We start from the raw sequence: 57,671 nt of genomic DNA on the forward strand, positions 1-57,671 counted from the left end.
CACCTTCCCGATGGAGGTGCTGCCCGCCCCGTTCAAGGCGCTGTATCCGTTCCTGCTGTTCCCGCACGGCATCGCGGCCATGCACGCGGCGATCGCCGGATCGTACGGCAACGAATACTGGGTGGAGCTGTTCCTGCTCGCGGTGTTCCTCGTGCCGTCGCTGCTGCTCGGGCTGGTGCTGCGCAAGCCGGTGATCCGCCTCAACAACTGGATCATCCGCAATCTCGAAAGCACCAAGCTGATGTGACGGCTGCCGCTTCGGTCCGGTCGGGCCCGGCTCGGCTTGCGGAACGATCTGGCTTGCGGACCGGTCCAGTTTGCGGAACGGCCCGGCTTGCGGCTCAGGCGGTTGACCCCGGCGTGGCGTAGGCTCGGTCGCATGGAAGTGAAGCTGATCGACGAAGCCATGTACGCCGAAACGATGAAGGCCACGGTGCGGCCGACGCTGGCCAAATGCCGTGCCGAAGGCTGGCTGGCCCCCTCGCGGGCCGACCGTCTGGCGAAACTGCGCCATCCCGGTCTGCTGCACTACGTGTGCTACGACGCCTCTCGGTTCGACTCACTGGACGTGGCCGGTGCGGCCGGCGAATTCCGCGGGGCCGTGGTGATCTCCCACGGATTCACCGAATTCGCCGAACGGTTCGAGGAACTGGCCTGGTATCTGCTGCTCGACGGCTACAGCGTGTGCATTCTGGAGCACCGCGGACACGGATTCTCACCGCGCGACGTGAGCGACGAAAGCCTCGTCTGGATCGACGACTGGCATCGGTACGTCGATGATCTGGCCAAGTTCTGCTCCCTGATCGGCAAACGATACGCCAAGGACGCGCCGCTGTACCTCTACGGGCATTCGATGGGCGGCGGTGTGGCGGCCGCGCTGCTGCAGGAGCATCCCACGCTGATCGACAAGGCCGTGCTTTCCGCGCCGATGATCGCGCCGAAGACCGGCATGCCGCTGTGGTTCGCCCCCATGGTGACCGAAACCGCGTGCGCGATCGGACTGAGCCGGCACATCGCCCCCACGCAGCAGCGGTTCAGTGAGGAATTCGACGCCGATTTCTACGAAGGACTGAGTCTTGAGCGCGCCCGCTGGGTGCATGAGCTGCGCAGGGAGCATGTGGAATACCACACCAACGCGGCCACCTTCGGCTGGGTGAATCAGGGACTGCGCATGAGCCGCGCCCTGCTCAGGCCCGAGGCGTGTGAGCGGATCGAGACGCCGATTCTGGCGTTCCAGGCCGAACAGGACCGGTATGTGCTGCTCAAGCCGCAGGACCGGTTCATCCGTCAGGTGCAGGAGGGCGGTTGCCCGGCGACGCTGGTGAAGCTCGAAGGCTCCCACCATGAGATGACCACCGAACGCAACGAGGTGATGGAGCGGTACATCGGCCGGATGCTCGAATTTCTGCGTACGCCGATCATCGAGGAGTGATTGCCCCCGCCGAGGAGTGAAGCCCCATCGGGCGGCCATCGCGTCGTCGGTCGACCACCGTCCCGCCGCAGTCCCCGCCGGCAAGTGTGACGAACCGAACAGGATCGGCCCACGCCGGCAGGGGAGTCCCTATTTATAGTGGATTTATGGATAACGAACAGTACACGGCGCCTGCCCGGCGCTTCCCGGAGCTGCCGGTCGGCAAGCAGTCCGGCGAAGTGCCCGGCCATTTCGGAGACCCGCTCACCGTGGAGCATGCCCTGTGGTCTCGCGGTGGCGGCCATGCCAATCCCGGCAAGCCGATGTTCCTGCTGCTGCATGGATGGGGATCCAACGAGCAGGACATGGCCGATCTCATGAGCTACATCGCCCCCTACAACGACTATGCGTCACTGCGCGCGCCGCTGGCGCTTCCCGCGCAGTACCGCAATCCCGAGGATGACGGCGTGCGCGCCACCTGGTTCCACGACGCCGTGCCCGCCGGCGAGGACCGCGATCATGACGCCTACGCGGCCGCGGTGGCCATCGACGACTGGGTGGCGGACAACATCCCCGAAACCCGCGACGTCGTGCCCCTCGGATTCTCGCAGGGTGGCCTGCTCGCCGTGCATCTGCTGCGACTCAACCCCCGTCGGTACCGCGCGGTGGTCTGCCTTTCCGGATTCTGGGCGCAGGGTGCGGTTCCCGGCACGGCACCGGCCGACGCCGATCTGGACGAATTGCAGATCCCGGTGTTCTTCGGATTCGGCGACAAGGATCAGGTGCTGCCCCGATTCGAGCATCTGGCGATGAGCGCCTGGCTGGAGGAGCACACGTACCTCAAGTACCGCGAATACCCGAAGCTCGACCATGCGGTGAGCCTGAGCGAGTTCGACGACATCCGTCAGTGGCTCAGCGACAACAACATCACCTCGGGCATCATGTGATCGGCGCCGGCGGGTGATCGTCGATCGATGATGTGATCGTCCGCCCTACTTCACGTACTTCAGCTCCGGCTTGGGCACGAGGTTCGAGATCCCGTTCCACGCCATGTTGACGATGTACGCCGCAAGCTGCTCCTTGCTCAGCTTGCGGTGGGTGGACCAGTACTGTCCGGTGAACACCGTCATCCCCACCAGCATCTGCGCGTAGTAGGGCACGCCCTTCGCCGGGATCCGCCGTTTTTTGAACGCCTCGACCAGCAGCTCTTCCACACGGATCGAAATGTCGCCGAGCAGCGAGCTGAACGATCCGGAGGGGTCCGTGCTCGGCGAATCGCGGACCAGCACCTGGAATCCGTCGGGATTGTTCTCGATGTAGGTGAGCAGCGCCATCGCCGCCTTTTCCACGATCTGACGGGAATGGTCCTCCGGATTGGCCAAGGATGCGGTCAGTGCCTCGGTGAGCGACTGCATCTCCCGGTCCACGATCACCGCGTACAGCCCCTCCTTGCCGCCGAAATGCTCGTAGACGATCGGCTTGCTCACCTTGGCGCTCGCCGCGATCTCCTCCACGCTCACCGCGGCGAATCCCTTGGCCGCGAACAGCGAACGGGCCACGGCGATGAGCTGCTCGCGACGCTGCAGCGCGGTCATTCTCGAAGTTCCACTCATATCTGTTCAGTGTAGATCAGCCACAATCGGCCGACGGTCGTGGAAGATCGCCGCTGGTTGGTCTGATTGGTTGGTCTGATTGGTTGGTCTGGTTGATCGGTCTGATTGAGCGGTCTGATTGAGCGGTCTGGTTGGTCGGTCTGATTGGTCGGTCTGGTTGATCGGTTCGGGGTCGGTCGGCACTGAGTCAGTCGGTACCGAGTCGGATCGTGGCCGGCCGGATCGGGTCGGTCTGCTCGACCGGATCGGGGCCGGGCGGATCGGGGTCGTTCGGTGTGCCGATGGATTGTGCTGCATTTCGGCGGATTTGCGGCGTAATCCATGAGAATCCGGCTGTTTTTGATGGATTGCGTGCGATTTCGGCGAATATGCGGCGTAATCCATCACGATTGTGCCGAGCAGCATTCAAGATCATTGCAATCATGCGGTTCTTCGGGCGCGAGTGGCTCGTCTGCGATGGATTGCGCTGCATAATCGTGGTTTTGCGTCGTAATCCATCGGAAAATGGCGATTTCCGATGGATTACGCTGCATTTTGGCGGATTTGCGTTGCAGTCCATCGAAAGCGCCACCGGACTGGTGCAATGCCGTATGGCGGGGAACTGTCCCTTTCAGTGTGGGGAGGGGCTGTAGGACTGTCTCGAGAAGTGTGTAATTGACGGTTTCCCGTTTTCAGCGCACCATTCTTGTAAATATGGCGCAACAAAAATGAGCACGGGGGTGGCATCGGTAGAGAGACCCTGAGAGAATATAAGTCATGCCGATGCTCATTATCCTGTTTCTTTGGGTGGCCCTCGTGGTGGCCCTGGTCGTGTACGTGCTGATACGTGCACGTCGTGAATCCCACCGTACGGATTTCTTCTACAACATGGATCAGGATCCCGAATCGCAGCGTCGCAAACCGCGTGCCGTGAGCACCAACATCGCGTTCACCCCGTCCCGGCAGGTTCGCCGTGGATCGACCGCGCCCGAGCATGAGCACGCCACCGCCGAAACCCCGGTGTACGTGAATGACCCCTCCGTGGTGGAGGTGCGTGCGCTGGGCCGTGGCATCGACATCCCCGATCTCGACGCCGCCAAGGATCAGCCCAACGGTTCCGCCGAGGGCCGTTCCGGTCAGGCACAGGTCGGTCAGGTGCGGCCCGGTCAGGCGCGGGTAGGTCAGGCATCGGCCGAGCAGACTCCTACCGGCGAAACCAGCGAATACACCGGCGATCATGCCGGCAGACGAGTCGGCGAGCACGTCCGCAGACGGGACGACGACCGCCCCTCTGAGCTGAATCGGTAGATGGTGCTGAATCGGTAACCGGCACCGAATCGGCGATCAGATTGAGCCGGTAATCGGATTGAGTCGGTAATCGGCATTGAATCGGCGGCCGGTGACGAGTCGGCAATCGGTACTGAGTCGGCAATTGGACCGGTACTGCCGCCCACGCCACCATATTCCCATCCGTCCGGGTCCGCAGGTCTCTGATATGCCCTGATGACCCGGTATACCCTGATATGACCCGGTATGACCTGAGGGGTCGTTAGGGTTGGGGTATGGATCAAATGACGTTGATTATCGTCGGCGTGATCGCCGTCGTCGTGATCGCGGCCATCATCGCCGTGGTCGTCTCCAAGAATCGTAAGAGTGCGCAGGTGGCCGAGCCGCAGACTCGGCCCGTCGCTTCGCCGGCAGCGGCCGAGTCGGAATCGCCTGAGTCGGAATCATCCAAGGCGGAATCGGTCAAATCAGAATCGGCAGCGACCGAATCGGCCAAACCCGAATCGGTCGAATCGGAACCTGTTGAATCGGCTGAATCAGAACCGTCTGAATCAAAGCCGGCCGAAGCGGAAAAACCCGCGGCCCCCGCACAGCCTGCCAAGCCTGCTGAGCCTACCAAACCCGCTGAGCCCGCTGAGCCCGCAAAGCCGGCCAAACCCGAGTCGACGGCATCCCGCCTCGTCCGCCTCAAGGCCCGTCTCGCCAACAGCGCCAACCCCTTCGGCAAGGCCCTGTTCAACATCCTCGCGCAGGACAACATCTCCGAATCCGATTGGGAGGACGTCGAGGACACGCTGCTGCTGGCCGACGTCGGCGCCGAAGCCAGCGAACAGCTCGTCGAGGAGCTGCGCAAGGACGCCCGCATCACCGGCGAAAAGAGCCCCGAGGCCGTGCACGCGCTGCTGCGCGAGAAGCTGCTCGATCTGGTCGGCCGCGACATGGACCGCAGTCTGGTCGCCTCCCGTCCGCGTCCGGAAGACGCCGATCCCAGCGTGATCATCATGGTCGGCGTGAATGGCACCGGCAAGACCACCACCGCCGGCAAGCTGGCCCGACTGTTCGTCGCCGAAGACAAGAAGGTGGTGATGGGCGCGGCCGACACGTTCCGCGCCGCCGCCGCCGATCAGCTGGAGACCTGGGGAAGCCGCGTGGGCGTGCCGGTGATCCGCTCCGACAAGGACGGCGCCGACCCCGCATCTGTGGCCTTCGAGGCGGCGAAGGCCGCCAAGGAGCAGAACGCCGACGTGCTGATCATCGACACCGCCGGCCGACTGCAGAACAAGTCCAACCTGATGGACGAGCTGGGCAAGATCCGCCGCGTCACCGAAAAGACCCTGCCGGTCGAGGAGGTGCTGCTCGTCCTTGACGCCACCACCGGCCAGAACGGCATGACTCAGGCCAAGGTGTTCGCCGAGGTGATCGGCATCACCGGCATCGTGCTCACCAAGCTGGACGGTTCGGCCAAGGGCGGCATCGTGATCTCCGTGCAGAAGGAGCTCGGCGTGCCGGTCAAGCTGATCGGACTGGGCGAAGGCCCCGACGATCTGGCCCCGTTCGATCCCGAAAGCTTCGTGGACGGCATCCTCGACTGATCGGTTCCGTATCGGTTCCGTATTGGTTCCGTATTGTGGACGGATCGTCCCGTCCAAAAAGCCATGTTGGCCCGACGTCCATCATGCCGTTTGGCATAAGGGCGTCGGGCCGCCGTTGTTTTAGATCCGTGTAACTTTTCCTCCCCACGTTTACCTTGATGTAACACGACGAAATCGTTTGGGAAATCAGAGCGTCGTTTCATACAGTCGTTGGCTTCCCCAAGATGGAAGCCTGGAAACGAAGAAACAATTACGGACAAGAACCCCGGTCCTCGCCGGCGCCCACCCACTAAGGCGGCGGCTTCGAGGATCTGGGAACTTGAAGAGAGGGAGGTAGACATGGATACGGGCAATGCAGCATGGATGTTGACGTCGGCATCTCTGGTTTTCCTCATGACGCCTGGCGTCGCGTTTTTCTATGGTGGCATGGTTCGAGCAAAGGCAGTGCTCAACATGCTCATGCTTTCGGCCGCCGCACTGTCGGTGACCGCGGTCGTCTGGACCCTGTGGGGCTGGTCGATCGCCTACGCAGGCAACGATATCGGCGGCATCTTCGGTGACCCCGCCACCGGCTTCCTGCTGAAGGATACGATGGTCTCCACTGACGGCGTGTTCGGTTCGGCCGAGGTCGACGGCGCCGCCTACCCGCACAGCATCGACGTGGCCTTCCAGGTCACCTTCGCCATGATCACCGTGGCCCTGATCACCGGTGCCATCGCCGAGCGCGTGAAGTACAGCACCTGGATGATCTTCGTGGCCCTGTGGATCACGTTCGTCTACGCTCCTATGGCCCACATGGTGTGGAACGGCGGTCTGCTGTCTCCTGACGGCCCGATCTCCAACGCCATCGGCGCTTCCGCCCACGACTTCGCAGGTGGTACGGTCGTTCACATCAACGCCGCAGTCGCCGCCCTCGTCACCGTGCTGATCATCGGCAAGCGCAAGGGCTTCGGCACCCAGCCGTTCCGTCCTCACAACGTTCCGTTCGTCATGCTCGGCGCCTGGCTGCTGTGGTTCGGCTGGTTCGGCTTCAACGCCGGTTCCGCCTTCGCCGCCAACGGCACCGCCGGCTACGCCTGGATGAGCACCACCGCCGCCACCGGCGCCGCCATGCTCGCCTGGGGCTTCACCGAGAAGATCCGCTCCGGCCACTTCACCGCCATGGGTGCCGCTTCCGGTATCGTCGCCGGTCTGGTCGCCATCACCCCGGCCGCCGATGTGGTCTCCCCGCTGTGGGCCATGGTCCTCGGCGCCATCGCCGGCATCCTCACCTGCCTCGCCTGCAGCCTGAAGTTCAAGCTCGGCTACGACGACTCCCTTGACGTGGTCGGCGTCCACGGCGTCGGCGGCTTCACAGGCACCGTCCTCATCGGCTTCTTCGGTCAGGGCACCGGCCTGCTGGCCGGCGGCGACTGGCACCAGCTCGCCGTGCAGATCGTCATCGCGCTCGTCGCCATCCTGTACTCCGGCGTGATCACCGCGATCATCTCCTTCGCTCTGGAGAAGACCATCGGCTGGCGCGTCACCGAGGCTCAGGAAGTCGGCGGCATCGACTTGGCCGATCAGGGCGAGCGTGCTTACGATTTCGCTGGTACCGCCAGCTCCATTCTGAAGGAGGTCAAGTGAGATGAAGCTCATTACCGCAATCATCCAGCCCCATAAGCTCGACGACGTCAAGGAAGCGCTCGCCGCAGCCGGCGTGCACGGCCTGACGGTTTCCGAGGCCAACGGCTACGGCCGTCAGCGCGGCCACACCGAGGTCTACCGCGGCGCCGAATACACCGTGGACCTGATCCCGAAGATCCGCGTCGAGGTGCTGTCCGACGACGCCGACGCCGAAACCCTGGTGAACGTGATCACCCGGGCCGCCGGCACCGGCACCATCGGCGACGGCAAGATCTGGGTCGCCCCGCTGGATTCGGTCACCCGAGTCCGCACCGGCGAGACCGGCTCCGCCGCCATCTGATCCGCCCGGTTCCGATTCCATGAATCCGAACATCCGACCGGATCGATGAACTCCCGAATCCCCGCAACGACGGCAGCCCGTCGGCGGGGATTCGTCGTATGTGGGACTTGAATACTTCAACGAGAAGCGTAAGGAAACGAAGAGATGGCTTCTGCTGTGGATGGCCTCAAGGACCGCCTGCTGGCGGTGTCCCAGCCCGATGACGATGGCGTGTATCGCAACGGGGAGGCCAAGCGCGCCAAGCGCATGGAAATCGTACTGACGGCATTGCGCCAACTGTGGGACGACGCCGTCGCCGCCACGGGCAAGGAAGGCGGATCGGTACCCCCGCAGGGCGTGGGGCTTGCCGCGGTCGGCTCGCTGGCCCGGCGGCAGATCGGCCCGTGCTCGGATCTGGATCTGGTGATCATCTACGAAGGTCACGCGATGAAGGACGCCGAAGTAGCCAAACTGGCCGACAAACTGTGGTATCCGCTGTGGGATTCCGGCCTCGACCTCGACCATTCCGTCCGCACCCGTCAGCAGTGCGAATCGGTGACCGACCATGATCTGCCGGCCGCGATGGGCTGGCTGAACGTGCTGCCGGTGGCCGGCGACGTCGATCTGATCCGCCGGACCGGCGACTCGATTCTGGAACGGTGGCGCAAGGCCGCGCGCAAGCGACTGCCCGAACTCACCGACTCCGCCCGCCAGCGGTTCGATCGTTTCGGCCAGCTCGCCTACCTCAACCAGCCGGACGTCAAGGAGGCCCGCGGCGGTCTGCGCGATACGGTGCTCGTCTCCGCGCTGGCGACGTCATGGCTGGCCGATCGTCCGCACGGGCAGTACGACGACGCCGTGGAACACCTACTTGACGTGCGTGACTGCATCCATCTCGCCGCCCACAAGGACACGAACATGCTGCTGCCGGCGTATCAGGTGCCGGTCGCCAAGATGATGGGTCTGAGCGATCCGACCATTCCCGACCCCGATCAGCGCGACGGCGAATCGATCGAGAACCTGCAGACCTACCTGGCTCGGTACGGTCGTCGCATCGCCTTCGCCCTCGACTCCACCGCGTCGCGCGCCACGCATTCGCTGACCCATGAGAAGCCGAGGTTCTCGTTCTTCCAGATCATGCAGCCGCGCGGCCGTGGCCGTCGTGCCGCCCCGCGCTTCGACATCATCGCCGACGGCGTGGCCCGCCACGAGGGCGAGGCCGTGCTGGCCCCCGGCGCCGATCCGTCCAAGGACAGCAAGCTCGTGCTGAAGATCGCCGTGGCCGCCGCCGAAAACGATCTGCCGATCGCCCCCGGTACGCTGGAGAACCTCAAGCACTGCCCGATCCACGATTCGCGGTGGTATCCCGAGTCGCGCGACCGATTCGTCCGTCTGCTGGCCAGCGGGCCCTCGCTGGAGCGGACGTGGGAGGAGCTCGACTTCGCCGACATGCCGGGACGTCTGATCCCCGAATGGCTGGGCATCCGCAACCGGCCCTCCGCCTCGGCCGCCCACCGCTACACCATCGACCATCACATGGTGGAGGTGGTAACCCGTCTCGGCCGCACCTCGCCCACCGGTGAGCGGTACGACGACGCGCACTACACGGCCCTGCTGATGGCGGGAATCCTGCACGATATCGGCAAGCGGCCGCGCATCACCGACCACGCGGCGGAAAGCGCGCGCCATGTGCCGGTGATCATGAAACGCATGCTGTTCGACGACGAGATCATCCGTATGACCACGATGCTGGTGCGCGAACACCTGACCCTCTCGGACTTCGCCTCGACGCGCAGTCCCGACGACCCGCAGGCCGTGAAGGAACTGGCCGCGCGCATAGGCAACGATCCACTGATGCTCGACATGCTGTTCGACCTCACGCGGGCCGACGGCTCCTCGCTGGGCGCGACGGCCGGCGAGCAGATCACCAAGAAGTACGGCTGGAGCAAGTGGCGGGCCGCCTTGGTGGGGGCGATGTACCGGGCCGCGCGGGCGGCGTGCGTGCGGTAGTGTGCGTGCGGCGCGTCTGACGGTTGGTGTGCGGGCGTGCGTGGTGAGGTCGGTGTACGGCGTGGGTGCTGCGTACGTGCAGCGCTGGACCACCCTCAGTCAGGCTTTGCCTGACAGCTCCCGCCAGCGGGAGCCGAAATGGAGCTGCTCTTGCAGGGTTTTGGCCCCCGCTGGCGGGGGCTGGCTGCCGTAGGCAGACTGGGGGTGGTCGAACCGAGCTGGTCTCATTCCCATCTGTCTGCATCCCTACCGCATCCACACGTCGGTGCGGGCGCGCAGGCCGTTGGCCGCGCCGCGCCCGCCCATCAGCACGACGTTGAAGGCCAGCCATAGCACGGCCGTGCGGACCGGGTCGCTGGGCATCGCGGGGACGATCAACGCCACGATGGCCAGCAGGGAGGCCACGTAGACCGCGGCGGTGGCGGTGCAGGTGATCGCGAGATACCGGAAGTCGCGTGCGCCGATCAGGATGCCGTCAAGCGCCATCATCCAACCCTGTAGCGGGAAGAACAATCCCATCGTCACCATGCCCACGGCGGTGAGCAGCTGGATCGTCGGGCTGGGGGAGAAGAAGTGACCGGCGAACAGGCCGACGATGGCGAAGGCGGTGCCCAGCACTGTGCCGACCACGATGCCGGCTTTGGCTACGTCGCGGGTGAGCTGTCGGGCGCGCTCGTGGTCGCGTGCGCCGAGAGCCGCGCCCACCAGCGTCTGCCCGGCGATGCCGACCGAGTCAAGCACATTCGTGGCGAAATTCCATGACGAGTTCACCGCCTGGAATCCGGCGAGCACATGCGTGCCCATACGGGCCGCGCTTGCCACGGTCATCACCATGGCCACGCGGATCGCCAACGTGCGGATGAACAGCGGCAGTCCGTCGCCGCCGGCCGCTGCGATGCCTGCGGCGCGGGGGCGAAGGCTGGCTCCGTCGGCTCGCGCCCACATCAGCGCGGGGATGACGAGAAACAGGCCCATGAACCATTGGGCGATCATCGTGGCCGAGCCGGAACCGGTGATGCCCCAACGGAAGACCAGCACGAACAGCACTTCGAGCACGGTGTTGAGCACGGCGCCGCTGACCGCCGCGACCAGCGTGATGCGAACCTTCTGCAGGCCGCGGAAGATGCCGTTCGCCGCGTAGACGAGCAGCATGCCGGGGGCGCCCAGCACCACGGCGCGGGTGTAACGCACGGCCTGATCGAGTACCGCGCCCTCGCCGCCGAGCAGACGGCACAGCGGTTCGGCCGCCGTGAACAGGACGATGCTGAGCGTGACGCCGATCAGCAGGGCCAGCCATAGGCCGTCGATGCCGGCCTGCAGGCCTTCGCGGCGTTTGCCGGCGCCCAGCAGATGCGCCACCTGCGCGGTGGTGGAGTAGGCGAGGAAGATGCACAGGCCCACGGCGGTGAGGATGATCGTCGAGCCGATCGAAAGGCCCGCCAGCGCGGTGTCGCCGATATGCCCCACGATTGCGGTGTCGATGAGGATGAACGTGGGTTCGGCGATCAGCTGGCCGAACGTGGGGATCGCCAGCGCGGCGAGGTGTTTGGCGGTGGAGTGGTCGGTGGTTGGGGATTGGTCGGGTGCGGGTTTGTTGGGTGCGGGTTGGTTGGATGAGGGAGATTGCTTGGTGTCGGATTCGTTCGGCTTATTCATGATTGGGTATCTGTTAGGGGTGTGTGGGTGCTATTCGGGCGTTGTGCGGGCCTGAGGGCAGCGAGCATCCGAGTTTTGTGGTTTTCCTGCCGGTGATGAGCAGTATGGACGGCTGTTTTGCTATGGTTCATGCGGATTGTAGGAGGGGAGTGTCGCTGAAAAACCACAAAACTCGATATCTGAATAACGGTTGCGCCGTCAGGCGGACTTTTTCTTGCCGAAATGTTGCCGTGCGGCTTCGCCGGTGATGCCAAGCGCCATGCCGATCTTATGCCAGGAGAGTCCGTGGTCGCGGCATTCCTGCACGGAGGCCTCGATCTCCTTCTCCAGCTCGGCAAGGGCGTACCGCTGCTGGTACAGCTTCACCCGTGGATCGTACTTCGGGCTCGTCCGAGGATCCTCCGGTCCCGGCGGATCGTCCATGGCCTCGAGTCGGGCGGTGATTTCGAGGCCCAGTTTTTCGAGATCCTGATCGCTTATTGAGTTGTCGTCTCCCAGAGGAGTATTCGTTTTCATAGCAGGCCTGCCTTTCTGAGATATTTTGGCCTTGCCTTCATGGCATGGGCGATGATCGGAATGTCGTTTCTGAAGATGACGCCCAGCTCTATCCACGACATGGCATGGGGCTTGGGGCCGAGGAAGATGTAGACGGCGTCTTCCCGGCTGTCGTCGACTGCGATGGGGCCAATCGACGTCCGCCATGCGTGAATGATGTCCGTTGTGGTGAGTTGATGCTTATATGCAGAGCGAAGGATTTTCGCCGGAACGTCATCCTCTCGTATTCGCAAGTATACTTGCCAAGGAAACTTGCTGTCAAACCATATGAAGTGATCGTTCATCTGGTGATCCTTTCTGCGACGGCCATGTCGCCGGTGTCGCCGGGGTGATTGGAGGTGGATGTTCGGAGTTGGATGGTGAGCCGCGTGGCTGCGGGCTGTGGGTTGCGGGTTGCGGGTTGCGGGTTGCGGGCTGGCTGGTGACGGGCTGCGTCGCCGGAGTTGGTGCCGGGCCGATTCGGAGACGGAACGGGCTTGGTATCTAGTTGTTGCATTTTGTTGATTCCCGACGCTACGACTGGTGGCAGGTTGTCGGCAAGCCGTGCGGACAATGTGGTCGAACGAGCGGTTATCCACATTGCTGGGTTCTGGCAGGTTCTGTAGCGCCCTCTGCAGCGCCTTCTACAGCGTTGCCCTCGCCGAATGCCGTCCGCTCTCGTTTGGAGATGGCTGAGTGGGATCTTTGCTGGCGGCTTTGACCTTCCCCTTAGGCAGTGCCGTTTGTAGGCGAAGGCTTGCCGATAGGCGAGCAAGCGGAACGTTGGCTGAAGGCCATCCTCCCTTACTTAAAGGTGGCCGGTGAGGTCTCAGGTTTGCTGGACTTTCTTATCCAACCGAGGGCTCATCTGTGCTGAAACATACGGTTCGATCGGTAAAACCAAACATGAAAAATGTTCGATTTTACGAATCGTGGTGATATACCTAATATCGATGAGTTCGTCAACTTGAGTGCAGGTGATCCACTGATTATCCCCATGTTTTCCACATAGTTATCCCCATGATGTGGAAAAGTCATTGGATTATCCACCGCAACACGCCGAAAATGTGGATAACTCACAATTTTTATCCCCAATCGGTGGATAACCCTGCGCATGGCTGCGGTTTTCCCCATCGCCGAGTTACCGCAAGGTAAACGCAACATCCCACCCGTTCACCTTCCGAAACGCAGTTTTGCAGTGTGGAAACGTATGGCGTGAATCGAAGGCATTCGGCTCGTATATACCAAGAGCATTCCTTCCTTTGCCTAGGAATGATTCTTATATCGCTGATCTCGGGGGCATGCTGATTAATGAACATATGATTTCATATGACAGCTCTGTCGGGAGCATGTGAGGTTCATAGGTTGTGTGTCGTGTCGGGCGCTTTTACAGTTCGAAGCATGACGACAATCGATATGAATTCCCTGTTTGACAATGCCTTTTCCGACGCTGACCAAGGGGTTGATGATCATGCTGATACTCTTGCGGCTATGCTGAAAGTCGCGGCCAAGAGCTTTCAGGGCCGCCCGAAGGACGGGAATGAGGATTCGCCCGTTGATGAGTCTTCCGATGCCACGTCGGATGATTCATGTGCTGACGAGCTCCATGACCTGTTTTCCAAGGCATTTCTGGAAGATGATGACACTGCTCAGGTAGCTGCGGTGATGGCGGATCTGAAAGAGAGCGACGCAAGGCCCGCCCCCGATGCAGCAAAGAATGCGCAGTATGCGGATACGATTGATTGGCTGCGTGGTGACGTCACCTTTGCGGAGGAACGTTCCCTTGCCGCGGAAACCATGTCGATGATGATTCGCATGCAGGCTGAGTCATTGCTGAATGCGAAACTCGATTATTGGTCGTATATATTGGTCAAGTTTGCTAGAAGCCGAGGCTTCCTGTTGGACGAGCACCTTGCCCGTGTATGGCTGTGCAGCAAGATGACGGGTGTGGTGCGGGACATGCTGGAGGAGCAGGCTGGCATTGCCCTTGGCGTTGGGCATACGCTGACGAACATCGCGAGGGCCGGTGGTACCTCTCAGCCGAACGTGCGGACCAAGTGGCCTCACATTCGCGACTATGCGGACGCCTACCGAGCAATGAAAACCAATGGTGACGCTCACACCGCCGTGATCGGCAACCGCTTCGTATCATTTTCACCTGCGGATGACAAGGAATATTTGGATCGTGCCCGTCGAATTGTGGAGGAGCATAGGAAGACCCGCGAGGTACCGGTCGGGCAGACGGCAGAAGGCGTGCCAGATGATCGGATCAATGATGATGATTCGGCCAGTGACATTATGTCAGTCGATGAACTATCGGCCGCGCAGCGAATGAATCTTGGGCTAGGAGTCGCTTTTGATTTGACGGATGTGGTATCAAAAGTAGGTCTCGATGTGAAGGAAGTCCATGACATGCTGTCTCAAGGTGATTGTTTGTGGGCTGGTGTGGGCGAGGCTCGCGGCAAGGATGCGGCAGGAGAGGCCATGCGAGCCGCGTGCAAGGAGGTTTTTGATGAGGCCGGAATGAATGTGCAGAATGTGCTTGCTTCTATTACGGCTGCGCCTGATCCGGATACGGAGGCTGTTTCTCGGTCGATGCGAGCTGTCGTCAAAATCTGGAAGCAAACGAAGTTAGCCTGGGGTCTGGCCGTGGATGGTGACATGCCTGCGGGTGCCGTTCGCGTTGTTCTGCTCGCTTCCGGTAAGTCCGAATAGGACGCCTATCGAACGTAAGTGGACCTATAAGCGGGCCTATCTGCATTCCTAGGGCAGATTCGGCGGTGGTGCAGACACCTAACTTCATTCCGAGGGTCTTTCGGCACTGATATCCCGAGTATGGATGTTGGAATTTCAAGGCTCCTACTCGAGTTTTCGCCGCGAAAAGACCCTGAGAACGCAGTTAGGTGTTTGCAGGAGGGCTAAAAGTGCCCCCAGAACGAAGATAGGTCCAATTTTTGCATGATTCGGCACCACTGAGTGCCTTCGCGGCATCGTCCCGCGTCTTCACGGGCTCGACGCACCGCCCCACTACAATCGTGGGTATGCCTGATCAGTCTTTCGCCGGGGAAACCGGTAGCCCCAACGTGGGCCGCGACCCTATTTTCGACCGCGTGCCGCCACATGACGACGACGCCGAAATGGCCGTGCTCGGCGGCATGCTCATGAGCAAGGACGCCATCGGCGAGGTCTCGCAGATGATCGACGTCTCCGACTTCTACCAGCCGAAGCATCAGACCATCTACGACGCCATCATCACGCTGTTCAGCGCCTCGCAGCCGGTGGACGCGGTGATCGTCGCCAACGAGCTGCTCAAGGACGGCAATCTCGAGAAGGTGGGCGGCGCCGACTATCTGCACAGCCTCGTCGCCTCCGTGCCCACCGCGGCGAACGCCACCTACTACGCCGACATCGTGCATCAGCGCGCGATCCTGCGCAACGTGATCGCCGCCGGAACCAAGATCGCGCAGATGGGTTACTCCGCCGAAGGCTCGCAGGCCGAGGACATCGTGAATCTCGCGCAGGCCGAGGTCTACGAGATGAGCGTGGGCAGGGTGCGTCAGGACTACGAGGCGATCGGGCCCGTGGTCGAGGAGACCCTGAACCAGCTCGACCAGCTGCAGAACGGTCTGATCCAGAAGGGCGTGCCCACCGGATTCCGCGACATCGACGACGTGACCCAGGGCCTTCAGCCCGGCCAGATGATCGTGGTCGCCGGCCGACCGGCCATGGGCAAGTCCACGCTGGGCATCGACTTCGCCCGGCATGCGGCCCTGCACGCGAACATGACCACCGTGGTGTTCTCGCTGGAGATGAGCAAGAACGAGCTCGCACAGCGCATCATCGCCGCCGAAACCAACATTCCGCTGGGTGCCCTGCGCCGCGCCGACGAGATCACGCCGGAACGCTGGGCCACGCTCAACAACTTCTGGGGCAAGCTGGAGAACGCCCCGCTGTTCATCGACGATTCGCCGAACATGAGCCTGATGGAGATCCGCGCGAAATGCCGCCGACTCAAGCAGACCAACGATCTCAAACTCGTGGTGATCGACTACCTGCAGCTCATGAGCTCCGGCAAGGCCGTCGAATCCCGCCAGCAGGAGGTCTCCGAGTTCTCCCGCGCGCTGAAGCTGCTCGCCAAGGAGCTCGAGGTGCCGGTGGTGGCGCTGTCGCAGCTGAACCGTGGCCCCGAAATGCGCAACGACAAGAAGCCGCAGCTGTCCGATCTGCGTGAATCCGGATCGATCGAGCAGGACGCCGACGTGGTGTTCCTCGTGCACCGACCCGACTTCTACGACAAGGAGGATCGTCCCGGCGAGGCGGACATCATCATGGCCAAGCACCGTAACGGCCCGACCGAAACCTTCAATCTGGCGTTCCTTGGCGCGAACTCGAAGTTCAAGGACATGCCGCAGGACTTCCAGCAGGGGGTATGAGATGACATCCGAATCCGTCCGCAAACCCGAATCCAAATCCGCACCGGGCACGTCCGGCACTTCCGTCCGCAAGCCGTGGAACGCCTTCGCCACCCCGGCGATCGGCAAGGCCGTGCGAGGCGCCTCCCGACTCCTCAAGCACGGCGGCAGCGCGTTCCCCGGCAAGATCGTGGAGCAGATCGACCCCACCTTCCTCGCCCGCACGCTCGCCCAGCTGCCTCTCGGCGTCGTCCTGGTCTCCGGCACCAACGGCAAGACCACCACCACCCGCATGGTCGCCTCCATGCTCAGGCATCTCGGTCTCAAGGTGTTCACCAACCCCACCGGATCGAATTTCACCCGCGGCGTGGTCTCCGCGCTGCTCACCGAGGTCTCGATGTCCGGCCGGCTCGACGCCGACATCGCCGTGCTCGAGCTCGACGAGGCGTATGCCGTCCATTTCGTCCGGCAGGTCAAACCCCGGTACGCGCTGCTGCTCAACGTGATGCGCGATCAGCTCGACCGATTCGGCGAAATCGACAATACCGCCCGACTGCTCAGCCATGTGGCCGAAACGACGACCGGCACCGTGGTCCTCAACCGTGAGGATCCGCGCATCGCCCGCCTCGCCGACGTGGTCCCGGCCGGTACTGCGGTGCGGTACTTCGGCCTGTCCGACGATCTGCGCGGCTTCTTCCCCTCCGACGACGACATGCACGCCAAGGACATGCCCGACACCGCGGCTGACACCGACGCCGAGACTGGCGCCGCGTCCGACTCCGCATCCGACGGTCAGGCTGACTCGGCCGCGCAGACCGGCACCGCGCCCGCCATCGGCGACACGCTGCCCGCCGACGTCGCGCTCACCAAGGTCGGCGATCACCACGCCGATTTCCTGATGGACGGCCGTACCTACTCCACCGATGTGCGTCTCGAAGGCGTCTACAATCTGTTCAACGCGGCGGCCGCGCTCGCCGTCGTGCGCGCGGTGGTGGCCGATCTGTCGTCCGACCACGTCAGGGGCCGGGTCTCCGCCCGTCTGTTCAAGCCCAGCGACGACGATCTCATCGCCGCGGTGGCCGAGGTCACGCCCGCGTTCGGCCGCGGCGAGTCCATCGACGTGAACGGGACGAACGTCGAACTGCTGCTCGTCAAGAATCCGATGGGCTTCCGCCTGTCGCTGACCTCGTTCGACCCGGCCGGCCACGACACCATGATCGTGATCAACGACGAATACGCCGACGGCCGCGACATGAGCTGGCTGTGGGACGTGGACTTCACCGGACTGCGCGGCACCGGCGTCGGCATGGTCTCCGGCGTGCGCGCGTGGGACATGGCCCTGCGCCTCGGATACGACGAGGTGCCGGTCGGCGACGTGAACCCCGACATCGACGCCGCGGTCGACGGCTTCCTCACGGCCGATCCGGGCCGGCCGAAGCGCATCTACTGCACGTACACGTCCATGCTGAAGGTCCGCGCGCACCTCGGCCGCATCGCCAAGGTGTCGGACGCCGGCGTCGGCAGGGAATAGGCGCCGGCAGGGAATAGGCGCCGGCAGGGAATAGCGGGAATCGCGAATAACGGCGGGAACCGTGGGAATGGACAGCAGGGAGATTTAAGGAGCTTTACGATGACGAACGCAACGAATACCGCGGCCGAGACGGTCGGTACGGCAGGTACGGCCGGCGAATCCCGGCCGATCGACGTGATGAGCCTGTATCCGAAGGACATGAACATCTACGGCGACTCCGGCAACGTGCTCACCGTGCGACGCCGGCTCGCCCTGTACGGCTACGAGCCGGTGATGCACTACTACAACCAGGGCGACGAATGGCCCGAGCACGTCGATCTGATCCTCGGCGGCGGCGGTCAGGACACCGGTCAGAAGAAGATCATCGACGACTTCTTCATGCGGGCCGATCTGATCCGTTCGCTGGCCGCCGACGGCGTGCCGATGCTGATGATCTGCGGCATGTACCAGCTGTTCGGCGAATACTTCGAGACCGTGGACGGCACGCGGCTCGACGGCATCGGCGTGATCGGCGCGTACACGGTCGGGCAGGACGTGCGCATGATCGGCAACCTCGTGGAACACTCCGACGAGTTCGGCGACGTGATCGGCTACGAGAACCATTCCGGGCAGACCTTCCTGCGCGAGGGGGTCTCGCCGCTCGGCCGGGTGGATCACGACGGCACCGGCAACAACGGCGAGGACCATACCGAAGGCGCCCGCGTGAACAACGTGATCGGCACGTACATGCATGGTTCGCTGCTGCCGAAGAACCCGAAGATCGCGGATTTCCTGATCCGCACGGCGTGCGAGCGGCGATACGGATCGTTCGAGCCGTGGGTGGACGAGGCGGCGCAGGCGGAGCTCGATCGTCTGGAGCGGTTCGCCGACGAGGCGCGGAAAGTGGCCGCCGCCCGCCCGCGGTGATGGTGCCACCTCACGTGGGCCGGGCGTCCCGCGTGAGGAGACTGCGCGAAACGTTGCAATTTCAAGGGTTCGCGAAATTCCTCACGTGGACCGGGCGGTCCATGTGAGGTTGACATGCGTTGCGGTACCGCACGCGGTTGAACAGCTCGGGGCGTGGTGTTCATTGATGTCCGTGGGGATCGTTCCCTCCTCGGTCCGATGCTCACAGTGCGGTACAGTGGGAATCGATGGCGGAACGGTGTTCCGGAACGGATCCCGGTGCCAATCGAAGTCGCCGGGGAAAGAAGGAGTGTCATCATGGCTGAGTTCAACTTCAACAATCTGGGAGACGGACTGCGCACGATCTTCCTGGCCGGCGTGGGGGCCGTGGCTACCGGTGCCGAGAAGGGGCAGCAGATCGTCGACGAGCTGGTCAAGAAGGGTGAGATCAGCGTGGAGCAGGGCAAGGTGCTCAACTCCGAGCTGAGCCGCAAGGCCCAGGGCGCCGCCAAGGACGCGTTCTCCACGGTGTCCGGCGTGGCCTCCGACGCGGCCGACAAGGCACGCGAGGCGTTCACCGGTGTGCAGGACGCCGCGCTGAAGGCCCGTCTGGCCGGCATGAGCAGCGAGGAGCGTGCCGCCTACGCCGCCAAGGTGCAGGAGTTCGTCAACGAGGCGAACGCCGGCGCGGATGCGGCCAACTCCGACAAGGAGACCGTGGACGCCGAGGTGGCGGAGGACGCCCCTGCCGCAGGTGCCGCCGACGCCCCGACCGGAGCCGAAAGCGCCGAGACCAAGGACGCCGAGTAGCGTTTCCGCTGCCGAACGAAACGGCGGAACAGAATAACGGAACCGAACGAAACGGCGGAACAGGATACATGACCGAATACGAGCGACGTAACCGAGTGCGAGTGAGCGACAGTGTCGAACAGGGCCGATAAACGCAGGGGATCGAAGAGACGGCGGCGTACGGCGGGGAACAGGCCCGCCGCGCCGCAAGAGTCCCAGTCGTTGTCGACGGAGCCGACGTCCGCGGCGAAGATGCGGGAGACTGAGACCCGGCAGGCCGATCCCCGAAAGGCCGATGCCCGGGCGACCGACCCGCGGCAGACTGACCAGCGACAGACCGGTACGCGGGAATCCGGTACCCGTAGGGCCGCTGCCGCCGAGACCGCCCCGTCCGCTCAGGAGAATCCGGACGACCTGGCCGGGGAACAGGCCGACGAACTGACCGAGGAGCAGGCGGCCGGCCTGACCGACGAGCAGATGCTCGACCGGATCGTGGCCGAGGACGCCGGCCGGCGGCACGAGCCCGGCGCCAAGCCCTCCCACCTGCACGGCACCGCCACCTCCGCCTCGGATTTCGCCGCCTCCGCGGCCGTGGCCTCGGGAGCGGTCTCCGGCGACACCGTGGAGCGCACCATCGGTCTGTTCGGCAGTAACGAACCCACGTTCGCGCAGAAATACCATTTGACCCGCAAGGGCCGGTTCCATCGTCTGCGCGAGATCTTCGGCATCGCCCGACAGTTCGACATCTTCAAGGGACTTACCCCCGTCAAGATGCGTCTGATGTTCGAGGCGCTGGGCCCCACCTTCGTGAAGGTCGGACAGAACCTCAGTCTCAGATCGGAGATCCTGCCGCAGGAGTTCTGCGACGAACTCGCCAAACTCCGCGCCGACGCCGATCCGCTGCCGTACGAGGCCGTGCTTGACACCCTGGCCCACGAGTACGGACGCCCGGTGGACGAGATCTTCGCCTCGATCGACCGCACCCCCCTTGGCTCCGCGTCGCTCGCCCAGGTGCACCGCGCCCGGCTCATCACCGGCGAGGACGTGGCCGTGAAGGTGCAGCGCCCCGGCGTGCGCGAGGTCATGGCTCAGGACATCGACATCATGCGCTCGGTGTGCCGGTACGCCACCAAATTCGTCAAAACCGCGCAGATCGTGGACCTCAACGGCGTGATCGAAGAGCTGTGGGAGACCTTCCAGTCCGAAACCGACTTCATGGTCGAGGCCCGCAACCTGCAGGACTTCCGCGCCTTCGCTCAGCACTACAAGTACATGGACTGCCCCAAGCCCTACATCCGCCTGTGCACGCAGCATGTGGTGGTGATGGACTACGTGGACGGCATCTCGATCTCCCACCCCGACCGTCTGGTCTCGGCCGGCTACGATCTGGAGGAGATCGGTACCAAGCTGGTCGACAACTACGCTTGTCAGATCCTCGACGAGGGCTTCTTCCACGCCGACCCGCACCCCGGCAACATCATGGTGCACGACGGCAAGATCGTCATGCTCGACCTCGGCATGACCGGCCGGCTTTCGGCACGCACCCGCGCGATCCTGCAGGACATCATCTTCGCCGTCGGCCGTCAGGACTCCCCGGCGCTGGCCGAGGCGTTCCTGCGCTTCGCCGGCCCGGTGGACGTCAGCGCGGTCGACCATCCCGGCCTGCTCGCCGACCTCGACGCGATCGTGCAGGACTTCGGCACGATCAATCTCTCCGACCTCAACATGGGCGAATTCCTCAACGCGCTGATCCAGCTCGCCCAGAAGCACAACGTGGAACTGCCCGGCATCGTCACCACCGTAGGCCGCGGTCTGGTGACCCTCGAAGGCGTGATCGACAAGTTCCTGCCCGACACCGACATGATCCAGATCATCACCAACCACATCGTCGCCTCCCGCGGCGTGCGATCCACGGTGAAGTCGGAGGCCAAGACGCTCGGCATCGAAGGCAACAAGGCGCTGCACGGCACACTGGGCGCCCTCGCCGAGGCCCGCACCGCCGCCCGCATGCTCACCCGCGGCCAGCTCAAGGTCAATATGGAGATGCTGGGCGCCGACGAGCCGATCCGTCAGCTCGGCTACATGGTCGACCGCCTGACCATGGCCCTGATCATCGCCGGCCTGTTCGTCGGATCGTCGATCATCTACTACGCCGGCATGAAGCCGGTGATCTTCGGCGTCCCGGTGATCGGCTTCATGGGATTCGTCACCGCGTTCGCGCTTGGCGTGTGGATCGTGATCGACATCATCCGCAAGGGCCGCAAACGCAAGTAGCGGCCGCGTCGGTCTTCGCGGCAACGCCGGCAGGGTCTTCGCCGGCCCCCGATAGGCTTGAACCATGACGCAAGAGACGACGCAGGAACACAATCAGGATCTCAAGGCTGCGAACGGTGGGGAAATGCTGCCGCGTGCGGCGTTTTGGGATATGGACGGCACGCTCATCAATTCCGAACCGATCTGGCATGAGGCCGAACTGTGGTTCGCCGAGCAGTATGGCGGCGACTGGAGTGAGGAGATGGGCTGGAAGATCACCGGTACGCCCGTGCCTCAGGTGGCGCAGATGATGATCGACCGCGGGACCAAGCTTGGCGTGGAGGAGCTGACCGAAGGCATTATCGATTTCGTGGCCAAGCGCGAGATGGAGCATATGCCGTGGATTCCCGGCGTGCTCGACGTGGTGTCGGCCCTGCACGAGGCCGGCGTGCCGAACGTGCTCGTCACGGCGTCGCCGCGCGCCATGGCCGAGTCGGCGATCGCACAGGCTCCGGCGGGCGTATTCGACACCTACGTGTGCGCCGAAGACGTGAAAGAGAAGAAGCCGGATCCCGCGCCGTATCTGGCGGCTGCGGCCAAGCTCGGTATCGAAGGCGACCGGATTCGCGAATGCGTTGCCCTTGAGGATTCCGCCGTGGGGCTGGAATCCGCGGTTCGCGCCGGCGCCACCACGATCGCACTGACCGGTTACATCCATTCCGACAATCCGCCGTCAAAGAACGGTCCGCAGTTCGCCTGCGTCGAGACCTGGGACGGCGTGACCCCGAAGCTGCTCGGCGACTTCGTCAGGCAGCGTCTCGAGAAGTAACGGCGATTGACCTCACGCAGGCCGGGTTTCCTAAACGAAACAATTTCAGAAACGTTGAAATTGCAACGTTTCTGAGGTATGCCTCACATGGGCCGGGCGGCCCGCGTGAGGCAACCCGGCCCGCGTGAGGCAGTTCCGTGCGATTTTGATTTCCTAATCGAACCGATACAGCACGTCGAGGCGGTATTCGGTGCCGGCGGGCAGCACCGGCTTGGCATGGTCGCGGTCGCAGTCGCGGTCGCAGTCCGTACGGTTGACCGCGTTCGGTACGAATCCCGGTTCCAGACAGAGTCCTGCGGAAGGGCCGTATCGATGACCACGCTTACCGGGAACATCATTCAGGAATCCGGCCGTATACAGCAGCACGGCCGGGGCGTTCGCATACATCGTCATACGGATGCCGCTGCGTTCGCCGATCGTCTCGGCCAGAATCCGCAGACCGGATCCGTCGATGGGGAAGGCGTGATTGTATCCTCGGGCGATGGCGATCTGCCTGTCGTTATGGCGCTGACCGTCGCGTAATCGTTCTCCGATGACGGCTGAATCGCGAAAATCCATCGGTGTGCCGGCGACGCTAATCGCCGGATCCGCCAAGGGGATGAACTGACTGTCGGTCGGATAATACCGTGTTGACGGTATGCGCAATCGATGCCCGAGTATGTCGCCGGCGCCTTCGCCGTTGAGATTCCAATACGTGTGCGTGGTCAGATTGGCCACGGTCGTCTCGTCGCAGACGCCGCGTACGGTCAGCCGCAATCCGCCGCCGATCAGCGCATAACGCACCTGTATACGGAACCGTCCGGGAAAACCCTGATCCATATTCGGGCTGTCCAATGCGAACGTCGCGGATGATCCGCCGGTTTCGGGAATCGTCCAGTTTCGGTGTTCGTATCCATTCGGCTGACTGTGATTGCTGTTCGGCCCCTCATTCGCCGTCAGCCGGTATTCGTGCCCCGCAAGCGTGAACCGTGCTCCCCGGATGCGATTGGCGTGACGCCCCACGATCGCGCCCATTAGCGTGTCGTCCGCAACATAGTCGTGCGGATCGTCCTTACCGAGCACCACGTCCGTCATGCGTCCGCTGCGGTCGGGGACGGTCAGTGACATGAGTCGGGCGCCATGATTCGTCAGTCGGGCGGTCATGCCGTCCGGTCCGGTGATGGTCACCGCGCGGATATCGTCGTCGATCGTTGGCTCGGGTGCTTGCTGATGGTGTGCCATGCGCTCAGGCTAAGCCAGCCGTATGCGGCATAATATATGGAAAGTGCTCCGACGTTATCGAAAAGTGCGCAATGACCGGTGTCGTTGCCGGGTGCCGATGCGGGAGCGGGACTCGAAGGAGAGTGCGTCATGAAGCCGGCGGAACGAAACGTGGTCAACGAACAATCCGAGCATTATCGGTACCGGCCGACCAATTCGGGCGCGAAGGTGTTCCTCTACCCGGAATGGCTGGGATCGTACCGGTATGTGGCCGGATACAAGCTCAACCGTGGTCCGCTCGACAACTTTCTGCTCTTCTTCATCCGGTCGGGCCGGTTCGGCATCGACATTCCGGGCAAGGACCGCATCGTCGCGCACGCCGGTGACTTCGTGCTCATCGACTGCTATGAGCCGCAGTCATACGAGGCGTTGGCGGACAGCGAGGTGCTGTGGATCCATTTCAACGGCATTTCCGCACGCATGTACTACGACTTCATCAGCGAACGTGCGGGCAACGTGTTCTCCACCGCCAATTCGCAGTTTGCGGTGAATCGTCTGCGTCGCATCGGCGAGGGGTTCCGAGGCGGTGTGCGGATGTCGGAACCGTTGATGTCGCGCTATCTGACAGACATTCTCACCGAATGCGCCGGCTCGGGCGATGCGGTGGCCGAGGAGACCCCGGAGCATCAGTACGCCATGGAGGACGTGCAGGATTTCATCGTGGCGAATCTCGCCCAGCCGCTGACGAACGATGAGCTGGCGAATATGGCGTGCATGAGCCGAGGGTATTTCATCAAGGAGTTTCGGCGGGCGACGGGATTGACGCCGCACGCGTTCCTCGTCAAGGCACGCATGGACGCGGCGAAGCGACTGCTCGCTAGGACCGACGATTCGCTGAAGCGGATCTGTGCGAAGTGCGGGTTCTCCTCGCCGAGTGCGTTCTGCCTGGCGTTTCGCAACGCGGAGGGTATGACGCCATTGGAATATCGGCGGTCGGTGAGGCAATGACATCCTGATCCGAACATTACTGGTGTTCGATTCCTTGGATGTTTTTTAAATATCGCAAAGCACTTTTTATACATCAGACCCCTTGTTTCGGACATATCGTTGATGGTGACAGCGCAGTCAAGAACAATTACCAATCCAACGATCGCCTACGAAATAAAGGAGTTTCCCATGCCTCACAATCCCGTGGTCACCGGCGTCGAGAAGATGATCATCCCGACTTACGAGCCGCCTGCCCCCGAAGAAATGCCCATGTACTCGGAGTTCCGCCAGCATCAGGGCTCCACCGGATACGCCTACCCGAACCGCGTGACGCTCGGCGTCGAACGCGACAAGCTCACCGATCACGAATACACCGTGGTCCGCCTCGAAAACGACTACATCCGCCTGCTGATCCTGCCCGAGCTCGGCGGCCGCATCCTCGAAGGCTACGACAAGGTCAACGACTACAACTTCCTCTACCGTCACCACCGCATCAAGCCCGTCATCGTCGGCTCCTACGGCAACTGGATCTCCGGCGGCATGGAGTTCAACTTCCCGTTCCACCACCGTCCCGGCACCTACATGGCCGTTGACTACAGCATCGAAAAGCTCGACGACGGCACCGTGATCGTCTGGTGCTCCGAGGCCGCGCCCTCGCCGGGCCAGTACCGTCTCAAGGGCACATGGGGCGTCAAGCTTCGCCCGGACGTCTCCTACTACGAGACCGTGGTGAAGATCGACAACCGCACGCCCGTCAAGCATCCGTTCCTCTGGTACGAGAACGCCGGCATCCACGTCAACGCCAACTACCAGCTGTTCTTCCCGCAGGACGTCGGCTACGTGCACCACCACTACGACCGTCACCACGCCACCTTCCCGATCACCAAGGGCTGGTACGCCGTGGAGAACCACGAAGAGGAAACCGACATCAGCATCCACAAGAACACGCTGAAGGGCAACTCCTACTTCGCCGCCCCCTCGAAGTACGACTTCTTCGGCGGCTACGACCACGACCGCGACTGCGGCACCGTGCATGTGGCCGACCACCACATGGTCCCCGGCAAGAAGCAGTTCATGTGGGCGCTTGAGGACCTCGGCGACGCGTGGAACGGCAACCTCACCGACAACGACGGCGAACACGCCGAGCTCATGGCCGGCGCCTACTCCGACGACCAGCCCGACTTCACGTACATCGCACCCTACGAGGTGAAGACCTGGTCGCAGTTCTGGTTCCCGATCCACGGCACCAAGGCCCCGACCTTCGCCAACATCCACGGCGTGGTCAACCTCGACAAGGCCAACAGCGAGGTACGCATCGCCGTCACCAAGAGCGTGGCCGACGCCGTGCTCGAGGTGTCCGACGGCGAGAACACGGTGCTGCGCGAGAGCATCACGCTCGACCCGGGCGACTACCGAGAGTTCGACGTGGCCCTGCCGGCCGACGTCTACACGCTGCGCCTGACCGCCGCCGACGGCACCGTGCTCATGGACTACACCGAGGACAAGCCCGACGTGCTGCGCATCCCCGAGGACAACCCCGGCATCCCCACCCCGCACGAGCTCACCACCGCGCAGGAGATCTACGTGGCCGGCCAGCACATCGACCAGTACCGCGACCCCTCCTTCAAGGGACGCGACTACTACCTCGTGGCGCTCGAACGCGACCCCGAACACCTGCCGTCGCTGCTTGCCATGGCCGAGGACCGCTACAACAACGCCCTGTACGATGAGGCACTCGAATACCTGCGCCGCGCCGACAAGGTGCTCAACCGCTTCAACCACAACCCGTACGACGGCACCTACAGCTACCTCAAGGCGCTGTGCGAATACGGCAAGGGCGAGGTCGACGCCGCCTACGAGACCTTCTTCAAGGCCGCGTGGAGCAACAACGTCATCTCCCCGGCCATGACCTACATCGCCGGCATCGACGGACAGCGCGGCGACTGGGCCAAGATGAAGGAGCACGCCGAGCAGGCGCTCAAGAAGGAAGCCGACCACGCCATCTGCGGCACCTACAAGGCCATCGCCGAAATCAAGCTCGGCGACAAGGAAACCGGTCTGGCCGAGCTCGAAGGTATCATCGCCCGCGACCGCCTCGACCATCTGGCCCGCTTCGCCCACCTCTACTACTCCGGCAAGGACCTCGGCGAGTTCTACTCGATCCTGCTGAGCAACCCCGCGCAGACCATCCTTGACGTCACGTTCGACCTGCTGCTCGCCGGACTGAAGGACGAGGCCGTCGCCCTGCTCGAAGGCGCCAAGCTCGCCGGACAATCCACTCCGATGACCCACTACACGCTCGCCTTCGTCTACGACGCGCTCGGCAAGACCGAGGTCGCCGCCTCCAACCGCAAGGCCGTGTCCGACAGCCCGATCGTGGACGTGTTCCCGTACCGACTCGAGGAGCTGCCCGTACTCAAGGCCGCCGTCGAAGCCGACCCGACCGACTACACCGCCGCCTACCTGTACGGCTGCCTCCTGTACAACAAGCTGCAGTACAAGGCCGCCGCCGACCAGTGGAAGAAGGTCACCGAACTCAAGCCCGACTTCTACATCGCATGGCGCAACCTCGCCATCGCCTACTTCAGCAAGTTCGACCGCCGCGAAGAGGCGCTGGAACTCATGAAGAAGGCCGTGGAGGTCAAGCCGAAGGACGACACGCTCGTACGTGAAACCAACTACGTGGCCGCCAAGCTCGGCGTGGACGGACGCGAACGCCTCGACTGGCTGCTCGCCAACCTGCCCGACAAGCCCTCCGACACCCTCACCTGGGATCTGGCCGACGCCTACAGCAACGTGTTCGAATTCGACAAGGCGCTCGATGTGCTCAAGAACCACGAGTTCGTGGCCGCCGAATGCCAGGAGACCTACCTCACCGAGTCGTACACCTTCGCACTGTGCTGCAAGGGCCGGCTGCTCGAACGCGACGGCAAGGTCGAAGAGGCGCTCGAATGCTACCGCAACGCGCAGATCGTTCCCGCGAACTTCCGCGCCGGCTGGTGGGACACCCAGCAGCTGTACTACGCCCGCTGGTTCGAGGCCGCCGCGCTGCAGAAGCTCGGCCGCGAGGACGAGGCCCGCAAGGCCGCATCCCGGCTGCTGCCCTTCATCCACAGCAACTACAGCCCGTACATGGGTCCGGAAACCGACTACTACGTGGCGCTCGCCGAACGCCTGCTCGGCGACAACATCATCTCCCGCAAGGATATGAGCGCCTCCGTGGTCAAGTGGGAGGAGGACGCGAAGAACGACCTCGACCGCAAGCCCATCGTCACCTCGCTGCACCTGTCGTTCGTACCCGACGGCGTGACCGAGCACAAGGCCGAAACGGTCCGTGCTCTCGCCTACAGCCGCCTGTTCTTCAACGATGAGGCCGGTGCCCGCGAGCTGTTCGAGAAGAGCCTGAAGCTCAACCCGGACAACCTCAAGGCCAGGTTCGAGCTGCACCTGCTCGGCGCACTCGACGCCTGATCCCTGATCCCGTCGTCGGCCACCGGTGCGATCGATGTTCCGACCGCACCGGCAGCCGACTCGTTACCCCTTTCTCCCTTCCATAGATGGGGCGTCCTGATTCTTCTCCTCTAGGACGCCCCATTTTTCGTATCGCCCTCGTTGGCATTCCTGACGTCGATCGGCAACGAAGCCGCATCGGCATGGTCAATCACGGTCATCACAGTAAGGAATCATCATGTCCGCTTCCCCGAACGCCGTCGCCGGAGACGGTTCCAATCGGCAATCACAGTCATCTGCATCTACTCAGTCAGCCACAACCACTCAGGGATCCACTCAGTCAACCACTCAGGGATCCATGAAATACGTCGTCATCCTGGCGCTCAGCGCCGGCATGGCCGGTCTGCTCTACGGCTACGACGCCGTGAGCATCTCCGGCGCCATCGGCTTCCTGCAGGAGCTCTACGACCTCACCCCCGCCCATGAAGGCCTCATCGTCTCCAGCATCTTCATCGGCGGTGTGGTCGGCGTCGGCGTATCCGGCTTCCTTAGCGATCGCATCGGCCGCCGTAAGGTCATGATGTTCGGCGCGTTGTTCTTCTTCATCGCCGGCCTGTTCGCCGCGTTCACCCAGTCTCCCGAACAGCTGATCGCCGCACGAATCATCGGCGGTCTCGGCATCGGCCTGTCATCGTCGATCTCGATCACGTACGTCACCGAATGCGCGCCGGCGAAATGGCGAGGCACGCTCTCGTCCATGTATCAGTTCCTGTGCATCATCGGCATCTTCCTCACCAACATCATCAACTTCTGCATCGCCCAGTCCGGCTCGCACGCATGGGGTGTGAGCACCGGCTGGCGCTGGGTGCTCGGCATCGGTGCCGCACCCGCACTGGTGCTGTTCGTGTTCATGCTGCTCGCACCGGAGAGCCCGCGATTCCTCATGCAGTCCGGCAAACAGGAGCAGGGCTTCAAGATCCTCGAACGCATCAATGGTACGGAAGGCGCGCGCGAGGAGGCCAAGGCCATTGAAGCCTCCATCAAGCTCGACCAGAGCGGCAGCTTCTCCGAACTGTTCGGTCCCGGTCTGCGCAAGGCGCTGATGGTGGGCATATTCCTAGCCGTGTTCAATCAGGCGGTCGGTCAGAACACCATCTCCTTCTACGGTCCCACGATCTTCCGCAACGCCGGCTTCGGCGGTAACTCGGAGTTCCTGGCCTCCACCATGGTCGGCGGCGTCGAGCTGGTGTTCACCGTCGTGGGCATGGTGCTCATCGACCGCGCGGGACGCAAGCCGTTGATGCTGTGGGGCACGGCGCTGATGGCCGCGTTCGCCATCGCCATGGCGCTGACCTTCATGTTCAACGCTCCCGGCGTGCTGGTCGTGGTGTTCGCCTGCGGGTTCATCGCCGCATTCGCGTTCTCCATGGGCCCGGTCACCTGGGTGATGATCCCCGAACTGTTTCCCACGCATCTGCGCGGCCGCGCCTCCGGCCTGTGCAGCGTGTTCATCTGGGGAACCGCGTGGCTGGTCGGTCAGTTCACGCCCATGATGTTCGCCGGCTGGGGCGGCCAGGGCATGTTCTTGTTCTTCGCGGCGCTCGACATCATCGGCTTCCTCGGCGTTCGCTTCCTGGTTCCCGAAACCAAGGGCAAGCGCCTCGAGGAGATCGAGGAGTTCTTCCGCCCGACGAAGTGACCGCCGATGGGTCGCCTCACGCGGGCCGGGTTCACCAAACGACACGATTTCAGAAACGTTGAAATTGCAATGTTTCTGGGGTGTGCCTCACATGGGCCGGGCGGCCCGCGTGAGGCACCCGGTCCGAGTGAGACGCACCCGGCCCGCGTGAGGCGGGTATGCCGGCGCCTACTCCCGCGTCAGCACCTCGGTGAGGGCCTGGATCACCGGCTGGGGCATGTGCGAGTCGTTGTAGCGGCTCTCGTCCACGCCGTGCAGATCCTCGAGCGTCGCCAGCCCGGGCAGGGCGTTCGCGCCGAGATCGCGGATCATCGCATACGCCTTCTCCTTGGTCAGGTAGTACATCTGCGCGTCCTTGAGCACGGCGAACACGTCGTCGAGCAGCGGATTCTCGGCCGTGCTGGCACCCGCGGCCAATGTGATCGTCACGGTCTCATCGCTCGGCGTGGCCGGCAGACTCACGGTCAGGCTCAACGTGGCGGGATCGTACTCGGCCGCCGCCTCCACGGCGGGCGCTCCGCCGAACGATACGGTCGCCGCAGTCTCCGCGACGCCGCGGAACACGATCTCCCATTCACGCTCGGCCGGGATCACCGCGGGATCATCGGCCGCCGGTCCGCTGGCCGCGCCGATGGTGAACGTCGCCGGCTGGCCGTACGCGCTCACGCCGGCGTCCTGATCCATATTCACCCCGAGATCCAGTGCGAACGTGGTGGTCGCCGTGCGCACCGAGCACTCCGGGGCGCCGTCGTCCTCGACCATCGTGAATTCGCCGTCCGCGCCGGGGAACACCAGCACGCGCAGGGCCTTCGGATTGGCGACCGAATTCAGGCGCTCGCCGCCGTTGCTGCCGTCGCCGTCGCCCGCATCGCCGTCCTCCGGTCCCGTCTCCGGCTCCACCTGCATCGGTACGATCGCGCCCGCCTTGGCGAACACCGGCATCCGGTCGAGTCCGCGCCATGCCTCGAGTCGCCGTCCCTCCACCGGGGCGGAGACGTAATGCCGTCCGGTGAAGAAGTCGAACCACGTGCCCTGCGGCAGCCACACGTCGGCCTTCGCCATCTGCACGGACTTCTCCGCCGGACTGACGATCGGCGCCACCAGCAGCTCGGTGCCGAACCGGAACTCGTCGGTGAGCTTGTAGGCGTCGCGGATCTCCGGCCAATTCCAGTACAGCGGCTGCACGATCGGCTCGCCCTCGCGTGCCGCCCGCCAGTTCATCGTGTACAGATACGGGATCAGCATGTGCCGCAGACGCAGGGTCTCGCTCATCGCCTCGCGCACTTCGGTGTGGAAGTTCCACGGTTCCTTGCCGTTGAACGGCGAATCGGTGGAGTGCAGACGGTTGATCGGGCTGAACGTGCCTAGCTGATACCAGCGGGCCTCCAGCTCCTCGTCGCGGTAGCCGAACATGTGGCCGCCGATGTCGTGGCTCCACCATCCGTAGCCGATGTTGCTCGCCGTGGCGGTGAACTCGGGCTGGAACCGCAGCGAATCCCATGTCACCACCGTGTCGCCGGAGAAGCCGATCGGGTAGCGGTGCGAGCCCGGTCCGGCGTACCTCGAGAAGGTGAGCGGACGGGCGTCCATCTTCTGTGCCGGGTCGGCGTCCTCCCCCTCGCGATGGGCGTTGGTGCGGGCGGAGTCGAGGTAATGCAGATGGTTGAGCATCCACAGCGGGTCGAGGCCGCGCTGGCGGGTCACGCCGCCCTGCTGCCAGTCAAGCCACCAGAAGTCGACGCCCTCGTCCTCCATCGGATGATGCAGCCGGTCGAAGTACGCGTTCATGAACCGCGGATCGGTCAGATCGAACTGCACGGCCTCACCGGTATCGGGATCGATGCCCATCGCCTCGGCCATCGGCGCGTACTGGTCCTCGAAGGCGCGCACGCCGTCGCGCGGATGCACGTTCAGCGTGGTCTTCATGCCGTGGTCGTGCAGCCAGTGCAGGAATCGCTGCGGATCGGGGAAGAAGGTCCGGTTCCACGTATACCCGGTCCAGCCCGAGCCGTACTTCGGATCGACGTCGTCCACCAGATGCCAGTCCATGTCGATCACGGCCGTGGTGAACGGCAGACCCTCGGCCTCGAAGCGTTCGACCAGTTCGCGGTACTCGGATTCGGTGTAGCGGTGGTAGCGGCTCCACCAGTTGCCGAGCACGAACCGCGGCAGCAGCGGGGTCGGTCCGGTCAGACGGTAGAGATCATGCACGGCCTCGCGGTAGCGGTGACCGTAGCCGAACAGATACAGATCGGTGGTGGATTCCGGCTTCGGAGTGACCCAGGTGCCGAAGGGGTTGGGTTTGCCGTTGACTTCGGGGGCGTCGACGATGACGTTCGAGGCGGAGTCGTCGAGGATCGCCCAGCCGTCGGTGCTGTTGACGCCCGGGTCGAGGGGGATGCGGCCGTTCGCCCAGTCCAGCGTGCGATAGGTGCCGCCGAGGTTGCGCAGCTGCTCGTCGCCGTAATGCCAAGTGTTGTCGGTGCTGGCGATGCCCTTCACCGTGGCGTACAGGCCCTCCTTGGTGAACGGCTGCTGGTTGTAGGAGATGTGCAGGTGCGGGGTGTCGATCTCCAGCCAGCCGTCGCGTTCGGTGACGGTGAAGGAGGGGAGGGTGGGGTTGGTGGAGGCGGCGTCGGTGTTGGGTGCGGTGTCGATGGGTGTGGCGCCGGTGGGGGAGATTGATGCGGTTTCGGTGGGGGCGTCGGTCGATTTTGCGGTCTGGGTGGGGATTTCGGTCGAAAAATCACGATTGAAGGCCATCTGGGTGGGGTTGTCGACGAATCGGCCTGAATCGGACCATTCGAACCGGATCAGTGATTCGGTGATGATGCCGATGCGCCAGTGCTTGCCGGCCGCCTCGCCGCCGAGCGTGGTCCGCGGATTCATCAGCGGATGGGCGTTGAGTGTGCTTATCGAAAACAGGGAACGATCGACCATGGGAACTCCTTGATGACGACGTTGTCGATATGGGTGTACCGGTATGGGTGATATCGGTATGGGTAGTTTCAGGCTAGCGCGTGCGGATGATCGCGCAAGTCTGACGTCTGGCCGGGCTGTGTCGGTTGGGGTGTGTCGGTGGGTCGGGCCGTGGGCCGGGCTGTGTCGCCGGGCTGTGGGCCGGGCCCGGTGGGTCGGGCCGTGGGCCGGGCTGTGGGTCAGGTCCGGTGGGCCGAATCGGTTACTTGGCCGAATCGTTTACGAGGACCGTGATTTCGGCCTCTTCGTGACCGGGTTGGCCAAGTCTTGGTGATCGGGTTGGCCAAGTAGGGTCCCCGGTGATCGATCTGATCGGATATTCGTGATCGGTCTGGCCAAAGAAGGTCCCGAGGGAATTGGGATGGCCGGGGAAGACCCTGCGGGGATCGGTTCCGGCCGGTTGATCGGGGTGATCGGGGTGAGTGTCTGTCTGATAATGCAAACGCTTGTGTTGTTTGCGTTGTTTCGGTTTCGCGGTATCTTTGAGAAAGAAAAACGGACAGGTTGCGCAAACTTGCGCAACGGAGGATCGTCGGTGCGTATCGCCGATCTGCGTCGGATGGCCGATACGCGTCGGATAAGTCAGATAAGGGGTGTGGTGTGGCAAGTCTGAAGGATGTGGCCGCTGCGGCCGGCGTTTCCGAATCCACGGTATCGCGTGCGCTGCGAGGCACCGGACGCGTGAGCGAGAAAACCCGCGCCCGCGTGCAGGACGTGGCGAACCAGCTGCACTTCACCCTCTCCCGCAGCGCCTCGTCGCTGGCCAGTGGCAAAACCATGCGCGTGACCATGGTGGTGACCGACTCGCTGAACACCTGGTTCAATGCGGCGGCGATGGAGGGGGCCTACGAGGTGCTGTCCGATGCCGGCTATGATCTGGTGCCGCTCGTGGTGCGCACCCGCGACGATCTCAAGCGCTTCTTCGACCGGCTGCCCGGCAACCGCAACTCCGACGGCGTGATCGTGGTGTCGATCATGCTCAACGACGATCAGGTCGGTGTGCTGGAGGACCTCACCATGCCGTCGGTGGGACTCGACGCCCGCGCGATCGGCGGATACAGCGGCACCGTGCGCATCGACGACGCCGACTCCATGCGTCAGGCCGTGCGACTGCTGCACTCACTGGGCCATCGCCGCATCGGCTTCGTGGAAATGCCCGACAACCCCGACTTCCTGTTCAGTGCCAAACTGCGTTCCGGCGCGTTCCGCGACGCGGCGCGGGAACTGGGGTACGACGACGGGGAGATCACCCTGTTCGAGGGGCGTGACGTCAGCCGGTTCCGTAGCTTCCAGGACGCGGTCTCCGAAACGGCCACGCGCATCATCTCCCAGGCCGAACGCCCAACCGCGCTGTGCGTGGAAACCGATGATTTCGCGATCGCGCTGATGTACGAATTCCGTCGGATCGGTCTGCGCGTGCCCGAGGACATCTCGCTGATCGGCTTCGACGACAACGATCGATCCTCGATGGCCGAGCTGACCACGCTGCATCAGGATCCGGTGGCGATGGCCCGCATGGCCGCGGAGAAGGTGCTGCTGCTCATGCGTGGCGAGCCGCTGGGGGAGCCGCATTCCATGCTGCGGACGAACCTGATCATGAGGGCGACCACGGCAGTGCCGGAGGGGCGGTAGTCTTCCGCTGGCTGCTGACTGGTGGTTGCTGACCTCTGGCCCTCTGGCCTTCTGGTCCTGACTGATCAGTAGTTCACGGAAACCTATGGAAACCAATGGCTAATGCCTGCTCGATCGGCCGTCGATGCGGTATCGTGTCAGCGGACGGATGTCGGCCGCTATGGCTGCATGGCTGCGTGGCTGCGGTATGGTTGGCGGCGTCCGTGATTGGCAACGACGACAACAGCGGGAGAGCGGACCATGGAGAAGATCGTAGAGCCGGTGGTGTTCCTGTGCATCATTCTGCTCGGCTACGGGTTCAAGCGGATCGGGTGGTGCAAAACCGACGACTACAGGATCTTGCAGAAGATCGTGTTCAACCTGCTGCTGCCGGCGGCCGTGATCGTGTCGTTCATCGACAACACCCACGACATGAGCCTGCTGTGGGTGGCGCTGTTCGGCTTCTGCTGTTCGGTGATCCCGATTCTGGTGATCTATCTGGTCACCGGCAAGACCCCCTTGGGCAGCCGCGCGTTCTACATGCTCAACGGGTCCGGATTCAACATCGGATGCTTCGCGCTGCCGGTGGTGCAGGCGCTGATGGGTCCGGGGGCCGCGGTGGCGCTGGTGATGTTCGATATCGGCAATTCGGTGATGATGTCGGCCGGCATGAACGCGGTGACCACGCAGCTGCTGCGCATCGACGAGTCGCGGCCGCTCAGCGACGAGGAGCAGTCGCGTCCGTTGGGACCGAAGCCGCCGCGCAAGCCGATGGACCGGGATGAGCGTTGGCTGCAGCGGCGGGCGACACTGCACCGGATCGCGCGGAATTTCTACAGTTCGCCGGCGTTCATGACGTACATGCTCATGCTCGTGGTGATGGTCAGCGGGTTCGTGATTCCGCAGTGGGTGGGCACGATTCTCCAGCCGTTCTCCAACGCCAATGCGTTCTGCTCGATGTTCATGGTCGGCATGCTCATGGATATTCCGCGCAATGCGCTCGATGCCAAGCGCGTGGGCACGGTGATCGCTTGGCGGTGGCTGTTCGCGTTCATCTTCGCGGTTGCCGCGTGGTTCCTGCTGCCGATCGCGCCCGAACTGCGCAAGGCCGTGATCTTCGTGTGCTTCGCCCCCGTAGGCGTGTTCTCCACGCTGTTTACCGACCGCGTGCTCGGCAACGCGCGCCTCGCCGGCCTGTGCCTCGCCTCCACCGGCGTGCTGGGGCTCGTCGCCATGACGGTGGCGAATATTGTGATTCCTGTGTGAGTGCGGGGTAGGCGTGCGCTGCGCTGCGGGGTGAGGTGTGCGTTGCGTTGTGAGGTGTGGCGTTTGAGGTGTGCGTGTGAGGTGTGGCGTTTGGGCTTCCCCTTGAGGGGAAGCTGTCTGCCGTATGGCGGACTGATGAGGTGGCGGGCGACGCATCGGACTGCGATACGCCCGTGCTCATGTGACCGACCCTCGCGTGATGGATTGCGTTGCATAATCGGCGTTACGGCAACATCGTCCATCGAAAATGAGGGAAATCCGATGGATTGCGCTGCAATTTCCGCAAAATGCAGCGCAATCCATGAGGTCCGGGTCGGGCGTCTCCCCAAAACCGCATGATTTCAAGGTTCCTGAAATTGCCGTAAGTCAGTTTTGATGGATTACGCCGCATAATCGCCGATTTGCACCGCAATCCATCAAGATCAGCGCACTATTCATGGATCCCGCCGCAAAAATCAGGTTTTGGCACCGTGGTCCAACGGCGGGGCGTGACGTTGGCATTGTGGGTGATGGTTTTGTGGTGGCTATTGGAGCGTGAAGGTTTTAGTGACGACGCTATTTGGATCCTCTGCATTGTTGTAGATGCTTACCTGTATTGGGCTTGTTGTGTTGCGCACTCCGAAGTAACTGATGCGCGTTTGAGTCTCGCCGGGGTTGACTGGCTTCATGCTATCCGTTATGGATTGAACCAGTCGTTCGGTAAGTGCATCATCGTCAGGCAGAGGGTTGCCAAACTTCTCTCCATCTTGAGATACCTTTATTGCCGCGGTCATTTGGGCCTTCTCATTGGAGATATTGGTGATTTCGTAGGTGACGAGAACGCCGGGTTGCCTATCCTTGGTATCGGTGTCAACGGACTTGATCAGACTGACGATTCGTACATGGTATTTACCGTTGGCGATATTCCCTTCCCCTTGTTGGATGCGTTTTTGCGGGCTGGGAACAGTCGAGGAGACGGATTTCGATGGCGCGGATGTTGAATTCGTATGGGATGTGCTGCTACTGGTGCTGTTGTTCGGTCTATGGGTGGCGACTAGTCCAATGACTAGTAAAGAGATGACCGCTAAGCTGACGATGGTGATAATTAACAACGGTATGTGAGAGCGGGATCGTGCCTGTGCATGTTTTTTCGAAGGCATCGTCACCTCTTTATACTCGTGAGTATTATACCGATGAGTATAATACTCACGAGTATAAAAGAGGCGAGATCGGCCTTGCGGTTTGATTTGGTCAATGCTTTATTTCGGCCGATGATCTGGGAATGCGCCCGCCGGCGGAGCTAGCTCGGCGGAGTCGAGACTGGGGTGGCCGAACGGAGGCTGCTTGACCACCTCCAGTCGTTCGGCGCGGACGGCCCCCGCCGGCGGGGCATGTGACAGTTGGGGCGCATATGTTGGCCTATGGTCCAGAGGATTTCGTTCGACCGCCCCAGTCACGTAAGACGTGATAGTCTCCGCCGGCGGGGGTACACGTCACACAGCTGGACCACCGGATGCTTATGTTGGCCTATGGCTTGGCATGTGCCGGCTGGATGCGTGATTTGGTATGGCCTTGCCTTCCCTTTGAGGGGAAGGTGGACGACGAAGTCGGACGGATGAGGTGAAGGTGAAACGCGCAGGACCGAACCGTCGGGTACGTATGTTGGCCTATGTCCCCAATTTGACCCATAACTTGACCCCAAAACCGGACGGATGAGGCGAGCGAGACTCGGGCGGATAAGACACACTTTTCTTTACTTAACCCAATGAGACGGATGAGGCCTGAAGATATGAAAAAGGCCTTCTGCGGTGGAATGAATGCAGAAGGCCTTCGTGGAGCTAAGGGTAGTCGCGTAGTACGTTGAAATTTCAACGAAAATTCACATCTTTTGAGATTGTGTACTTCATTGTGTACTTATTTTAAGACCTTATATTTGTCCGGCTAAAGGTCGTTACCAATCGACTTCCTCGGCATCCTCCAATTGGTCATCTTCTATTGTCGGGGGCCAATCCTTGTCTATCAGGGAGTCCAAGAGAGCCGGATTATATTGAGCGGCCCGCATCAAGGCGACCTGTTCGCGGCTTCGCTGGTTCAGCTCTCGTTCTCCGGTGACGTGGAATTTTCGATTGTCGGCAAGCTTAGAAGCCGAAACAATCTTCGGCATTTTCAGATTACGGATGCCGTACGTCTGCTCTATCAGCTTGGCGGCGTTTTGCATTTCCCTGATGAACGATTCCGGGATTTGTATTCCATTGCTTTGCAGAAGATACATTTTCAATGTCAGGTTTTCGAACTCGGTAGAGGTCTTTCCCTTGACGATATTGATTTGTTCTGTGGTCAGGTCCTCGTTCTTGACGTTGAAGAATCCGTAGTACATCGGGCTGATGCAGTTCATCTTCAACATCTTGATGCTGAATTGCAACGAGTCGGCCTCCTGAAGATATTCGAAATCCTTCATTGCGTGAATCTCGTCAAAGGCGATTTCGCAATTTGTCTCTTGTTTGGGTGAAAACGGACATACTGCGAACGGGTCTTTTGCATCCACGATGAGAGCCATAATGGGCACCTCTAAGGCTCGCGCTATCTGGTATAGCTCTTGCGGTGTCGGCTCCCGATGGTGTGCCTCATTCTGTGTCTCGATATTCTTCAAAGCCGAATCGGTCAATGACTCCAAAGCCTTATCCCCAAAGATTTCATGGATACGGTCGGAAAGGCTGGTTCCCCGGTCGGGTTTCCGCTTTATTATCCATCCTCTTTCCTTGCGGTATCGCCGAATGAGATAACCGGTCATGTACTTTGGCTTGCTCATGTTGTGGTCGTTCCTTTTCTCTCACTAATGATGCAAAAATTGCATTATTTGAAACTAGGTACATCATAACTGCACTGACAGAATGAAAGTGTCCTCAAGGCGGGGATATCTGGAACAAGAAGGAGGTTCCGATGCGATTTAAAACCGATGCGCTGACGGCCGTGACGCTTGACCCAATTGTGGCCGGCGCGTTGAGCCTTGCGACGGACCGCGACGGAAGTTTGAAGCTAATAGACGGCAGCGCCGTAACTCCGCTGCGGGGTGCTATGGTTCGAGATGCCGACGGCAGGGTGATTAAGACCTCGAGCATCAAGGTCAAGACGCCGCCAGTAGATGACATTCCGGCTTTAGCAGTACTGCGCTGCACGGGGCATGTGCTGGTGACCCCGTACGTGCGGGATGGCGGTCAAGTCGGCGTTTCTGTGGTCGCCGATGCTGTACAGGTGATTGAAGGTGCTGGAGATGTTGAGTGAATTTTTATCCCCCTTACCGTGGTGGGTGCGTGCTGTCTTAGTGGCACTGCTGGTGCTGCTGCTCGTCATGATGGTGTACGCAGGCAGATGGTTGTCGTTTGGTCGTGAAGCCGTTGCACAGGCGAGGGCGGAAGCCCATCGCAGCCGTGGGGTGGTGGCTTCGGGCGGTGCAGTCCGTGTGCGGCCGTCACTGCGGTGGGGGCTCGTTGTGTATGCGCCTGCTGGTTGGATGACTGCCGCTGAGGCGTCTTCTTATGCTGCTGACCTCGGTCGGATGTGGCGACTTCGCGTCGAATCCACACAGGCGCGTTGGGGATGCTGGGTCATCGTGCTGCGTGGCCGGCGCCGATGCTAGGAACATGGGGGCGGCCGCGCCGTCCTCACCCCTCCGTTGATGAAGTCGTACTGGGCATGAATGCGGAAACCGACAAGGAGGTATCCGTCCGTGCTGATATTTCGACTCTGGTGACGGGGCTGACGGGCAGCGGTAAGGGCAGCATATCCGCCAATTGGCTGAAGGCGCAGGCTCCGTATATCATGCGTGGCCTCGTGTGGGTGGCGTATGTGGACCTCAAGAACGGCATGGAGGGCGGCATGGTCGATGCCCGTCTCATTCACCGTCACGCGTGGAACATGGATGAAGCACTGGAACTGCTGTCTGACCTGAATGACGAGGTGTGGCGACGAACCGGTGCGGTTCGTGGCAAACTGCGGAACATCCCGCCATCTGAACAGTATCCGCGTCTTCTTCTGGTCATCGATGAAGCGGCCGAACTGGTCACGTCAGTTGCCAAGTCTCGACGGAAACAGACCGATGAGGCCGTTGAGCTGCTTGATTCCATGATGCGTGTCGGCCGTGCCGCAGGGCTGGTCGTCCTGGCGATGACACAGGACCCGCGCGTACAGGCGATGCCTCTCCGCGCCCGGTTCCCGCAACGTATAGCCCTACGCCTGACCGATGAATCGGAAGCCCAGATGGCGTTAAGCCCCCATGCCGTCGAGCTCGGTGCGACACCGTGGCAGATTCCCGTATCGGAGCCGGGAACGGCTTGGATATGGAACATCGAGACGGACACAGTCCAGCGGGTCCGTGCCCCCTATATCGACGATGACGAACTACGCAATCTGGCCGAACCGTATGCGTAGCCCAAAGGGCGCAGCAGACGGGGAAGGCCGGGCCGCGCGTCGGCAACGGCGCGCGGCCTCCATCCCGACTAGTGGGCGCTAGTGTTACCGCCCACTTCCGTAGCAGATAAGGAGAGCTTATTGACCGAAGACCAACAAGCCCGTGACTGGATGCTCACCATACGGGCCGAAGGCCATGACGAAGACCAAGTGAAGAAGCTCTTCGAGGACCTCGGCACCGGCGCGGTCTTCCAACGCGAAAAAGGCTCGGAAACCGGCTATGAGCACTTCCAGTGCTTCCTCCAATTGACATCCCCCATACGATGGCCCACTCTCAAGAACCATCTGGAGAAGGCCGGATTCAACGACGCCCACATCGAGGCCCGCAAAGGCACCGTAATGAAGTGCGTCGAATACTGCACCAAAGAGGAGACTCGCATCTCCGGGCCGATATACGTCGGTTCAATCAACCTGCGGGACCAGCAGGGCAGGCGAAACGACCTTTCCGAAATCCGCAGGAAGATTCTCGATGGCGCTTCCGTCGCCGAGGTCCTGCTGGACGACGAGGACAACAAGGCCGCCCGATACACGAAATGGATGGGCGAACTTGCCGCCGCCCGTGACCAGCGGGAGTACGGGGCATAAGATGCGCGACATCGAGGTGCACTACCTGTACGGCGCGCCCGGCGTCGGCAAGACCAGCCACGTCTACAACCGGTATCCCATCAAAGACATCTACCGCGTGACCGACTATCGCCGCCCGTTCGACGAGTACGACCGGCAGAAGGTCCTTGTATTGGACGAGTACGACAGCCAGTTCGACTGGAACACACTGCTGACGTACCTCGACCGGTACCCGCTCATGCTTCCCGCCCGGTACCACAACCATCAGGCGTGCTACACGGTCGTGTGGATGCTCAGCAACCTCCCCCTAGAGGCACAGTACCCCGAGGTCAGAGGCGAACGCCGCCAAGCGCTCATCCGCCGCATAAACGAGGTGCTCCACATGGTCAAGGGCGGCGAAATCAGCCACGACGGCCACGACGATGAGGGAGGACGATGAGCATACCCGAAACGGTGACGGTCCCCGAGGCGATGGAACTGCTCCACTGCTCCAAGTCCTTCCTGTACGCGCTGATACGGGAAGGAAGACTCCGAAGCTACGCCATCGGCGGCAAACGGCTTATCGACGCGGATTCTCTGGCCCGTCTTTTCCGGTGAACTCGGCTAGCTCGGCTTCCAGCTGGGCTAGCCTTTTCCGTGCCTCCGCGATATCGCGTTCGACATCCTCCCGCGTGCGCCTCTGCGGCAGCAGGAACCCCGCCACCTGATTCGACAGCTCCCGAAGACGCTCCGAGCTGGCACGCTGGTAGCGCTCCACCGAGGTCTTCTCGTCGTCATGCCGCCCCAGCGCCATCGTCTCACGCAGCGTGGCCCCCTGATGCATCGCCGCATCGATGGCCGTGGCCCTGAGCGTATGGAAATGCAGGTCGGAACGCCCGGCGTCCTTCGCCGCCCTGTTGAACAGACGACGCAACGCCGGGTCGCTGAGGATTCCGCCCGTCTGCGGCGACTCGATGAACATGCGGTCGCCGTCACGGTCGCCTATCTGCTGCCGAATCATCGGCATCATCCCATCGGGAATATTCAGGTCGGCCGTACTCGATAGCGTCTTCGTGGCCTTGAGCCTGCGGAACCCACGGTCGCCCTCACCCTTGCCAACGCTGTGACGGACGTGCAGCAGTTTACGTTCGAGGTCGAAGTCACGGACCTGCAAGGCGCACACCTCGTTGATACGCAGGTCAAAACACGCGCCCATGTACACGGCGATGCGGCAGTACTCCGGCATCCCGTGATAGATGGCCTCCAGCTCCTGCGGCGTCGCCACGGGAATCTGCGCCTGTCTGCTCTTCGGCAGCTTCGGCGCGCTCATGGTCACCGGCGACCGGCCGATGATGCCCGTGCGCTCGGCCTTGCCCATGATGCTCTTCAACAGCTGGAACGTCCGAAGCCTCGGATGCGGCTCCATCGGCTTCTCCAGCCAGCGGTGGATGTCAGTCTCCGTGATTGAACCGATGCTCTTCCCCACGAAATCGGCCTTCAGCAGATGCGCCAGATACTCGCGGTGCTTGCGCTTCGTCGATTCCTCGAACGGACGGCCGTCCCTGCGCCGCCAGTTCTCCACGTACTCGGTGGCGTAGTCGCGGAACACGATGTTGTTGCGCTCGTTCTCCGCCCTGCGCTCGGCCTCCCGCTCGCTCGGATGCGTCCACGTTCCCAGACCGGCCTTGTCCGCCTCCACCAGCTGCTTCTCTTGGGCGAGCCATCCCTGAGCGGTCAGACGGTCGGCGAAGACACGCTGCACTTGGGCGCCCGGCTTGTGCGGGTTCTGATAGCGCGCCCGGTATGAGTGACGCTTTTTGTCGTAGATGACGCTGCCCCAGCTGTTCTTCGTTCGCATGTTTCCATCATGCCATTCTTGTGTACCTAACGGTGTACCTAAAACGTGTACCGGCACGCACCCCGGCGTACCTCCACGCACAACCGACAGGGTGCTGAAAACGTTGGAATTTCAACGAAATAAAGAAAAAGGCCTTCTGCGGTGGAATGAATGCAGAAGGCCTTCGTGGAGCTAAGGGTAGTCGAAACCCCGACCTCTTCGATGCGAACGAAGCGCTCTACCAACTGAGCTATAGCCCCGTGGATGTTGTTCTGCCTTCGCAGGACAACTCGGCCTATGTTAATACGGTGTTGCGAATCGTGCAATTCGTGTCCACACAGTGTACATAGGGCGTTCACATTGTGACCTCGCGCAACTGTACACCGTTGACACGGCGTGCATTGTGGATGTCCGAATGGTGGGACGGAAGACCTCCCGCATTGACACCCATTCCGAACCGCCGTCGCCCCAAACACCACCGTCCAAACACCACCGTCCAAACACCACCGTCCAAACACCACCGTCCAAACACCACCGTCCAAACACCACCGCCCGAACCGTTGTGCGTTACGGTTCGGGCGGTGGTCATACGTCACATGGACGTGCGGGGACTTACGCGGCGAGCGGGCGTTGGGCGTTCTGCTCGGCGAGCGGACTAGCTCACGCGGCGACGTGCTTCGGCACGCGTCCCGTGGTGGCGCCGGTTCCCGCCACGCCACCGGCGGAGGGATCGTCGGCCTCGCCGGACTTCGACTTCTTGCCGAACTTGGCCTTGAGCAGACCAATCACCGTGGGCAGCAGCGACACGGCCAGAATCAGCACGATCACCAGCTCGAAGTGCTTCTGCACGGCGGGGATGTTGCCGAAGAAGTAGCCGAGGAACGTGAACAGCGACGACCAGGTGAGGCCGCCAAGCACCGAGAACGGGGTGAAGCGGCTCCAGCGCATGCCGGAGATACCGGAGATGAACGGCATGAACGTGCGGATGAAGGGGAAGAAGCGGCCGAGGAACACGGCGAGCGGGCCCCACTTCTCGATCATGGCTTCCGTCTTTGCGATGCGCTCGGGGGTCATGGCCTTGACCTTGCCGGACTTGATGATGCGGCGGCCGAAGAAGTGGCCGATGAAGTAGTTGCACTGGTCGCCGATGATCGGGGCGGTCCACACGACGGGCAGCAGAATGTGCAGCGGCAGTGCGGACTGGCCGGTCACGGCGTCCGGAGCGGCGAACACGCCCGCCGCGAAAAGCAGGGAGTCACCGGGGAGGAACGGGAAGAACACCACGCCCGTTTCGATGAAGACGATGAGGAAGATGAAGCCGAGTGCGACTCCCGGGCCCATCGCGATCCAAGCCGCGATCGCCGCACGGGGGTCCTTGAGCAGTTCGATGATGAAATTGACGAAGGCCATGCTGTGCTGTTTTCCTGCCGTATCTGAGTTCGTTGGGCTATCGGCGCCGAACGGTCGGCCGGCATCCGATGCGTCTGTACCTCGCGGAAGCGTCGGGCTGGGGCCCGTGCGGCTCCGCAAACCAATACCACACCCTAGCAGCGGCATGTCAACGGGGGAACATGCGTCATCCGATAGGCACAAGCCTCACAAAAAACGGACAGATCATGATGATCTGTCGTCGCGAGGATCCCAGTGACCGATGCCCGAATGACCCGTCTCCGCCGTTGACGCCGAGGCAGTTCGTGGTTTGGGCTTTACCGATATGTTCCGTCATCCCCGCTAAGGATGGCCTAAGGAAACGGCGTTCGGTCGAGTTGCCTTCAGACCGGACTGCTCCCGTTCCGGGCTATCTTCGTTTTGTGGGGCGGATTTGCCATGCTTGCAGACACCTATCTCCATTCTGGGGGTCGTTGGCGGGACATATGCCAAGTAGGATCCTTGCAATGGCAACGCCCATACTCGTGGTTTCCGGGTTGAAGCGCCCCGCAGAACGCAGTTAGGTGTCTGCAAGTGCTGAAATCCGCCCCAAAGAATGGAGATAGGTCCGGTTTGAGGCCGATCAGGGGTCAGACAGACCCCAGTCGGGCCCACACCAGCCCCAGTCGGGACCAAATCCGGACCTGGCATAGCCGCCGCAGGCCGCCCATCCCGCGGCAACCACGACGGCAAACGCAAACCACCACCGCGCAACAGAAAAACCCCGCAGGCCGATCCTTGTGGGAGTCCTGCGGGGTCTGATTGGAGGGAAGAGTCGACTACTGACGACAGGCGACTACTTCACGTTCTTGATGCTCATGATGAACACGCAGCCGATCAGCGCCACGGCGATGGCGACCGGGAACGCGAACACGTAGCCGGCGGAGAGCACCACGGTGCTCATCACGATCGGACCGCACATCTGGCCGAGGGTGGTGGCCATGTTGAGGATGCCGAGGTCCTTGCCGGCCTCCTCCTTGCTGGGCAGCACATCGACGTTCAGCGCCTGGTCGACCGAGGAGTACACGCCGTAGCCGAGGCCGGCGATGGTGGCGAAGAGGTACATGCCCATCGAGTTGGGGATGAACCACGGCATGGCGATACCGAAGGAGAACATCACGGAGGCCACGACCACGGGCACCTTGCGGCGGCCGATGCGGTCGGAGATCGGGCCGGAGACCAGCGAGCCGAGCAGGGAGACGATCATGGTGATGATCGACATCACGGAGATGGTCTTGGCGGATTCGGCGACGGACTGGCCGACGTAGTTCTGGATGATGTACAGCTGGTAGGCGTTGATCATCTGGTAGCTCAGCAGCATGCAGAAGCGGCCGACGAACGCCTTGTAGAAGTCGTGGGCGCCGTGGAAGCGCGGCGGGCGGAAGCTGGAGAGCACGTCCTTGAGGCTGCCTTCGTCCTTGGGCAGGAAGTCGGCGGAGGACTCACGCGGGATGATGACGATGGAGACGGGGCCGGCGAGGAACATGAGCACGCCGGCGATGGCGAAGCCGAGCGTCATGTTGTTAATGAACGTGGCGCCGAGCAGGGTGCCGATCGGCGCGCCGACCACGGAACCGGCGCCGTAGAAGGCGGAGAGGCCGCCGCGCATGCCGGCGGGGACACGGTCGGAGAGCACGGCCACCAGCGGGGCGATCATGGCGTTGAGGCCGCAGAGGCTGGCGCAGTACAGGATGGTGAGCAGCACGGGGTTGCTGGTCATGCCGGTGAAGAACAGCAGTACGCCGGCCACGACGGCGCCGCCGAGGATCCACGGGGTACGGCGGCCGAAGCGCGAGCGGGAGCGATCGGAGAAGTTGCCGAAGACGAGGTTGGAGACGAGACCGGCGATGGCGGAGCACGAGTTCACGATGCCGTTGAGCGCCTCGGGGGTGATGCCCTGGATGGTCTTGAAATGCAGCGGCATGAGCACGGCGAACGCGATGTTCAGGCCGGCCATCCACAGCACGCCGAACATCAGGAAGCCGGCACCGAAGCGCAGCACGGTGGTACGCGACAGCGGCTTGCCGGTTTCGGGGCTGAGGTTCGGGTCTTTCTCTGCGGCGGCGACGGCCGCATTGTAGGCGGCGAGGCGCGCTTCCTTGGAATCCGCCTGAGGTGCGGGGGCGGTGTTTGCGGCGGTCATATGTTCTCCTGTCTTCACTGACTTGAGTCGACGGATACCGATGGGTCGGGGATACCGGTTCGGCCGGCATCGCGCGCGGCGGTGCATGCGTCGGTATCGATATGCACAAGATAGAAATCACGATGGTCCCGGTCAAATTATTTCGCCGGTTCGGAAGCCCCAGACACCTTGGGATTTCAACGGTTTCGATATTTTTCGAAAACGAGGTACGGTGGTGGTGGACGGTGACGATCGGGGAGGTGCCGATGACGGGGATCAAGGACGTGGCTGCCAGGGCCGGGGTGTCGATCAGCACGGTGTCGTATGCGCTGAGCGGCAAGCGGAGGATCTCCCCGGAGGTGCGGCAGAAGGTGCTGCGGGCCGCCCGCGAACTGGGGTACTTCCACCACGCCGGCACGGTGGTCTCCTCCGGTCGCCGCACCGGATTCCTGGCGGTGAGTGACCCGATCCACTCCACCACGTCCGAACGCAACTACGCGGGCTTCCTGATGCAGATGGTCAAGGCCGCCCGCGCCCACGACTACGACGCGATCGTGCTGTCCGGGTCGGATGCCCATGCCGAGACCCGTCTGGAACAGGTGATCGACGCCGGCATGGTCGACGGCGTGATGCTGCTCGACGTGGAGGTGGACGACGACCGCGTCGGTCCGGCCGCCTCGTCGTCGGTGCCGTACGTGTCGGTGGGCGTGCCGAAGGAGACCGATCACCTCGTCTGCGTCGACCTCGACTTCGAGCGGGCGTGCCGCACGGCCGTGGACCGTCTGGCCGACCTCGGCCATCATGAATGCATCTTCTTCGGATCGGCCCCGGACGAATACCGCCGCCGATCGAACTTCGTGATGCGCTCGCTGGGATCCCTCCAGCATTACGCGCGCAAGCACGATATGACCCTGAAGGGCTATGCCCCGCCGAACGAGCTCGACCCGTCCGGCGCGTGGCCGATGAGCGTGATGGTCTCCCTGCTCGACAAGGCGTTCTCCGCCCAGCCGAGCGCCACCGCGATCATCGTGCAGTCCGATCTGATGTTCCTGGAGGCGCTGATCGGTCGTCTCGCCTCGATGGGCAAGCGCATCCCGCGGGACGTCTCGGTGCTGGCCCTGACCATGCTCGGCGACGCGGACCGGCTTTCGGTGCCGATCGACGAGCTGCCCCTGCAGCCGGAGCGCACCTGCTTCCGCGCGGTGGACATGATGATGGACATTCTCGCCGGCGGGGGAGTGCCGCTCGGCACGGTGGAACGCATGGAGATCCCGTATCTGGATCGCGGATCGGTCGGGCCCGCCCGGTTCTGACCGCAGACTCCGACCGCAGACACAGTTGGCAGATACGGTCGGCAACTGCAGTCGGCAGACACGGTCGGTAGCCGCAGTCGGCAGACACGGTCAGCGGCCGCGGTCAGAACCCGCCTTCACCGTCAGCCAGTCGAAATCAGTCGAAATCCAGCTGGGCGACCTGACGATCCTCGATTACCGTGTCAGGCATAGGCACCACGGCCGGCCCCGGCGACACCCCCGATGTCGATCGTCGAACGGCCCGGCCGAAGAACCCGAACACGTACTCGGATCACGCAACAGGATCACGCAGCAGGATCAAGCAGCAAAGGAGCGGCTGACATGAAATTCACCAACGGCTACTGGATGAACCGTCCGCACGTCGAGGCGCTGTACGCCCGTCAGGCCTACACGCTGGGCGTGGGCGCGGATGGCGAAAGCTTCGACGTGCTCGCCCCCACCCGCGAGGTGAAGGGCCGCAACGACACCCTGAACCTCGGTACCTTCGAAGTGCGCGTGAGCACCCCCGCCGAAGGCGTGGTCCGCGTGCAGTCCGCCCACTGGCTCGGCGCCGACGTCACCCCCGGATTCCCGCTCAACGTCGACAAGCCCGGCGACCGCGACTACGTGTCCGTCACCACCGAAGGCAACGGCGACGGCGAGGTCGGCGAGGACGGCGCCCGCGTGACCCTGAAGACCGGCGACCTCGAAGCCACCGTGGTCAAGGGCAGCCCGTGGAACCTCACGTTCAGCGCGAACGGCCGCACCCTCACCTCCAGCCAGGGCAAGTCGCTCGGCCGCTTCCAGCTCGACGAGCTCTCCGCCGTCACCACCCAGCCGGTCGGCGAATTCGGCGTCTCCAAGGACGGCTCCGCCTACGACGAGTCCGACGTGTTCAGCGCCATCCAGCTTTCGCTCGGCGTGGGCGAGACCGTCTACGGCTTCGGCGAGCGCTTCGGCACCTATGTGAAGAACGGTCAGACCATCGACGTGTGGAACCAGGACGGCGGCACCGCCTCCGAGCAGGGCTACAAGGACATCCCGTTCTACATGACCTCCAACGGCTACGGCGTGCTGGTGAACAACCGCGGCCACGTCTCCTTCGAGGTCGGCAGCGAAAACACCGACGCCGTGCAGTTCTCCGTGCCGGGCGAGGCCCTCGACTTCCTGGTGATCTACGGCCCGACCCCCAAGGAGATCCTGAACCGCTACACCGCGCTGGTGGGTCGTCCGGCGAACGTGCCGGCGTGGAGCTACGGCCTGTGGCTGACCACCTCGTTCACCACGAAGTACGACGAGAAGACCATCAACTCGTTCATCGACGGCATGGCCGAGCGTGACATCCCGCTCAGCGCCTTCCACTACGACTGCTTCTGGATGCGCGAGTTCCAGTGGACCGACTTCGAGTGGGACAAGCGTTTCTTCGGCGACATCGAGTCGACGCTGGAGCGTCTGCACAAGGACAAGGGCCTGCACATCTGCGCGTGGATCAACCCGTATCTCGGCCAGCGCGGCAAGATGTTCGCCGAAGGCAAGGAGAAGGGCTACCTCGTGCGCAAGCCCAACGGCGAGGTGTGGCAGACCGACATGTGGCAGGCCGGCATGGGTCTGGTGGACTTCACCAACCCGGATGCCCGCGCATGGTTCAAGGACAAGGTGAAGACGCTGCTGAAGCAGGGCGTGGACGCCATCAAGACCGATTTCGGCGAGCGCATTCCGCGTGACGTGGTGTGGTTCGACGGTTCGGAGAAGCTGTCGATGCACAACTGGTACACCGAGCTGTACAACCAGACGGTGTTCGAGGCGATCGAGGAGGTGCACGGCGTCGGCCGCGCCTGCCTGTTCGCCCGTTCCGCCACGGTCGGCGGCCAGCAGCATCCGGTGCACTGGGGCGGCGACTGCGAGTCCACGTTCAACGGCATGGCCCAGACCCTGCGTGCGGGCCTGTCGATCACCAGCTCCGGCTTCGGCTTCTGGAGCCACGACATCGGCGGCTTCGAGGGCGCGTTCCCGGATCCGGCTGTGTACAAGCGCTGGGTGGCGTTCGGTCTGCTCGGCTCGCACTCCCGTATGCACGGCTCCACCGTGTACCGCGTGCCGTGGCTGTTCGACGAGGCCGATGAGAAGAACGGCGTGAAGCTGGTTCCCGGCCAGACCGCCGTGGACGTGGCCCGCGAGTTCACCAAGCTCAAGCTGTCGCTGATGCCGTACCTGTACGAGACCGGTCTGCAGCCGCACCGCGCCGGCACCCCGGTCATGCGCTCGATGTTCGTCGAGTTCCCGGACGATCCGGCCTGCCGTACGCTCGACCGTCAGTACATGTTCGGTCCGTCGCTGCTCGTCGCCCCGGTGTTCAGCTACTCCGGCGACGTGGAGTACTACCTGCCCGCCGGCGTGTGGACCAACTGGTTCACCGGCGAGAAGGTGGAGAGCGCCGGCCAGTGGCGCAAGGAGAACCACGGTTACGACACCCTGCCGCTGTGGGTGCGCGACGGTTCCGTGCTGGTCACCCGTCCGGGCGCCGAGACCCCGGAGTACGAGTACGGTCGCGACGCGCTGGTCTCCGTGTTCCTCGACGGCGTGGATTCGGCCGAGGCCGTGGTGGAGAGCGAGTCCGGCGACAAGGTGACGTTCTCGGCCCGCCGCACGGCCGACGGCGTCGAGGTCTCCAGCTCCGACGGCCGCCCGTTCCGCGCCCGTCTTGGTTTCGGCGAGATCGTCGAGGCCGCCGACGGCAAGATCACGCTGTGATCACCGCAATCCGAGGCTGCGGCAGGAATCCTGGATCGCGGTCGCGGTGAACCGGATCTCCTCGGGGGTGAGCGGACGCCGGAACGTCAATCGCAACGCGGATTTGGCGACCGGCTCCGGCACCCCCATCGCCAATAGGGTCGGCGGGATCTCGTGCCGGCCGATCGCGCACGCCGAGCCGGACGAGCACGCAATGCCGCGTGCGTCGAGATCGACCAGCAGCGCCTCGCCGGTGACTCCGGGGAAGATGAACGAGGCGTGGCCGGGCAGACGGTCGTCCGGATCGCCGGTCAGTTTCGCCTGTGGTACGGCCCGGGTGATCGCCGTGATCAGCTCGTTTCGTGAGGCGACCAGTCGGTCGTACTGTTTGGTGAGACGGGCGACCGACTCGTGCAGTCCGATGGCCAATGCCACCGCGCCCGCCACGTTCTGCGTACCGGAGCGCAGTCCCCGTTCCTGACCGCCGCCGCTCAGTATCGGTTCGATCGGCGTGCGTCCGCGCACCAGCAGCGCGCCCAATCCCTTCGGGGTGCCGAACTTGTGGCCGGAGACGCTGAGCGCGTCCAGATCCCACTCGTGCATGCGGATCGGGATCTGCCCGGCGGCCTGCACGGCGTCGACGTGCACCGGCACGCCGTGGGCGTGGGCGATGCGGGCGATCTCGGCCACCGGCTGCACGGTGCCCACCTCGTTGTTCGCCAGCATGACCGATACCAGCGCGGTGCGGTTCGCGGGTCTGCCGGTGTGGTCGTGATCGGTGTGGTCGTGATCGGCGGTGTCATGATCGTCGGTGTTGGGGAGATCGGCCTCCGACAGACGATCCTCCAGTGCCTGGAGATCGACGCGGGCCCGATCGTCCACCGGAATGCGGACGACCTCGAATCCGAAATACTTCGCCATCCAGTCGGCGGACTGGGCCACGGCCGGGTGTTCGATCGCGGAGATGATGATCCGCGGCGGCAGGGTGGCCGCGCAATCGTTTGCTGCCGATCCGGCTGCCGTCCGGTCGGTCATTGTTTGTCCGGTCACTGCCCGTTCGGTGATTGTCTGTCCGGTGATCGCCCGTTCGATCAGTGCGCGCCGTGCCAGCGCAATACCCTTGATGGCCAGATTGTCGGCCTCCGTGCCGCCGGACGTGAAGATCACGTCGTCGGCACGGGCCCCCAGATCGGCGGCGAACGAATGCCGGGCCGCGTCCAACGCCCGGGCCGCGGTTTTGCCTGGCTGATGCACGCTCGCCGGATTCGCGTACGCGTCGGTGAGGAACGGCATCATCGCCTGCAAGACCTCATGGCTCACCGGTTCGGTGGCCGCGGCGTCGAGATACAGCTCGTCGTCCATGCCGATCCTCCTCAGATGTCCAATCCCAGATCGATGCTGCGTACGCTGTGCGTGAGCGCCCCGACGGAGATCACGTCCACGCCGGTCGCGGCCACGGCGGCCACGCGGTCGAGGGTCATGTTGCCGCTCGCCTCCACGATCGCCCGGCCGTCGATGAGCTGCACGCCACGGGCGGTGTCGTCCAGCGAGAAGTTGTCGAGCATGATCGTGTCCGCGCCGCCGTCGAGGGCCGCGGGAATCTGGTCGAGCCGATCGACCTCCACCTCGATATGCGTGGTGTGCCCGACCTGATCGCGGATATGCCGGATCGCGCCGGCCATGTCCAGCCCCTCCTTGGCCAGCGCGGCGAGATGATTGTCCTTCACCATCACCGCGTCGGAAAGCCCGTACCGGTGGTTGCGGCCGCCGCCGCAGGTCACCGCGTACTTCTCGAACGGTCGCAGGCCCGGCGTGGTCTTGCGGGTGTCCACGATCCGGGTGCGCGGGAAGGTGCGGGGCGTGATGACGGTACCGGTGTCGGGGTCGCCGGCGTCGTCGTGACCGGCGTCGTAGATCCGATTCACCTCGGCCACGAACGCGGCGGTCATCGTGGCGATGCCGCACATGCGCTGCGTGAAGTTCAGGGCCACGCGCTCGGCCGTCAGCAGGTCGCGCATCGGGCCGGACGCTTCGGCGAGCGTCTGCCCGGCCTCGAACCGGTCGCTGTCCTTGATGTGGGCGGTGACGGTGATATCGGGGTTGAGCGCGGCGAATGCGGCGGCGAACACGCCGATGCCGCTCATCACGCCGGTTTCGCGGGCGACGAGCCGTGCCGTGCCGGTCTCGTCGGCCGGAATCGTGGTCTCCACGGTGACGTCCCCGTACGGGGCGTCCTCCTCAAGCGCGGCCTCGACGGCCCGCCGGATCACCTGGTTGGTAAGCATTGCTGGTTATGGTCCTTTCGACTATTCCGCCGGGCTGCCGCTACTGCAGTCGGTAGGCCACGGAATGCGCGAGACTCGGGTTGATCTGCGGGAAATCCGAGCGCGTATGCGCGCCGCGGGACTCGCAGCGGTTGATCGCCGCCACGGCCTGCACGTATCCGATGGCGAGCAGATTGCGGTTCTCCAGCGTGGTCACGTCGGCGACGTCACCGCGATCCCGGCGCCGCGATTCCGCAAGATTCGCCGCGGCCAATCCTTCGGCGAGGTCGCGCACGGTGGCGTCGAGCGTGCCGTCGTCGCGGATCAGGCCGACGCCCTTCCACATCATCCGTTCGATGGCGTCCCGATCCCACGGCGTGGCCGTGTCCCCTTCGCGAACGGTCGGGGTCTGCAGCGTCATCGGCTGCTGGCACACCGGCATGCCGGGGATCGCGCTGTTGCGGAACGGTTCGGGGGCGAACGCCCATCCGCGGGTCAGATCGTCGCGCACGGCGGCCAGTCCCGCACGGCGTCCGTAGACCAGACCCTCGAGCAGCGAGTTCGAGGCCAGACGGTTCGCGCCCTGCACGCCGGTCCGCGCGCACTCGCCCGCCGCATACAGGCCGGGAATGCTGGTACGGCCGAACAGATCGGTGCGGATGCCGCCCATCCAGTAGTGCGCGGCCGGGGCCACGGGGATCGGCTCCTTGCTCCAGTCGAAGCCGAGCGAACGGGTGTAGGCGTCGATCGTGGGGAAGCGGTGGGCGAGGAAGGTCGCCAGATCGGGGTGCTCGCGGCGCATCGGCGACACGTCCAGCATCACCGGCCGGCCGCCCTGCGCCTGCATGGTCCGGAAGTTGGCGCGGGCCACCACGTCGCGCGGGGCCAGTTCGGCGCGCGGATCCACCTTCGTCATGTAGCGCTCGCCGTGCTCGTCGAGCAGCACCGCGCCCTCGCCGCGCACCGCCTCGGAGACGAGGAAATGCTCGCCGACGGCCAGCGCGGTGGGATGGAACTGGTAGAACTCCAGGTCGGCCACCTCGGCGCCGGCGCGCAGTGCGGCGGCCAGTCCGTCACCGGTCGCGACCGCGGGGTTCGTGGTATATGGGTAGAGGCGTCCGGCGCCACCGGTGGCGAGGATCACCTTCGTCGCCTCGATCACCCGTTCGGTGGGTTGCGTGGATTCGGCGGCGTTGGCGTCTGCGTTGGCGGTGTTGCTGTCGGTGTTGGCTTCGTTGCCCGCGTCGTCGTTCACCAGCAGCCGCACGCCGGCCACGCGGCCGTCCCGCAGCACGATGTCCTTGAGGAACGCGTGCTCCATCACCGTGATGCGCGGATTCTCCCGCACCATCTCGGCCACGTCGATCTCCAGCACCTTGCCGGTGGCGTCGCCGCCCGCATGGACCACGCGGGCCCGGGAGTGCGCGGCCTCGAGACCGCGCAGGATGTGCCCGTCCTGACCGCGGTCGAACCGCACGCCGGCGTTGGCGAACTCGCGTACGCGGCTCGCGCCCTCCTGCGTGAGAATCGACACGGCCTTCGGATCGCACAGGCCGTCTCCCGCGGCCAGGGTGTCCTGCGCATGCAGGTCGGGGCCGTCGTCGTCGAAGATCGCGGCGGCGATGCCTCCCTGCGCGTGATACGTGTTCGACTCCATGAACGCGGTCTTGGTGACCAGCAGCACGTCGTCCACCTTCGGTCCGCTGGGCAGCGAATCCGGGCCGGCCGCGCCCGATCCGGCCAGTCCCTCGCTGCCGATGCGCAGATCCCCGGCGGCGGCCAGTGCCGCGGACAGTCCCGCCGCGCCCGATCCGATGATGACGATCACGGGTGCACCTCCAGCATGCGTTCCAGCGCCACGCGGGCGTCGCGGGCGGTGTCGTCGTCCACGGTGATGCGGTTGACGATGTTGCCCCGCTCGATGTTCTCCAGCGCCCACGCCAGATACGCCGGGTGGATGCGGTACATCGTGGAGCAGGGGCAGACCACCGGGTCGAGGCAGAACACGGTCTTGTCCGGGTACTGCGCGGCGAGGCGGTTCACCAGATTGATCTCGGTGCCCACGGCGATGGCCGAACCGGCCGGGGCGTTCGCGATCTCCTTGACGATGTACGCGGTGGAGCCCACGCCGTCGGCCGCGTCCACGGTCTGCATCGAGCACTCCGGGTGCACGATCACCTTCACGCCGGGGTAGGCCTTGCGGGCGCGTTCGATCTGATCGACCGTGAAGCGCTGGTGCACGGAGCAGAAGCCTTTCCACAGGATCATCTTCGCCTTCGCGTAGTCGGCCGGATCGGAGGCGCCGCCGCACGGCTTGAACGGATCCCACAACGGCATTTCGCTCAGCGGGATGCCCATCGCGCGGGCGGTGTTGCGGCCCAGATGCTGGTCGGGGAAGAACAGGACGCGCTTGCCGCGGGCGAACGCCCATTCCAGCACGGCGTGTGCGTTCGACGACGTGCACACGATGCCGCCGTTGCGGCCGCAGAACGCCTTGAGCGCGGCGGAGGAGTTCATGTAGGTGACGGGGATGATCTGCTGACGGCCGTCGGCGTCGGGGGTGCGGCCGCAGATGTCGGCGAGCTGCTCCCAGCAGTCCTCGACCTGATCGATGTTCGCCATGTCGGCCATCGAGCAGCCGGCGGACAGGTTCGGCAGGGTCACGCTCTGCTCGGGCGTGGAGAGGATGTCGGCGGTTTCGGCCATGAAATGCACGCCGCAGAACACGATGTGCTCGGCGTCCGGGCACTGCGTGGCGTTCTTGGCCAGCTGGAACGAGTCGCCGACGAAATCGGCGTGCACGATGATCTCGTCGCGTTGGTAGAAGTGGCCGAGGATCAGCAGCTTGCTGCCGAGACGGGCCTTGGCGTCGCGGATGCGCTCCTGTAGCTCGTCGTCGGAGGCGGTTCGGTACTCCTCGGGCAGCATCTGCTGGCGGGGCGCGTTCTTCGGGATCAGGTTCAGTGCGTTGGCGCCGGGGCCGTAGCCGGGCTTGACGGTGGGGGTGTCGAAATGCCACGGGTCCTGGGTCAGGCCCGCGTCGCAGGTACTGGTCGCGCCGAGTTTGGCGATGATCTCGTCGACCGACGGTGCGGTGAATGCTGCGGTCATGATGTGTCCTTTCGGGGGTTGTGCGTTGACGATTGTTGACGTGTGTTTTGGCGGTGTTGGTCTGGTCGGTGACTGTGGGGGCCGGGTTTGGTGGGTCCGTGCCGGGTTGGCGTGCCGGGCCTGTTGGGCCGTGCCGGGTGATCCGGGGTCATCGGGACGGGATCAATGCCGCAAGTGCTGCGTTGTGATCGGGGCGATCCGGACGGTCACTGGGATTGCCGGAGCCGGGGGAGTGGCCGTCACCGGTCGGCTGGAACGATTCGCGGCGTCTGGCGAACGGTGGCCAGTCGCTGTGTTTGGCATCGGCCGCGGTGGTGTCGGAACCGGTGGTGTCGGGTGCGTACCGGTATGTGGCCGCGGGACGGTGACGTCCCTCGCGGCGTTTGCGGCCGGTCGGCTCGAGCTGTCCGGAGGCGAGCATCTTCCGGCGGAAGTTCGCCAGATCGATCGGCTGCTCGGTGATGGCCTCGTACACGCCGTGCAGCTGGGCGAGCGTGAACTCGTCGCCTACGAGCTTGGTGGCCACGTCCGGGTATTCGATCTTGTTGCGCAGACGCCACAGCGCGTAGTCGATGATCGTGCGGTGGTCGAAGGCCAGCGTGGGCAGATCGTCCTCGGGGAACCAGCGCACGTTGTCGGCCTCGGCGAAGTCCTTGGTCTCGGCCTGGCCGACCAGCGCCCAGTAGACGATCGACACCATCGGCAGACCGCCGTGCGAACGGGAGGGGTCGCCGAAGGTGTAGAGCTGCTCGAGATAGCGCGGGTGCAGATCGGTGGTGGATTCCAGCGCCGCGTAGGCCGCCTGCTCCAGCGAATGATCGGCGCGCAGACCGCCGCCCGGCAGCGCCCAGTCGCCGAGGAACGGCTGACGGACGCGGCGGACCAGCGGGATCCACAGGGTGTTCTTCTTGGCGTTGGCGGTGGCGGAATTGTTGGCGGTGGGGTCTGTGCCGACTGTGGGACCTGTGCCGACTGCTGGGGCTACGCCGGCGGCCGGGCCGAGCGCCAGGATCACCACCGAAACGCCGATGGCAGGCGGCTGCGCTCGCCGCTCCGAAACGTTGCCCATGTTCATGCCGTGCTCCTTGCCGAGGTCGAGGGTTTCGGGGCTGGATGACGCCCCGGATCTCGATGTCGCACTGAGCATAGCACTTATAGTCAAAATGACTAAAAACAATCCGAGTGTTGTTCGGTCGAGCAGGGGAATGATTGGTTCTTACAACATGCCCCCGCTGGCGGGGGCTGGCTGCGTAGGCAGACTGGGGGTGGTCAAGCGGCGTGTGCTGTTCCTTGGCCGAATCGATCACTATTGGTTGGCCGATCCGTTCGCCAACGACCTTGATTGGCCAACCCGTTCACGAGGACCCCGAAAATCCCCTCTTCATGAACGGTTTCGCCAAGTGAAGGGAGGGATGAGTAATCCTTAGACATACCTCGGGGGCTGACTACCGTAGGTGGATTGAAAGTGGGCGAACGGTGATGGAATTTGACCACCCCCCAGTCTCGCGTCCGCTCGACAGCCCCCGCCGGCGGGGGCGAGACTCCCGTCGTCTCATCCGATCAGCGAATTTTGCGCCCGCCGGCGGGAGCTGGACGCCGGAGGCGGACTGAGGGTGGTCGAGTGATGTGCTTCGCTGACTTCAGGCTTCCCCCTCTGGGGGAAGCTGTCGGCGTAGGCCGACTGATGAGGGGCCAATTGGCGTCGCCGCGTCCGTCGGTAGCCGAGGGGAGGAGCCTGTGCAGGCTCCGACGGTCGCATATGTGGCTTGACAGATGGGGGCTAAATCCAGCTGTCGAATCACGATGCCGAGGCGTGAAGGCGACAGTCCGGTGGACTGTCGGTAGCCGAGGGGAGGAGCCTTTACAGGCTCCGACGGTCGCATATGTGGTTCGACAGCTGCGGTTAGATCCAGCTGTCAAACCACATATGCGACAGCCAAAACTCATACGGCACGGGCATGGCGGTCCAGATCGGGTAGA

42 protein-coding genes, 1 tRNA gene and 3 pseudogenes (2 of these 46 cut by a window edge) are annotated in these 57,671 nt (G+C 63.3%); 27 read left to right on the forward strand and 19 right to left on the reverse strand.

The window, feature by feature from the left end; translation table 11 throughout:
* The 3 genes from CSQ87_RS04825 to CSQ87_RS04835 form a co-directional block, all read left to right on the forward strand.
* Positions 1 to 247, forward strand: partial view of a YhgE/Pip domain-containing protein gene (locus tag CSQ87_RS04825; RefSeq protein ID WP_100512756.1) — the 3' end only. The gene continues 1,991 nt to the left of window position 1, outside the view; only the last 247 of its 2,238 coding nucleotides appear in the window; the start codon falls outside the window, past its left edge; the stop codon is at positions 245 to 247.
* A 132-nt stretch (positions 248 to 379) separates the two neighbouring features.
* The gene (locus CSQ87_RS04830; RefSeq protein WP_100512757.1) at positions 380 to 1,432 is read left to right on the forward strand and encodes an alpha/beta fold hydrolase; all 1,053 of its coding nucleotides are present in this window, start codon (positions 380 to 382) and stop codon (positions 1,430 to 1,432) included.
* Between the two features lie 146 nt (positions 1,433 to 1,578).
* On the forward strand, positions 1,579 to 2,358 hold the full coding sequence (locus tag CSQ87_RS04835; RefSeq protein ID WP_100512758.1) for an alpha/beta hydrolase: 780 nt from the start codon (positions 1,579 to 1,581) through the stop codon (positions 2,356 to 2,358).
* 60 nt (positions 2,359 to 2,418) lie between these two features.
* On the opposite strand, the pseudogene CSQ87_RS04840 reads toward CSQ87_RS04835, so the two are convergent.
* Positions 2,419 to 3,006 (reverse strand): annotated as a pseudogene (locus CSQ87_RS04840) (TetR/AcrR family transcriptional regulator); the annotation flags it as partial.
* 205 nt (positions 3,007 to 3,211) lie between these two features.
* Positions 3,212 to 3,583: a hypothetical protein gene (locus CSQ87_RS10775; RefSeq protein WP_133122347.1), complete on the reverse strand. Its 372-nt coding sequence runs from the start codon at positions 3,581 to 3,583 to the stop codon at positions 3,212 to 3,214.
* A gap of 197 nt (positions 3,584 to 3,780) precedes the next feature.
* On the opposite strand from CSQ87_RS10775, the gene CSQ87_RS04845 reads away from it, so the two are divergent.
* The 5 genes from CSQ87_RS04845 to CSQ87_RS04865 all read left to right on the forward strand — a co-directional run bounded on the left by CSQ87_RS04845 (position 3,781) and on the right by CSQ87_RS04865 (position 9,837).
* Positions 3,781 to 4,311: a hypothetical protein gene (locus CSQ87_RS04845; RefSeq protein ID WP_100512760.1), complete on the forward strand. Its 531-nt coding sequence runs from the start codon at positions 3,781 to 3,783 to the stop codon at positions 4,309 to 4,311.
* A gap of 254 nt (positions 4,312 to 4,565) precedes the next feature.
* Positions 4,566 to 5,882 (forward strand): signal recognition particle-docking protein FtsY, encoded by a 1,317-nt coding sequence (gene ftsY, locus CSQ87_RS04850; protein ID WP_100512761.1) that lies wholly within the window; start codon positions 4,566 to 4,568, stop codon positions 5,880 to 5,882.
* A gap of 339 nt (positions 5,883 to 6,221) precedes the next feature.
* A complete protein-coding gene (locus tag CSQ87_RS04855; RefSeq protein WP_100512762.1) occupies positions 6,222 to 7,508 on the forward strand; it encodes an ammonium transporter in 1,287 nt (428 codons plus the stop codon).
* A 1-nt stretch (position 7,509) separates the two neighbouring features.
* Positions 7,510 to 7,848 (forward strand): P-II family nitrogen regulator, encoded by a 339-nt coding sequence (locus CSQ87_RS04860; RefSeq protein ID WP_100512763.1) that lies wholly within the window; start codon positions 7,510 to 7,512, stop codon positions 7,846 to 7,848.
* Positions 7,849 to 7,992: 144 nt separating this feature from the next.
* A complete protein-coding gene (locus CSQ87_RS04865; protein WP_100512764.1) occupies positions 7,993 to 9,837 on the forward strand; it encodes a bifunctional uridylyltransferase/uridylyl-removing enzyme family protein in 1,845 nt (614 codons plus the stop codon).
* A 246-nt stretch (positions 9,838 to 10,083) separates the two neighbouring features.
* On the opposite strand, the gene CSQ87_RS04870 is transcribed toward CSQ87_RS04865, so the two are convergent.
* From CSQ87_RS04870 to CSQ87_RS04880, 3 genes are all read right to left on the reverse strand, one after another.
* The gene (locus CSQ87_RS04870) at positions 10,084 to 11,493 is read right to left on the reverse strand and encodes an MATE family efflux transporter (RefSeq protein WP_117434924.1); all 1,410 of its coding nucleotides are present in this window, start codon (positions 11,491 to 11,493) and stop codon (positions 10,084 to 10,086) included.
* A 198-nt stretch (positions 11,494 to 11,691) separates the two neighbouring features.
* Positions 11,692 to 12,009: a hypothetical protein gene (locus CSQ87_RS04875; RefSeq protein WP_100512765.1), complete on the reverse strand. Its 318-nt coding sequence runs from the start codon at positions 12,007 to 12,009 to the stop codon at positions 11,692 to 11,694.
* The gene (locus CSQ87_RS04880; protein WP_100512766.1) at positions 12,006 to 12,332 is read right to left on the reverse strand and encodes a hypothetical protein; all 327 of its coding nucleotides are present in this window, start codon (positions 12,330 to 12,332) and stop codon (positions 12,006 to 12,008) included. Before CSQ87_RS04880 ends, CSQ87_RS04875 begins: the two co-directional genes overlap by 4 nt.
* 1,096 nt (positions 12,333 to 13,428) lie before the next feature.
* Here CSQ87_RS04880 and CSQ87_RS04885 point away from each other — a divergent pair.
* The 7 genes from CSQ87_RS04885 to CSQ87_RS04915 all read left to right on the forward strand — a co-directional run bounded on the left by CSQ87_RS04885 (position 13,429) and on the right by CSQ87_RS04915 (position 22,726).
* A complete protein-coding gene (locus CSQ87_RS04885; protein ID WP_133122348.1) occupies positions 13,429 to 14,742 on the forward strand; it encodes an FtsZ/tubulin family protein in 1,314 nt (437 codons plus the stop codon).
* Between the two features lie 326 nt (positions 14,743 to 15,068).
* Positions 15,069 to 16,460: a replicative DNA helicase gene (dnaB, locus tag CSQ87_RS04890; RefSeq protein WP_100512768.1), complete on the forward strand. Its 1,392-nt coding sequence runs from the start codon at positions 15,069 to 15,071 to the stop codon at positions 16,458 to 16,460.
* Position 16,461: 1 nt separating this feature from the next.
* Positions 16,462 to 17,970 (forward strand): Mur ligase family protein, encoded by a 1,509-nt coding sequence (locus CSQ87_RS04895; RefSeq protein ID WP_100512769.1) that lies wholly within the window; start codon positions 16,462 to 16,464, stop codon positions 17,968 to 17,970.
* A 99-nt stretch (positions 17,971 to 18,069) separates the two neighbouring features.
* Positions 18,070 to 18,876 (forward strand): type 1 glutamine amidotransferase, encoded by an 807-nt coding sequence (locus CSQ87_RS04900; protein WP_100512770.1) that lies wholly within the window; start codon positions 18,070 to 18,072, stop codon positions 18,874 to 18,876.
* A gap of 297 nt (positions 18,877 to 19,173) precedes the next feature.
* Positions 19,174 to 19,665, forward strand: a complete 492-nt coding sequence (locus tag CSQ87_RS04905) for a phasin family protein (RefSeq protein WP_207761100.1) — start codon at positions 19,174 to 19,176, stop codon at positions 19,663 to 19,665.
* A gap of 231 nt (positions 19,666 to 19,896) precedes the next feature.
* On the forward strand, positions 19,897 to 21,918 hold the full coding sequence (locus CSQ87_RS04910) for an ABC1 kinase family protein (RefSeq protein ID WP_100512772.1): 2,022 nt from the start codon (positions 19,897 to 19,899) through the stop codon (positions 21,916 to 21,918).
* 124 nt (positions 21,919 to 22,042) lie between these two features.
* Positions 22,043 to 22,726, forward strand: a complete 684-nt coding sequence (locus CSQ87_RS04915; RefSeq protein ID WP_100512773.1) for an HAD family hydrolase — start codon at positions 22,043 to 22,045, stop codon at positions 22,724 to 22,726.
* A gap of 153 nt (positions 22,727 to 22,879) precedes the next feature.
* Here CSQ87_RS04915 and CSQ87_RS04920 read toward each other — a convergent pair whose 3' ends face one another.
* Positions 22,880 to 23,947, reverse strand: a complete 1,068-nt coding sequence (locus tag CSQ87_RS04920; RefSeq protein ID WP_100512774.1) for an aldose epimerase family protein — start codon at positions 23,945 to 23,947, stop codon at positions 22,880 to 22,882.
* A 129-nt stretch (positions 23,948 to 24,076) separates the two neighbouring features.
* Between CSQ87_RS04920 and CSQ87_RS04925 the strand changes: the two genes are divergently transcribed.
* From CSQ87_RS04925 to CSQ87_RS04935, 3 genes are all read left to right on the forward strand, one after another.
* Positions 24,077 to 24,934, forward strand: a complete 858-nt coding sequence (locus CSQ87_RS04925) for an AraC family transcriptional regulator (RefSeq protein ID WP_100512775.1) — start codon at positions 24,077 to 24,079, stop codon at positions 24,932 to 24,934.
* 168 nt (positions 24,935 to 25,102) lie between these two features.
* Positions 25,103 to 28,384 carry a DUF5107 domain-containing protein gene (locus CSQ87_RS04930; RefSeq protein WP_165776742.1) on the forward strand — a complete coding sequence of 1,094 codons (3,282 nt, stop codon included), beginning with the start codon at positions 25,103 to 25,105 and terminating at the stop codon, positions 28,382 to 28,384.
* A 217-nt stretch (positions 28,385 to 28,601) separates the two neighbouring features.
* A complete protein-coding gene (locus CSQ87_RS04935; protein WP_100512777.1) occupies positions 28,602 to 30,062 on the forward strand; it encodes a sugar porter family MFS transporter in 1,461 nt (486 codons plus the stop codon).
* Positions 30,063 to 30,230: 168 nt separating this feature from the next.
* Here CSQ87_RS04935 and CSQ87_RS04940 read toward each other — a convergent pair whose 3' ends face one another.
* Positions 30,231 to 32,951 carry a glycoside hydrolase family 31 protein gene (locus tag CSQ87_RS04940; protein WP_423734774.1) on the reverse strand — a complete coding sequence of 907 codons (2,721 nt, stop codon included), beginning with the start codon at positions 32,949 to 32,951 and terminating at the stop codon, positions 30,231 to 30,233.
* A 690-nt stretch (positions 32,952 to 33,641) separates the two neighbouring features.
* Here CSQ87_RS04940 and CSQ87_RS04945 point away from each other — a divergent pair.
* Both CSQ87_RS04945 and CSQ87_RS04950 read left to right on the forward strand, forming a co-directional pair.
* On the forward strand, positions 33,642 to 34,673 hold the full coding sequence (locus tag CSQ87_RS04945) for a LacI family DNA-binding transcriptional regulator (RefSeq protein ID WP_165776743.1): 1,032 nt from the start codon (positions 33,642 to 33,644) through the stop codon (positions 34,671 to 34,673).
* Positions 34,674 to 34,913: 240 nt separating this feature from the next.
* Positions 34,914 to 35,918, forward strand: coding sequence for an AEC family transporter (locus tag CSQ87_RS04950; protein WP_100512779.1), 1,005 nt, complete (start codon positions 34,914 to 34,916; stop codon positions 35,916 to 35,918).
* Positions 35,919 to 36,442: 524 nt separating this feature from the next.
* On the opposite strand, the gene CSQ87_RS04955 is transcribed toward CSQ87_RS04950, so the two are convergent.
* Together CSQ87_RS04955 and CSQ87_RS04960 are read right to left on the reverse strand one after the other, a co-directional pair.
* Positions 36,443 to 37,057: a DUF5067 domain-containing protein gene (locus CSQ87_RS04955; RefSeq protein WP_100512780.1), complete on the reverse strand. Its 615-nt coding sequence runs from the start codon at positions 37,055 to 37,057 to the stop codon at positions 36,443 to 36,445.
* Positions 37,058 to 37,848: 791 nt separating this feature from the next.
* Positions 37,849 to 38,706, reverse strand: a complete 858-nt coding sequence (locus CSQ87_RS04960) for a helix-turn-helix domain-containing protein (RefSeq protein WP_100512781.1) — start codon at positions 38,704 to 38,706, stop codon at positions 37,849 to 37,851.
* A 131-nt stretch (positions 38,707 to 38,837) separates the two neighbouring features.
* Here CSQ87_RS04960 and CSQ87_RS04965 point away from each other — a divergent pair, with 131 nt between their 5' ends.
* The 5 genes from CSQ87_RS04965 to CSQ87_RS11285 all read left to right on the forward strand — a co-directional run bounded on the left by CSQ87_RS04965 (position 38,838) and on the right by CSQ87_RS11285 (position 41,525).
* A complete protein-coding gene (locus CSQ87_RS04965) occupies positions 38,838 to 39,179 on the forward strand; it encodes a hypothetical protein (RefSeq protein ID WP_100512782.1) in 342 nt (113 codons plus the stop codon).
* 411 nt (positions 39,180 to 39,590) lie between these two features.
* On the forward strand, positions 39,591 to 40,325 hold the full coding sequence (locus tag CSQ87_RS04970; protein ID WP_100512783.1) for a P-loop NTPase family protein: 735 nt from the start codon (positions 39,591 to 39,593) through the stop codon (positions 40,323 to 40,325).
* A gap of 120 nt (positions 40,326 to 40,445) precedes the next feature.
* On the forward strand, positions 40,446 to 40,949 hold the full coding sequence (locus tag CSQ87_RS04975; protein ID WP_100512784.1) for a hypothetical protein: 504 nt from the start codon (positions 40,446 to 40,448) through the stop codon (positions 40,947 to 40,949).
* 1 nt (position 40,950) lies between these two features.
* Entirely contained in the window at positions 40,951 to 41,367 is a 417-nt protein-coding gene (locus tag CSQ87_RS04980) for a P-loop NTPase family protein (protein WP_100512785.1), read from the forward strand.
* 32 nt (positions 41,368 to 41,399) lie between these two features.
* A complete protein-coding gene (locus CSQ87_RS11285) occupies positions 41,400 to 41,525 on the forward strand; it encodes a helix-turn-helix domain-containing protein (protein ID WP_423734775.1) in 126 nt (41 codons plus the stop codon).
* Here the strand turns inward: CSQ87_RS11285 and CSQ87_RS04990 are convergent.
* From CSQ87_RS04990 to CSQ87_RS05005, 4 genes and pseudogenes are all read right to left on the reverse strand, one after another.
* On the reverse strand, positions 41,488 to 42,765 hold the full coding sequence (locus tag CSQ87_RS04990) for a tyrosine-type recombinase/integrase (protein WP_100512787.1): 1,278 nt from the start codon (positions 42,763 to 42,765) through the stop codon (positions 41,488 to 41,490). The genes CSQ87_RS11285 and CSQ87_RS04990 overlap by 38 nt on opposite strands.
* Positions 42,766 to 42,931: 166 nt before the next feature.
* Positions 42,932 to 43,004: transfer RNA gene (locus CSQ87_RS04995), tRNA-Ala, on the reverse strand.
* Positions 43,005 to 43,404: 400 nt separating this feature from the next.
* Complete coding sequence (locus CSQ87_RS05000) at positions 43,405 to 44,154, reverse strand: DedA family protein (protein ID WP_100512788.1); 750 nt, start codon at positions 44,152 to 44,154, stop codon at positions 43,405 to 43,407.
* An 895-nt stretch (positions 44,155 to 45,049) separates the two neighbouring features.
* Positions 45,050 to 46,402: pseudogene (locus tag CSQ87_RS05005) on the reverse strand (MFS transporter); the annotation flags it as partial.
* Between the two features lie 158 nt (positions 46,403 to 46,560).
* Between CSQ87_RS05005 and CSQ87_RS05010 the strand changes: the two are divergent.
* Positions 46,561 to 47,607 carry a LacI family DNA-binding transcriptional regulator gene (locus CSQ87_RS05010; protein ID WP_165776744.1) on the forward strand — a complete coding sequence of 349 codons (1,047 nt, stop codon included), beginning with the start codon at positions 46,561 to 46,563 and terminating at the stop codon, positions 47,605 to 47,607.
* Between the two features lie 321 nt (positions 47,608 to 47,928).
* Positions 47,929 to 50,337, forward strand: coding sequence for an alpha-xylosidase (gene yicI, locus CSQ87_RS05015; protein ID WP_100512791.1), 2,409 nt, complete (start codon positions 47,929 to 47,931; stop codon positions 50,335 to 50,337).
* Here yicI and CSQ87_RS05020 read toward each other — a convergent pair whose 3' ends face one another.
* The 6 genes and pseudogenes from CSQ87_RS05020 to CSQ87_RS05045 form a co-directional block, all read right to left on the reverse strand.
* On the reverse strand, positions 50,338 to 51,678 hold the full coding sequence (locus tag CSQ87_RS05020; RefSeq protein ID WP_100512792.1) for a cysteine desulfurase family protein: 1,341 nt from the start codon (positions 51,676 to 51,678) through the stop codon (positions 50,338 to 50,340).
* Between the two features lie 11 nt (positions 51,679 to 51,689).
* The gene (locus CSQ87_RS05025) at positions 51,690 to 52,601 is read right to left on the reverse strand and encodes a nicotinate-nucleotide diphosphorylase (protein ID WP_100512793.1); all 912 of its coding nucleotides are present in this window, start codon (positions 52,599 to 52,601) and stop codon (positions 51,690 to 51,692) included.
* A gap of 40 nt (positions 52,602 to 52,641) precedes the next feature.
* Complete coding sequence (locus CSQ87_RS05030; RefSeq protein WP_100512794.1) at positions 52,642 to 54,408, reverse strand: L-aspartate oxidase; 1,767 nt, start codon at positions 54,406 to 54,408, stop codon at positions 52,642 to 52,644.
* Positions 54,405 to 55,691, reverse strand: coding sequence for a quinolinate synthase NadA (nadA, locus tag CSQ87_RS05035; protein WP_100512795.1), 1,287 nt, complete (start codon positions 55,689 to 55,691; stop codon positions 54,405 to 54,407). Before nadA ends, CSQ87_RS05030 begins: the two co-directional genes overlap by 4 nt.
* A 340-nt stretch (positions 55,692 to 56,031) precedes the next feature.
* Positions 56,032 to 56,766, reverse strand: a pseudogene (locus CSQ87_RS05040) (NUDIX hydrolase); the annotation flags it as partial.
* Positions 56,767 to 57,594: 828 nt separating this feature from the next.
* Positions 57,595 to 57,671: the 3' portion of a dolichyl-phosphate-mannose--protein mannosyltransferase gene (locus tag CSQ87_RS05045; RefSeq protein WP_243388847.1), read on the reverse strand. 1,501 nt of this gene lie beyond the right edge of the window; the window shows 77 of its 1,578 coding nt (coding positions 1,502–1,578); its start codon lies off the right edge, out of view; the stop codon is at positions 57,595 to 57,597.

The organism is Bifidobacterium simiarum (assembly GCF_002802905.1).
In the GTDB taxonomy this organism is placed as follows: Bacteria; Actinomycetota; Actinomycetes; order Actinomycetales; family Bifidobacteriaceae; genus Galliscardovia; species Galliscardovia simiarum.

What these genes read in the sequence shown, in the direction of transcription:
- CSQ87_RS04830 (WP_100512757.1), top strand. Translation starts at nt 380, where the DNA reads ATGGAAGTGAAGCTGATCGACGAAGCCATGTACGCCGAAACGATGAAG.
- CSQ87_RS04835 (WP_100512758.1), top strand. Translation starts at nt 1,579, where the DNA reads ATGGATAACGAACAGTACACGGCGCCTGCCCGGCGCTTCCCGGAGCTG.
- CSQ87_RS10775 (WP_133122347.1), bottom strand. Translation starts at nt 3,583, where the DNA reads ATGGACTGCAACGCAAATCCGCCAAAATGCAGCGTAATCCATCGGAAA.
- CSQ87_RS04845 (WP_100512760.1), top strand. Translation starts at nt 3,781, where the DNA reads ATGCCGATGCTCATTATCCTGTTTCTTTGGGTGGCCCTCGTGGTGGCC.
- ftsY (WP_100512761.1), top strand. Translation starts at nt 4,566, where the DNA reads ATGGATCAAATGACGTTGATTATCGTCGGCGTGATCGCCGTCGTCGTG.
- CSQ87_RS04855 (WP_100512762.1), top strand. Translation starts at nt 6,222, where the DNA reads ATGGATACGGGCAATGCAGCATGGATGTTGACGTCGGCATCTCTGGTT.
- CSQ87_RS04860 (WP_100512763.1), top strand. Translation starts at nt 7,510, where the DNA reads ATGAAGCTCATTACCGCAATCATCCAGCCCCATAAGCTCGACGACGTC.
- CSQ87_RS04865 (WP_100512764.1), top strand. Translation starts at nt 7,993, where the DNA reads ATGGCTTCTGCTGTGGATGGCCTCAAGGACCGCCTGCTGGCGGTGTCC.
- CSQ87_RS04870 (WP_117434924.1), bottom strand. Translation starts at nt 11,493, where the DNA reads ATGAATAAGCCGAACGAATCCGACACCAAGCAATCTCCCTCATCCAAC.
- CSQ87_RS04875 (WP_100512765.1), bottom strand. Translation starts at nt 12,009, where the DNA reads ATGAAAACGAATACTCCTCTGGGAGACGACAACTCAATAAGCGATCAG.
- CSQ87_RS04880 (WP_100512766.1), bottom strand. Translation starts at nt 12,332, where the DNA reads ATGAACGATCACTTCATATGGTTTGACAGCAAGTTTCCTTGGCAAGTA.
- CSQ87_RS04885 (WP_133122348.1), top strand. Translation starts at nt 13,429, where the DNA reads ATGACGACAATCGATATGAATTCCCTGTTTGACAATGCCTTTTCCGAC.
- dnaB (WP_100512768.1), top strand. Translation starts at nt 15,069, where the DNA reads ATGCCTGATCAGTCTTTCGCCGGGGAAACCGGTAGCCCCAACGTGGGC.
- CSQ87_RS04895 (WP_100512769.1), top strand. Translation starts at nt 16,462, where the DNA reads ATGACATCCGAATCCGTCCGCAAACCCGAATCCAAATCCGCACCGGGC.
- CSQ87_RS04900 (WP_100512770.1), top strand. Translation starts at nt 18,070, where the DNA reads ATGACGAACGCAACGAATACCGCGGCCGAGACGGTCGGTACGGCAGGT.
- CSQ87_RS04905 (WP_207761100.1), top strand. Translation starts at nt 19,174, where the DNA reads ATGGCTGAGTTCAACTTCAACAATCTGGGAGACGGACTGCGCACGATC.
- CSQ87_RS04910 (WP_100512772.1), top strand. Translation starts at nt 19,897, where the DNA reads ATGCGGGAGACTGAGACCCGGCAGGCCGATCCCCGAAAGGCCGATGCC.
- CSQ87_RS04915 (WP_100512773.1), top strand. Translation starts at nt 22,043, where the DNA reads ATGCTGCCGCGTGCGGCGTTTTGGGATATGGACGGCACGCTCATCAAT.
- CSQ87_RS04920 (WP_100512774.1), bottom strand. Translation starts at nt 23,947, where the DNA reads ATGGCACACCATCAGCAAGCACCCGAGCCAACGATCGACGACGATATC.
- CSQ87_RS04925 (WP_100512775.1), top strand. Translation starts at nt 24,077, where the DNA reads ATGAAGCCGGCGGAACGAAACGTGGTCAACGAACAATCCGAGCATTAT.
- CSQ87_RS04930 (WP_165776742.1), top strand. Translation starts at nt 25,103, where the DNA reads ATGCCTCACAATCCCGTGGTCACCGGCGTCGAGAAGATGATCATCCCG.
- CSQ87_RS04935 (WP_100512777.1), top strand. Translation starts at nt 28,602, where the DNA reads ATGTCCGCTTCCCCGAACGCCGTCGCCGGAGACGGTTCCAATCGGCAA.
- CSQ87_RS04940 (WP_423734774.1), bottom strand. Translation starts at nt 32,951, where the DNA reads ATGAATCCGCGGACCACGCTCGGCGGCGAGGCGGCCGGCAAGCACTGG.
- CSQ87_RS04950 (WP_100512779.1), top strand. Translation starts at nt 34,914, where the DNA reads ATGGAGAAGATCGTAGAGCCGGTGGTGTTCCTGTGCATCATTCTGCTC.
- CSQ87_RS04955 (WP_100512780.1), bottom strand. Translation starts at nt 37,057, where the DNA reads ATGCCTTCGAAAAAACATGCACAGGCACGATCCCGCTCTCACATACCG.
- CSQ87_RS04960 (WP_100512781.1), bottom strand. Translation starts at nt 38,706, where the DNA reads ATGAGCAAGCCAAAGTACATGACCGGTTATCTCATTCGGCGATACCGC.
- CSQ87_RS04965 (WP_100512782.1), top strand. Translation starts at nt 38,838, where the DNA reads ATGCGATTTAAAACCGATGCGCTGACGGCCGTGACGCTTGACCCAATT.
- CSQ87_RS04970 (WP_100512783.1), top strand. Translation starts at nt 39,591, where the DNA reads ATGAATGCGGAAACCGACAAGGAGGTATCCGTCCGTGCTGATATTTCG.
- CSQ87_RS04980 (WP_100512785.1), top strand. Translation starts at nt 40,951, where the DNA reads ATGCGCGACATCGAGGTGCACTACCTGTACGGCGCGCCCGGCGTCGGC.
- CSQ87_RS11285 (WP_423734775.1), top strand. Translation starts at nt 41,400, where the DNA reads ATGGAACTGCTCCACTGCTCCAAGTCCTTCCTGTACGCGCTGATACGG.
- CSQ87_RS04990 (WP_100512787.1), bottom strand. Translation starts at nt 42,765, where the DNA reads ATGCGAACGAAGAACAGCTGGGGCAGCGTCATCTACGACAAAAAGCGT.
- CSQ87_RS05000 (WP_100512788.1), bottom strand. Translation starts at nt 44,154, where the DNA reads ATGGCCTTCGTCAATTTCATCATCGAACTGCTCAAGGACCCCCGTGCG.
- CSQ87_RS05010 (WP_165776744.1), top strand. Translation starts at nt 46,561, where the DNA reads ATGACGGGGATCAAGGACGTGGCTGCCAGGGCCGGGGTGTCGATCAGC.
- yicI (WP_100512791.1), top strand. Translation starts at nt 47,929, where the DNA reads ATGAAATTCACCAACGGCTACTGGATGAACCGTCCGCACGTCGAGGCG.
- CSQ87_RS05020 (WP_100512792.1), bottom strand. Translation starts at nt 51,678, where the DNA reads ATGGACGACGAGCTGTATCTCGACGCCGCGGCCACCGAACCGGTGAGC.
- CSQ87_RS05025 (WP_100512793.1), bottom strand. Translation starts at nt 52,601, where the DNA reads ATGCTTACCAACCAGGTGATCCGGCGGGCCGTCGAGGCCGCGCTTGAG.
- nadA (WP_100512795.1), bottom strand. Translation starts at nt 55,691, where the DNA reads ATGACCGCAGCATTCACCGCACCGTCGGTCGACGAGATCATCGCCAAA.